At 71.0% G+C, this 55,165-nt stretch carries 55 protein-coding genes, 1 tRNA gene and 1 pseudogene; 27 read left to right on the forward strand and 30 right to left on the reverse strand.

Going from position 1 to position 55,165, the window contains the following annotated elements; translation table 11 throughout:
• Positions 1-76: 76 nt before the first annotated feature.
• Positions 77-799 (forward strand): annotated as a pseudogene (locus tag EU555_RS23870) (IS701 family transposase); the annotation flags it as partial.
• A gap of 93 nt (positions 800-892) precedes the next feature.
• On the opposite strand, the gene EU555_RS23875 reads toward EU555_RS23870, so the two are convergent.
• The 4 genes from EU555_RS23875 to EU555_RS23890 all read right to left on the reverse strand — a co-directional run bounded on the left by EU555_RS23875 (position 893) and on the right by EU555_RS23890 (position 5,561).
• Positions 893-1,879 (reverse strand): IS481 family transposase, encoded by a 987-nt coding sequence (locus tag EU555_RS23875; protein WP_135417727.1) that lies wholly within the window; start codon positions 1,877-1,879, stop codon positions 893-895.
• Positions 1,879-2,253, reverse strand: a complete 375-nt coding sequence (locus tag EU555_RS37155) for a FitA-like ribbon-helix-helix domain-containing protein (RefSeq protein ID WP_245524458.1) — start codon at positions 2,251-2,253, stop codon at positions 1,879-1,881. The genes EU555_RS23875 and EU555_RS37155 overlap by 1 nt, the downstream gene beginning before the upstream one ends.
• Before the next feature lie 69 nt (positions 2,254-2,322).
• Positions 2,323-5,268: a MobF family relaxase gene (gene mobF / locus EU555_RS23885; protein ID WP_048444045.1), complete on the reverse strand. Its 2,946-nt coding sequence runs from the start codon at positions 5,266-5,268 to the stop codon at positions 2,323-2,325.
• The gene (locus tag EU555_RS23890) at positions 5,265-5,561 is read right to left on the reverse strand and encodes a hypothetical protein (protein WP_048444044.1); all 297 of its coding nucleotides are present in this window, start codon (positions 5,559-5,561) and stop codon (positions 5,265-5,267) included. Before EU555_RS23890 ends, mobF begins: the two co-directional genes overlap by 4 nt.
• Positions 5,562-5,875: 314 nt before the next feature.
• On the opposite strand from EU555_RS23890, the gene EU555_RS23895 reads away from it, so the two are divergent.
• From EU555_RS23895 to EU555_RS23920, 6 genes are all read left to right on the forward strand, one after another.
• Positions 5,876-6,403: a hypothetical protein gene (locus EU555_RS23895; RefSeq protein ID WP_048444043.1), complete on the forward strand. Its 528-nt coding sequence runs from the start codon at positions 5,876-5,878 to the stop codon at positions 6,401-6,403.
• Positions 6,403-7,149 carry a P-loop NTPase family protein gene (locus EU555_RS23900; RefSeq protein WP_048444042.1) on the forward strand — a complete coding sequence of 249 codons (747 nt, stop codon included), beginning with the start codon at positions 6,403-6,405 and terminating at the stop codon, positions 7,147-7,149. The genes EU555_RS23895 and EU555_RS23900 overlap by 1 nt, the downstream gene beginning before the upstream one ends.
• Before the next feature lie 83 nt (positions 7,150-7,232).
• Entirely contained in the window at positions 7,233-7,787 is a 555-nt protein-coding gene (locus EU555_RS23905; RefSeq protein ID WP_048444041.1) for a hypothetical protein, read from the forward strand.
• A 54-nt stretch (positions 7,788-7,841) separates the two neighbouring features.
• Complete coding sequence (locus tag EU555_RS23910) at positions 7,842-9,506, forward strand: type IV secretory system conjugative DNA transfer family protein (protein ID WP_135417728.1); 1,665 nt, start codon at positions 7,842-7,844, stop codon at positions 9,504-9,506.
• A 175-nt stretch (positions 9,507-9,681) separates the two neighbouring features.
• Positions 9,682-10,368, forward strand: a complete 687-nt coding sequence (locus EU555_RS23915) for a hypothetical protein (protein WP_135417729.1) — start codon at positions 9,682-9,684, stop codon at positions 10,366-10,368.
• Positions 10,369-10,831: 463 nt separating this feature from the next.
• Entirely contained in the window at positions 10,832-12,058 is a 1,227-nt protein-coding gene (locus EU555_RS23920) for an IS3 family transposase (RefSeq protein WP_425375144.1), read from the forward strand.
• On the opposite strand, the gene EU555_RS23925 is transcribed toward EU555_RS23920, so the two are convergent.
• Positions 12,055-12,594, reverse strand: a complete 540-nt coding sequence (locus EU555_RS23925; protein ID WP_135417730.1) for a hypothetical protein — start codon at positions 12,592-12,594, stop codon at positions 12,055-12,057. The genes EU555_RS23920 and EU555_RS23925 overlap by 4 nt on opposite strands.
• Positions 12,595-12,923: 329 nt before the next feature.
• On the opposite strand from EU555_RS23925, the gene EU555_RS23930 reads away from it, so the two are divergent.
• Entirely contained in the window at positions 12,924-14,192 is a 1,269-nt protein-coding gene (locus EU555_RS23930; protein ID WP_135417731.1) for a c-type cytochrome, read from the forward strand.
• Between the two features lie 160 nt (positions 14,193-14,352).
• Here EU555_RS23930 and EU555_RS23935 read toward each other — a convergent pair whose 3' ends face one another.
• Positions 14,353-16,347: a 4Fe-4S binding protein gene (locus EU555_RS23935; RefSeq protein ID WP_135417828.1), complete on the reverse strand. Its 1,995-nt coding sequence runs from the start codon at positions 16,345-16,347 to the stop codon at positions 14,353-14,355.
• 230 nt (positions 16,348-16,577) lie between these two features.
• On the opposite strand from EU555_RS23935, the gene EU555_RS23940 reads away from it, so the two are divergent.
• The 12 genes from EU555_RS23940 to EU555_RS23995 all read left to right on the forward strand — a co-directional run bounded on the left by EU555_RS23940 (position 16,578) and on the right by EU555_RS23995 (position 26,574).
• Positions 16,578-17,219 (forward strand): biotin/lipoate--protein ligase family protein, encoded by a 642-nt coding sequence (locus tag EU555_RS23940; RefSeq protein WP_245524459.1) that lies wholly within the window; start codon positions 16,578-16,580, stop codon positions 17,217-17,219.
• The gene (locus tag EU555_RS23945; protein WP_135417733.1) at positions 17,216-17,788 is read left to right on the forward strand and encodes a DUF6505 family protein; all 573 of its coding nucleotides are present in this window, start codon (positions 17,216-17,218) and stop codon (positions 17,786-17,788) included. The genes EU555_RS23940 and EU555_RS23945 overlap by 4 nt, the downstream gene beginning before the upstream one ends.
• Before the next feature lie 42 nt (positions 17,789-17,830).
• Positions 17,831-18,838 (forward strand): DUF6352 family protein, encoded by a 1,008-nt coding sequence (locus EU555_RS23950; protein WP_135417734.1) that lies wholly within the window; start codon positions 17,831-17,833, stop codon positions 18,836-18,838.
• Positions 18,838-19,356 (forward strand): DUF3305 domain-containing protein, encoded by a 519-nt coding sequence (locus EU555_RS23955; RefSeq protein ID WP_135417735.1) that lies wholly within the window; start codon positions 18,838-18,840, stop codon positions 19,354-19,356. Before EU555_RS23950 ends, EU555_RS23955 begins: the two co-directional genes overlap by 1 nt.
• The gene (locus EU555_RS23960; RefSeq protein WP_135417736.1) at positions 19,353-20,141 is read left to right on the forward strand and encodes a DUF3306 domain-containing protein; all 789 of its coding nucleotides are present in this window, start codon (positions 19,353-19,355) and stop codon (positions 20,139-20,141) included. Before EU555_RS23955 ends, EU555_RS23960 begins: the two co-directional genes overlap by 4 nt.
• Before the next feature lie 245 nt (positions 20,142-20,386).
• Positions 20,387-20,869 carry a TorD/DmsD family molecular chaperone gene (locus EU555_RS23965; RefSeq protein WP_425375146.1) on the forward strand — a complete coding sequence of 161 codons (483 nt, stop codon included), beginning with the start codon at positions 20,387-20,389 and terminating at the stop codon, positions 20,867-20,869.
• Positions 20,870-20,969: 100 nt separating this feature from the next.
• The gene (locus EU555_RS23970) at positions 20,970-21,206 is read left to right on the forward strand and encodes a formate dehydrogenase (protein ID WP_135417738.1); all 237 of its coding nucleotides are present in this window, start codon (positions 20,970-20,972) and stop codon (positions 21,204-21,206) included.
• Positions 21,207-21,213: 7 nt separating this feature from the next.
• Positions 21,214-24,156: a formate dehydrogenase subunit alpha gene (locus EU555_RS23975; protein ID WP_135417739.1), complete on the forward strand. Its 2,943-nt coding sequence runs from the start codon at positions 21,214-21,216 to the stop codon at positions 24,154-24,156.
• Positions 24,157-24,171: 15 nt separating this feature from the next.
• Positions 24,172-24,768, forward strand: coding sequence for a formate dehydrogenase FDH3 subunit beta (gene fdh3B / locus EU555_RS23980; RefSeq protein WP_048442646.1), 597 nt, complete (start codon positions 24,172-24,174; stop codon positions 24,766-24,768).
• Positions 24,769-24,781: 13 nt separating this feature from the next.
• Positions 24,782-25,783: a formate dehydrogenase subunit gamma gene (locus EU555_RS23985; protein ID WP_135417740.1), complete on the forward strand. Its 1,002-nt coding sequence runs from the start codon at positions 24,782-24,784 to the stop codon at positions 25,781-25,783.
• A gap of 33 nt (positions 25,784-25,816) precedes the next feature.
• The gene (locus EU555_RS23990) at positions 25,817-26,029 is read left to right on the forward strand and encodes a hypothetical protein (RefSeq protein ID WP_135417741.1); all 213 of its coding nucleotides are present in this window, start codon (positions 25,817-25,819) and stop codon (positions 26,027-26,029) included.
• On the forward strand, positions 26,026-26,574 hold the full coding sequence (locus EU555_RS23995; RefSeq protein WP_135417742.1) for a hypothetical protein: 549 nt from the start codon (positions 26,026-26,028) through the stop codon (positions 26,572-26,574). Before EU555_RS23990 ends, EU555_RS23995 begins: the two co-directional genes overlap by 4 nt.
• Before the next feature lie 153 nt (positions 26,575-26,727).
• Here EU555_RS23995 and EU555_RS24000 read toward each other — a convergent pair whose 3' ends face one another.
• From EU555_RS24000 to EU555_RS24020, 5 genes are all read right to left on the reverse strand, one after another.
• Positions 26,728-27,339, reverse strand: a complete 612-nt coding sequence (locus EU555_RS24000) for a LysE family translocator (protein ID WP_135417743.1) — start codon at positions 27,337-27,339, stop codon at positions 26,728-26,730.
• Positions 27,340-27,403: 64 nt separating this feature from the next.
• Complete coding sequence (locus tag EU555_RS24005) at positions 27,404-27,940, reverse strand: PRC-barrel domain-containing protein (protein WP_135417744.1); 537 nt, start codon at positions 27,938-27,940, stop codon at positions 27,404-27,406.
• 94 nt (positions 27,941-28,034) lie between these two features.
• The gene (locus tag EU555_RS24010; RefSeq protein ID WP_135417745.1) at positions 28,035-29,045 is read right to left on the reverse strand and encodes an Hsp33 family molecular chaperone; all 1,011 of its coding nucleotides are present in this window, start codon (positions 29,043-29,045) and stop codon (positions 28,035-28,037) included.
• A gap of 219 nt (positions 29,046-29,264) precedes the next feature.
• Positions 29,265-30,212, reverse strand: a complete 948-nt coding sequence (gene argF, locus EU555_RS24015) for an ornithine carbamoyltransferase (RefSeq protein ID WP_135417746.1) — start codon at positions 30,210-30,212, stop codon at positions 29,265-29,267.
• Complete coding sequence (locus EU555_RS24020) at positions 30,212-31,405, reverse strand: aspartate aminotransferase family protein (RefSeq protein ID WP_135417747.1); 1,194 nt, start codon at positions 31,403-31,405, stop codon at positions 30,212-30,214. Before EU555_RS24020 ends, argF begins: the two co-directional genes overlap by 1 nt.
• Before the next feature lie 275 nt (positions 31,406-31,680).
• Here EU555_RS24020 and EU555_RS24025 point away from each other — a divergent pair, with 275 nt between their 5' ends.
• The gene (locus EU555_RS24025; protein WP_135417748.1) at positions 31,681-32,154 is read left to right on the forward strand and encodes a RidA family protein; all 474 of its coding nucleotides are present in this window, start codon (positions 31,681-31,683) and stop codon (positions 32,152-32,154) included.
• Positions 32,155-32,157: 3 nt separating this feature from the next.
• Positions 32,158-32,913, forward strand: a complete 756-nt coding sequence (locus EU555_RS24030; RefSeq protein WP_135417749.1) for a glycerophosphodiester phosphodiesterase family protein — start codon at positions 32,158-32,160, stop codon at positions 32,911-32,913.
• A gap of 28 nt (positions 32,914-32,941) precedes the next feature.
• Here EU555_RS24030 and EU555_RS24035 read toward each other — a convergent pair whose 3' ends face one another.
• From EU555_RS24035 to EU555_RS24060, 6 genes are all read right to left on the reverse strand, one after another.
• Complete coding sequence (locus tag EU555_RS24035) at positions 32,942-33,202, reverse strand: hypothetical protein (protein WP_245524460.1); 261 nt, start codon at positions 33,200-33,202, stop codon at positions 32,942-32,944.
• 88 nt (positions 33,203-33,290) lie between these two features.
• Positions 33,291-33,512, reverse strand: a complete 222-nt coding sequence (locus EU555_RS24040; RefSeq protein ID WP_135417750.1) for a hypothetical protein — start codon at positions 33,510-33,512, stop codon at positions 33,291-33,293.
• A gap of 155 nt (positions 33,513-33,667) precedes the next feature.
• Positions 33,668-34,555 carry an MBL fold metallo-hydrolase gene (locus EU555_RS24045; RefSeq protein WP_135417751.1) on the reverse strand — a complete coding sequence of 296 codons (888 nt, stop codon included), beginning with the start codon at positions 34,553-34,555 and terminating at the stop codon, positions 33,668-33,670.
• 92 nt (positions 34,556-34,647) lie between these two features.
• A complete protein-coding gene (locus tag EU555_RS24050) occupies positions 34,648-35,100 on the reverse strand; it encodes a secondary thiamine-phosphate synthase enzyme YjbQ (RefSeq protein WP_135417752.1) in 453 nt (150 codons plus the stop codon).
• A complete protein-coding gene (locus EU555_RS24055; protein ID WP_135417753.1) occupies positions 35,097-36,806 on the reverse strand; it encodes a cisplatin damage response ATP-dependent DNA ligase in 1,710 nt (569 codons plus the stop codon). The genes EU555_RS24050 and EU555_RS24055 overlap by 4 nt, the downstream gene beginning before the upstream one ends.
• Positions 36,803-37,879 carry a ligase-associated DNA damage response exonuclease gene (locus EU555_RS24060; RefSeq protein WP_135417754.1) on the reverse strand — a complete coding sequence of 359 codons (1,077 nt, stop codon included), beginning with the start codon at positions 37,877-37,879 and terminating at the stop codon, positions 36,803-36,805. Before EU555_RS24060 ends, EU555_RS24055 begins: the two co-directional genes overlap by 4 nt.
• Before the next feature lie 331 nt (positions 37,880-38,210).
• Between EU555_RS24060 and EU555_RS24065 the strand changes: the two genes are divergently transcribed.
• The gene (locus tag EU555_RS24065) at positions 38,211-39,128 is read left to right on the forward strand and encodes a class I SAM-dependent DNA methyltransferase (RefSeq protein ID WP_135417755.1); all 918 of its coding nucleotides are present in this window, start codon (positions 38,211-38,213) and stop codon (positions 39,126-39,128) included.
• Between the two features lie 354 nt (positions 39,129-39,482).
• On the opposite strand, the gene EU555_RS24070 is transcribed toward EU555_RS24065, so the two are convergent.
• Positions 39,483-39,725: a hypothetical protein gene (locus EU555_RS24070; RefSeq protein WP_135417756.1), complete on the reverse strand. Its 243-nt coding sequence runs from the start codon at positions 39,723-39,725 to the stop codon at positions 39,483-39,485.
• A 497-nt stretch (positions 39,726-40,222) separates the two neighbouring features.
• Entirely contained in the window at positions 40,223-41,425 is a 1,203-nt protein-coding gene (locus tag EU555_RS24075) for a pyridoxal phosphate-dependent aminotransferase (RefSeq protein WP_135417757.1), read from the reverse strand.
• A gap of 212 nt (positions 41,426-41,637) precedes the next feature.
• Between EU555_RS24075 and EU555_RS24080 the strand changes: the two genes are divergently transcribed.
• Positions 41,638-42,834, forward strand: coding sequence for a helix-turn-helix transcriptional regulator (locus EU555_RS24080; RefSeq protein WP_135417758.1), 1,197 nt, complete (start codon positions 41,638-41,640; stop codon positions 42,832-42,834).
• A gap of 20 nt (positions 42,835-42,854) precedes the next feature.
• Here the strand turns inward: EU555_RS24080 and EU555_RS24085 are convergent, their stop codons facing one another.
• From EU555_RS24085 to EU555_RS24095, 3 genes are all read right to left on the reverse strand, one after another.
• The gene (locus EU555_RS24085) at positions 42,855-43,736 is read right to left on the reverse strand and encodes a DUF1236 domain-containing protein (RefSeq protein WP_135417759.1); all 882 of its coding nucleotides are present in this window, start codon (positions 43,734-43,736) and stop codon (positions 42,855-42,857) included.
• A 178-nt stretch (positions 43,737-43,914) separates the two neighbouring features.
• Positions 43,915-44,994, reverse strand: coding sequence for a tartrate dehydrogenase (locus tag EU555_RS24090; protein ID WP_135417760.1), 1,080 nt, complete (start codon positions 44,992-44,994; stop codon positions 43,915-43,917).
• Between the two features lie 78 nt (positions 44,995-45,072).
• Positions 45,073-46,893: a chloride channel protein gene (locus EU555_RS24095; protein ID WP_135417761.1), complete on the reverse strand. Its 1,821-nt coding sequence runs from the start codon at positions 46,891-46,893 to the stop codon at positions 45,073-45,075.
• A 174-nt stretch (positions 46,894-47,067) separates the two neighbouring features.
• Between EU555_RS24095 and EU555_RS24100 the strand changes: the two genes are divergently transcribed.
• Positions 47,068-47,144 (forward strand) — tRNA-His (locus EU555_RS24100).
• 384 nt (positions 47,145-47,528) lie between these two features.
• On the opposite strand, the gene EU555_RS24105 is transcribed toward EU555_RS24100, so the two are convergent.
• The 8 genes from EU555_RS24105 to EU555_RS24140 form a co-directional block, all read right to left on the reverse strand.
• The gene (locus tag EU555_RS24105) at positions 47,529-48,179 is read right to left on the reverse strand and encodes a L,D-transpeptidase (protein ID WP_135417762.1); all 651 of its coding nucleotides are present in this window, start codon (positions 48,177-48,179) and stop codon (positions 47,529-47,531) included.
• A 183-nt stretch (positions 48,180-48,362) separates the two neighbouring features.
• Positions 48,363-49,169: a transglutaminase-like domain-containing protein gene (locus EU555_RS24110; protein ID WP_135417763.1), complete on the reverse strand. Its 807-nt coding sequence runs from the start codon at positions 49,167-49,169 to the stop codon at positions 48,363-48,365.
• 128 nt (positions 49,170-49,297) lie between these two features.
• Positions 49,298-50,227, reverse strand: coding sequence for a transglutaminase family protein (locus EU555_RS24115; protein WP_135417764.1), 930 nt, complete (start codon positions 50,225-50,227; stop codon positions 49,298-49,300).
• A gap of 201 nt (positions 50,228-50,428) precedes the next feature.
• On the reverse strand, positions 50,429-50,674 hold the full coding sequence (locus EU555_RS24120; RefSeq protein ID WP_135417765.1) for a hypothetical protein: 246 nt from the start codon (positions 50,672-50,674) through the stop codon (positions 50,429-50,431).
• Between the two features lie 153 nt (positions 50,675-50,827).
• Complete coding sequence (locus EU555_RS24125; RefSeq protein WP_135417766.1) at positions 50,828-51,451, reverse strand: NepR family anti-sigma factor; 624 nt, start codon at positions 51,449-51,451, stop codon at positions 50,828-50,830.
• A 100-nt stretch (positions 51,452-51,551) separates the two neighbouring features.
• The gene (locus EU555_RS24130) at positions 51,552-52,598 is read right to left on the reverse strand and encodes a transglycosylase SLT domain-containing protein (protein WP_425375145.1); all 1,047 of its coding nucleotides are present in this window, start codon (positions 52,596-52,598) and stop codon (positions 51,552-51,554) included.
• Positions 52,599-52,859: 261 nt separating this feature from the next.
• Positions 52,860-53,084, reverse strand: coding sequence for a hypothetical protein (locus tag EU555_RS24135; RefSeq protein ID WP_135417768.1), 225 nt, complete (start codon positions 53,082-53,084; stop codon positions 52,860-52,862).
• 98 nt (positions 53,085-53,182) lie between these two features.
• Positions 53,183-53,734, reverse strand: a complete 552-nt coding sequence (locus EU555_RS24140) for a hypothetical protein (RefSeq protein ID WP_135417769.1) — start codon at positions 53,732-53,734, stop codon at positions 53,183-53,185.
• Positions 53,735-54,091: 357 nt separating this feature from the next.
• Between EU555_RS24140 and EU555_RS24145 the strand changes: the two genes are divergently transcribed.
• Both EU555_RS24145 and EU555_RS24150 read left to right on the forward strand, forming a co-directional pair.
• Entirely contained in the window at positions 54,092-54,391 is a 300-nt protein-coding gene (locus tag EU555_RS24145) for a hypothetical protein (RefSeq protein ID WP_135417770.1), read from the forward strand.
• Positions 54,392-54,735: 344 nt separating this feature from the next.
• A complete protein-coding gene (locus EU555_RS24150) occupies positions 54,736-55,020 on the forward strand; it encodes a hypothetical protein (RefSeq protein WP_135417771.1) in 285 nt (94 codons plus the stop codon).
• The last annotated feature ends 145 nt before the right edge of the window (positions 55,021-55,165 follow it).

Raw genomic sequence — 55,165 nt, forward strand, 5'->3', positions numbered from 1 at the left:
TCATACCCACGTCGGCGACCAAGCCTTAGCCGCCTGAACCAAGCCAACCAGCCTCCGAAAAACCCGGAGCGGTTCAGCCACCAAGCCGCAGCTGGCGCAGACCATGATCGAGCGGGCCATCCAGGCAGAGGTGCCGTTTGCCTGGATGGCGGTCGACAGCATCTACGGCGTGGGCGAGATCGAGCTGGCTCTGCGGCGCGCCTACAAGGGCTACGTGCTGGGCGTTACCGGTCAGCATCACTTCTGGTCCTGGAACGCACACCTCGACGTCGCGGGCACCGCCGCGGAGATCGCCAAGGGCATCCCCGACCAGGACTGGCTGCGCCTCTCGGCCGGAGCCGGAATCAAGGGACCACGCCTGTTTGACTGGGCCTATCTGCCGCTGGCCACGCTCCGGGCCGACGCGCTCGACGCCGCGCTCGATCAGAGCTTGTGGACGCGCGGCCTGCTGGTGCGGCGCAGCCTGTCGGACGGGGCGCTCGCGTACTTCACCACCTGGTGCCCGGCCGGCACGCCGGTCGAGAAGCTGGTGATGGTGGAAGGCCGGCGCTGGGCGATCGAGGACGCGTTCCAGACCGCCAAGACGGAACTCGGATTGGCCCACAACGAGAGCCGCTCGTGGCACGGCTGGCACCGGCACGTCAGCTTGGTGATGCTGGCCTTCGCGATGCTGGCGCGGGTGCGCCACTTGGCCAACAGTCCGCCCCCAAAAACGACGCTCATCGCCAAGCTCGCCGGTGCCGTGGTCCATCCAAGAGATCCGGCGCGTGGCGATGCGGCTGGCGCAGCGGCGCATTGAGCCCGCCCTCGTGCTCGCCTGGTCAGCCTGGCGGCGCGCCCACCAAGCTGCCGCTCGACAGGCGCATCTCAGAAGAAGGATGCAACTGTAATCTTAGATGTCTGGTTGTGAGACCTCCTTGGCGCGGGCAACAACCTTGAGCGCGCGATCCAGAGCGGCGGGATCGGCCTTCTTGGCTGCCGTGCGAGCCAGGGCAGGCTTGTCCTTCAGACGTTGGTGCAGGACCATCTCGGGTGAGAGGCCTTTCAGGGCACGCTGTCGACGACCATTGTAGGCGACATTGAAGCCCGCCAGCAGGGTTTCCAGATCCTGATGGCTGTAGATTGTGATGCCGAGCACCTCACGTTGCACCCGACCGTTGAAGCGCTCGACCATGCCATTGGTTTTCGGGGTGTAGGGTCTGGTCTTGCGGTGCTCGATCGCGTGGCGCCGGCACGCCGCTTCGAAGGCGTCGGCGGTGAAGCAGGATCCGCGATCAGTCAGCAGGTGCGTGACCCGGAAGGGCAGAGACGCCACGGCCTCATCCAGGAAGGTGACAGCTGACGCCGTCGTCTCGTCGTCCTTGACCGCGAGATGCACGAAGCGTGAGGCACGATCGATGGCAACGTACAGATAGCGTTTCCGAGTTGATCCGTCCTTGTCGCGCAACTTGGGCAAGTGCTTCACGTCCATGTGCAGGAAGCCGACCTCGTACTCTTTGAACTCGCCGTGGGGTCTGCGGGACGGATTGGCGGGCGGGAGGCGGTTGAGACCCTCGGCCTTGAGGATGCGGTAGACGGCATCGCGGTTGAGGTGAGGCAGGAAGTGGGTGACCACGAAGGTCAGGTCGTCGAGGGGAAAGCCGGTCGAGCGACGCAGGGCGCAGACGATGGCGCGTTCCTCCTCGCTGGCCTTCCAGGGAAGGGTGTGGGGCCGGGCCGAGCGGTCCTGGCAGTCCTCGGGTCCGCGCTTGCGCCACTTGCGGATGGTCTCGGTGGAGACGCCGTAGCGGCGGGCGAGGACGCCGGAGGGCTCACGCGAGCGGGCGATGTCGGCGCGCACGGCGGGGGTGGTGCGGGCGTTGGGGTGGATCGCGTGCATCAGCGCGTCCTCCGGGAGGAGGAGCGTTGTGCTCGCTCGAAGCGCCAGGCATGCTCCTCAATCGCCCAACGCGCCTCGTCCCAACAATGTTCCGCTACCAAACACTTAGAGCACCATCCGAGCGGCTCACCGAGCGAGATGGCTGGATGATCTTCAAGCTCAATGCCACGAAGCGGCGCGACCCGCCGGCGGATCGCTTCCGCCAAATTCACCGACTCGACTGCCTCGGTGCCGAGCGTGTCCGAGAAGATTGAACGCACCTCGGCTTCCATTGATCGGCCATTCATAGCAGCGCGCCCGCGAAGCCGCTTCTTCACCCGCCCGTCAAGATTACCGATCGTGATCGTCGCGCTGGGTGCGTGGGAAACGGCCATGCTCCGATCGTAGGCGTTGCTAGCACTGCTGGCAACGAAATCGTTTTTTGCACTCTGCATTCAGCCTTATCATCGCTCGATGTGGCGACCCCGCTCACGGTCGAGTAGCGGATCGGGGCGATCGAGGCGGCGGGCGAGCTCGTCGACCAAAGCGCGCGTCGCCCGGGCCGGTGCCTGCGTCAGACGACGCCCGTAGGCATCCACCAGCCGCCACGTCGGCACGATGAGCGGCTCGACGCCAAGCCACGACATCGCCTCACGTAAAAGCCGCGCCGCGCGCATCACGCGCGGCACGTCGACCCCTTGGCCGATGGGCTCGCGCGTTTCCAGCGATCCATCCCGCACGAAAGCCACCCGGTCGGCGGCGTGATCGACTACGTTGGCCTTCTCGCTGTAGTTCCGCGCCTCACGGAACAGGCGCTCCAGCACCATCGCGTCGGTGGCCGGCATCCACGCATCCGCCTGACGTTGCCGGCACAGGGCGTCGAGCCGGTCGCGCTCGACCACCACCCTGGCCTCGTGCCGGTGCCGGGTCAGGCCGACATAGAGCTCGCGCGCGTCGGTCGCCGCCCCGACATACATCACCGCCGCGGACGAGGTCCGGCCTTGCGCCGCGTAGGCCGTGCCCGCATAGGCATGCACGATCCTGGGCTGCGGCCGCTTCCGGCCGAACCGCGGCTGTTGCGCCAGATCCGACCACGCCACCTCCAGCGCGCGACCATCCTCCAGCGCCAGGCGCAGGCGTGCTCCTCCCTCCGGCTCGACTGTGATCCCCTCGACCCGGGCGCGATTGCCGTTGCGCAACCCGAGATGCGGCAGGCTCTCGCCGATGCGAAGGCTATCGCCGACAGCGAGAGCGAGCGGCACTGGCCTGTCGTCACGGTCGCGCGCCGGCAGGGTGACCACATCGGGACCGAGGTGTCCCTCTGTCCGCAGCACGGCCCGCGCCCGGATATTCAGCGCTGCAGCGTCGGCGTTGCGCCGGGTCACGATCAGCACGTCCTCGCCCTGCGCCGCGCGCTGTTCGGTCCAGATCGCGAGCACGCGCGCCTGCGCAGCCTCGGCGCCGGCGACCAGCTCGATCTGGTCCCGGGCCGAGTAGGCGCGCAAGCCCGCCTCGACCTCGCCGCGCGCCATCAGCACCGAGGCCGCGCGCTGCCACTCCACCGTCTGCCGGCGGACCTGTTCGAGCACCACAGAGCGCCCGACCACATCGGCGACCGCCCGCAGAGCGCTCGCGCCCCCGACCGAGGCGAGCTGGCGCCGATCGCCGATCAGAACCACCTTCGCCCCGGCCGACCGGGCCGCGCTCAGCACGGCCTCCATGTCGCGGGTCGCGACCATCCCCGCCTCATCGACCAGCACCAGGGTACCGGCGTCGAGCAGCGCCGGCCGGTCGGGGCGGTTGGCGGTATCCGGACCTGCTGTCAGCGTCCGGTCCTGGCGCCAGCGCGCGATCGCCTGCGCCGGGATCCCGGTCGAGCGCCCGAGCTCGTCGGCGGCCACCCACGACGGGGCGAGGCCGATCACCCGGAGACCGGAGCCGCGGGCGGCGGCCACCAGGGCGGCCGCCGTCGTGGTCTTGCCGGTCCCCGCACCGGCCTGCAGCAGCGACACCCCGTCCCGACCGGCGGCGTGGCGCACGGCTTCGCCCTGCTCGGCGCTGAGGTGAGGCGCATGCTCCAGCGCATCCTCGACCGCCTCGGGCGTAATCCAGGTCCGCTCCAGGGGACGATCGGCCGCGCGCAGCATCGCCGCCTCGCAAGCGGCGATGCCCGGGCTGGTCCAGCACGCGCTGGCACCCGGGACCATCGCGGCGTCGGCCAGCGGCAGCAGCGCGCCATCCCGTTCGAGCTGGGCGAGCTCCGCCTCCACGGCGTCGACCCCGACGCCGGCGAGGCCCGCGACCTCCAGGGCGCGCTGGAGCAGATCCTTGCGCGCCACGACGCTCTCGTGCCGGAACAAGGCCGAGGCGGCGCGTGCCACCGCACCGTCGCCGGGGATCTCGGGCGGCTCGAACGGGGTCTCCCGCTCCCGATCGCGCTCGGCGGTCAGCACGAGGGCGGAGTCGCGCTCAAGGTGACGCGCGGCCAGCCACGGATCGATCACGCAGGCGGCGAGTTCCGCGCGCCAGCGTGCCTCCAGCTCCGGCCCGGTCGGCAACTCCTCCTTGCCCCGGCGGGTCGCCAAGGCGGCGATCTCGCGCTGGGCGCTGCTGGCGCCCGTGCCCGCATAGGCTAGGATCTGCTGCGAGCGCTTGGAAAAGGCCGCGAGTAACGTCTCCGGCAGGCCGGCGACCTCCCACTGCCCGCGTCCGGCCTCGCGATACTGCAGGCCGAACCGCTCGCGCAGCCCTTCGGCGAGGGCCGCCCTGTACGCCGCTCCCACTCCGAGCTGGGCGGCATATAATCGCTCAGGCTCAATGGTTAGATGCGTCCGGGACTTGTATCGACCAGCACCGGCATTTGCAGGCGTACCAGCGACATTGATGAACACGCAGTGCGTGTGAATATTCGGGTCACCCTCACGAGTTGTATAGTGATCGAACCGGCCGACGATCAGGTCGCGCGGGCGATGCTGGTCGGTACCGCCGGCGCCGGTCCGGACAGTGACGAGGCCCTCCGCGGTGACAAAACTCAGCGCCCGCTCGACGGCGGCGCGATGGGCGGCCTCGATCGCAGCGCGTTGCTCGGGCGTGCCGGCCATCCAAAGCACGGACACACTCTTCCCGGGGGTCATAGTGCAGTCGACGCCCGCCCAGTGACCCGGGCCGGCACCGCGCACCAGCGGCTTGCCCGTGCCTGGGTGGATCCCCGCACACAGGTCGCGAAACGAGGCTGCATCGATCGCCGCGCCGTGGCGCACGATCGTCTCGCCGCTGCTCCACCAGACCCCGCCGCCGTCCGAGAGGTAGTACTCGTCCCGCTTGTCGGGTTTGGCTTCGCGCTGGCTGTCGTGGGTGTAGTACGACGCTGCCGGCGAACCGGCACCGAGCCGGTGCAGCGAGGCGGTCACGGCGCCGGATCGGCGACGCCGTCGCCCTTGTGCAGGCGGCAGACCTTGGACAGGTCGATGCCGGCCGACGGCGCACCGAGTTCGCCGACCGCCTGGGCCATCTCGAGGATGGCGCCGTCGATCTGCTCCATCCGCTCGACTAGGACGCGGTGACGGATCGCCACTTCCAGGTGCTGGACGATGCACTCGACGGCCAAGCTCTCGGCGGACCAGCCGCGCTCGGCCGCGGCGGCTCGCAACCGGGCGGCGAGCGCCGCTTCCAGGGTCACGGTGAGCTTGACCTCCTGGGCCATCGGCGTACCTGCTGCGCGCGGATCGAGACGGCAGGCTTGGCACGGACGAGGCGGTTGGGCGAGGCCGACACGGCCGCGCGGTTAACGCCGGGCCACTTCAGTGCGTGTGGTGTGATATCCCTTCTGCTACCGTGGCCCAGCCGTAATCGCTGCCGTACTTGGCCGTGGGTTGCCGTATTGCTGCCGCGTCCAGCCGCGATGCAACCGTTACCTGCCGTATGCAGCCGCGCGCTAACGATTCCTTGCCGTGATCCCTGGCATTTGCCGGCCCCACCACACCGGCCGACAAGGGACCGCCTGATAGGTCGGCGTACATGCCGATGCAGTCCCGCCTCGACCTCAGCCGCCTCAAGCGCGACCTCGCCGCCTCCGCCAAGGCGCGCGACGGCATGACGCTCGCCCCGGGCGGGCGGGCGGCCACAGGGCTGATGGCGATGGTGCGCGACAACCTCGACGCGCTGCTCGCCCTGAAGGCCTCCGGCAGCACCTGGAAGGAGATTGCCGCCGGCCTGACCGCACAGGGTTACGCCACCGCCGACGGGCGCCCGCTCACCGACACGCAGCTGACCGGCGTGATTTCTAGCGTGCGCCGGCAGGCCCGCCGCCGGGCCGCGCGGGCGGCTCTGCGCGACATGCGGCCCGATCTCGCCGCGGCTCCACTGCCACCGCGCCGGCCCGCGCCGGCTTCGCCCTCCGATGCCGGCGCACGGCGAGCCCGGCTCGCCCCCGAGCTCACGGCCGGTTCGCCTCCGGAATCCGGCGAGCCGCCCATGAGCGAGGCCGAAATCCGCGATCATCACGTCACCAAGCACAAGCACCTGTTCAGGAAGGACCCCGAGTGATGGCCCGCGTTCTTATCGTCGCTCAGGAAACCGGCGGCATCGGCAAGAGCACGATCACCCGCGGGCTGGCCGAGGCGGTCACCGACGTGCCGATACTCGAAGTCGAATCGACCCCGCGCCTTACGGAGTTCAAGACCGCGAAGGCCGACAACGAGCCGGGAAGCGTGCGCCACTTCTCGGTGCGCGCCAGCCGCGAGGCGATCGAGGCCTCGGGCGGCAAGGCAGCGCGCGCCGAGTTCGACCCGGTCGTCAACGCGCTCTACAGCGTGACCGGTCCGACGCTGGTCGATCTCGGGGCCAATTCCTCGGCGAGCCTGCTCGGCGTGCTCAAGGACGAGGCGGCGTCGCTGCGTGAGGCCGGGATCGAGCTCGGCCTCGTCGTGGTGGTCGCGGCCGAGGCAGGGTCGCTGGCGGATGCGGGCAAGCTGCTTCAGGCGGCCAAGGACTGGGCGGCGGCAAGCTTCGTGGTGGCGAACGCGCTGCGCGGCGCGATCGATCCCGTCATTCTGAAGCGGGTCGCAGGTGCGGCGACGCTGAGCCATTTGCGCGCGTTCGAGCTAGAGGACGCCACCCGCGAGGTGCTCACGGCGGGGCAGCTCCGCGGCATCCCGAAGCTCGACCGCGCCAGGCTCGCTAAGGAGACCTCGCCGGCCCAGGCCGGGCGGATGCTGCGCGACCTGACCGCCTTCCGCCTCGCGGTGATGGAAGCGGTCAAGCCCGCGGCTCTCTGGCTAGTCGAGGGCTGAGCCTCGTGGCCATTCCACCGAAGCGCCCCGCGGGCCCGCCCGCCTCGGCTCCATCTGCCTCGGGATCACCGACGGCGAAGACGGTGCGGGACAACCTCGCTGCCGCCACTAAGGCGGCCGAGGCCGAGGCGACGGAGGTGGCGCGGGTAAGCAAGCGTCGGCTTGACGGGCTTTTAAAGGCGCGACCCGATGCGCGCTTTGCCGCCCTCGCCGAGGCGGAATCCGTACTCACGCCGGAAGACCGCCTGGCGCTGTTGGACTCGCTGCGGAATGCGGAGGCCTCGCATCGGCCGATCCGAGCCGGGACGGCGAGCCGGCTCGCGATCTGGCGCTCTCGGCTGCCCTACCGCCTCGTGCCAATCGGTCTCGGCCTGGGCAGTGCCTTACTGCTTTTCGGCTTGGCACTAGTCGCTTGGTACCGCACGCCAGAGCGATGGGTCACCCTGCGGGGTGCGGAGCCGCAGCCGATCGGCTGGCGTATGCCGGACGGCATGCGCGTCGCGGGCCGGCTCGATCCTGGTTCCCGCGCACTGCTTTGGCGCCGTGATGGCGCGGACGGTGTGCTGCGAAGCTGGGTGGCGCAGTCCGGCTACGCGGAGGCGCGCGTGCCCTTGAGCCTCCTCGCCACAGCCCCCTGAGCTGAATGACCTCTCGCCTGCGCTCAAACCGCTGATCGACGGAATCCACCATCGATGTCCTTCGCATTGAAGATCGTCGTCCTGACGATCGCGATCCTGCTTCTTGGCTACCCCACTGCGGCGCTCGTCGTGCACGGGCTCGATCCAACCCTCTGGCCGAGTGAGGCCATGCGCCCGGGCATGTGGTTCGCGCTCTGGCGCACCGGGCAGCTCGATGCGATCGTGGAACTGTACTGGGCGATGCTCATCGGCCGCGCGCCGGCGTTCGCGAGCGGCTTCTGGACGCTGATGGCGGTGCTCGCACCGATTGCCTTGATGATCGGCTGGCGCTTCGCCGGATCGAAGGCCGCGCCCCGGCGCGACGCCTCCGACCTGTTCGGGGGGGCGCGCTTCGCGACCGCCGCCGAGCGCGCCGCGATGGGTCGAGGCCTCGAACTCGGCCTCGACCCGGAGACCGGGCGCGCGGTGCGCGTCGCCGTCCAGGGCACGCTCGCGACCATCGCGCCACCGCGCAAGGGCAAGACCTCCGGCGCGTTGATCCCGAACCTGGCCTATCCCGAGCCGAACGCCTGGTCCGGGCCCGCGGTCGTCTTCGATCCGAAGGGCGAACTTTACAGGGCTACGGCCGAGCGGCGCCGCGCCATCGGCAGGCGTGTCATTTGTCTCGATCCGCTGAACCTCGTGGGAGGCACGGACCGATGGAATCCCCTTGCTGACCGCGATCCGGAGGATGTGCTCTATCTTCAGCATACCGCTGCCGCCCTCCTTCCCGAACCGGGCGGCGACGGCGAGGCTGCCGCCTACTTCCGCAACCGGGCGATCGATCTCATCACCGGTGCACTCCTAGTCACCCTGAAGCGCGGCACCCGCAGCGTCGCACAGGTCCAGGCGCTGATCGCCGACCCTGATACTTTGATCGCGCAACTCGAACATTTGCGACCGGCCCCCGCCGCGCTGAGCGCCCTGGAGATCCTCAGGGCCGATCCGAAGACCCGCGACCCGCTCGTCGCCACCTGCGCCCAGGCCTTCCAATGGCTCGCCGACGCGCGCCTACGCCATCTCGTCGGCGCCACCAGCTTCGACTTCGCCGACCTCGCCACCGGCCGGGTCGATCTGTTCGTGGCGGTGCCGCCCGAGTACAAAGATCTGCTGGCGCCGCTGCTGCGCTGGTTCCTCAGCGATCTGTTCACGAGCGTGCGCCGCAACCGGCCGGCCGAACGCATCTTGGTGATGATCGACGAGGCCGCAGCCCTCGGGCGGTTCTCCGAGATCCTGACTGCATCTGCCGAGCTTCCGGGCTACGGCGCCTCGCTCTGGACTCTGTGGCAGGACCGTTCGCAGATTGTCGGCCTCTACGGGCAGGCGGGGGCCGACACCATCCTCAACACCGCCGAGATCGTGACTGTGTTCGACGTGCCGGCGGTCGATCCCGACGCGAGCGAACGCTGGTCGCGGGCGCTCGGCGACTACACCGCCCGGGTCGAGACGCTGACCCGGCCCGCCGAGGGGCAGGGTCAGCGCAGCATTGCCCTGACACCGCAGGCCGCGCGGTTGGTCCCGGCTCAGGCCCTGACCAGCATGCCGAGCCGAGAGCTTCTGGTGTTCGCCAACAGTGCCGCTTATCCGCGCCATCCGATCCGCTTGCACAAAACCGTGGCTCATTCCGACCCACGCTTCTTAAGTCTGATCAACTCTGTAGCCCCGGTCGGACAAAGCTGATGATGCACTTACATTGAACGACGTGCAAAACTTATTGAACTGAATTATATCGATTCACAATAAATATATTATTATAAAATTGCAAATTCGCGATAAATGCTACGTTTGTCATTAGAATTATAATGGCACAATTATTAGCAGTGTCGTCAACTACAGTAAAATGAAGGTCTGAGCCATGAAAATCTTCAAGAAAAATCTCCTGATGTTGAGCCGCGAAGAACTCAGTGCAAAACATCAGACTAAATCGGGTGTAATCATGCATGAAATTGGGCATGTGATTGCATACCGCCGCATAGGTATAAGCACAGCTTATATAGCGATACATGAAGATTATAACATAGGATCTATATTTGCCCCTTCTCCTTCTGATACTTCAGAAATTTCAATTGAAAATCAAATCCTAATCCATGCTTCGGGAGTATTCATGGAGAAGGCAATTTTTGGCGATTTTAATGTCGACACCGCATACGGCGATTTCATGAAGATTGCCGATATGGTTAGAGCATCAGGAAAAATATACCCAGCCCTCACAAACAGAATCGATTCCGGCGTTCCGTTTGCGGAGAGATTATTTGCGGATTACGGAACCAAATTTCCGACTAGGTCGGAAAGGTATTTTGCATACGCCCTACACCACGCAATCCTCAAGAAATTGGGCAGTGGTAATCTTATAGAAGGACATAGAGTAATTCGGTTCTGCGATATGCCGATGCTATACAGAATCACGCATCACTCTCAGTCTTCTGCCCTCAGAGAACAAACCAAAAGGTGGGATCGTTTAGATGAACTCACAACATCGTTAGAGGAAAACAGTAGTTATGCTGAACAGGAGATCCTGAGTAGACTTCGCTTCGGGCCCTAGAATTCTGACTACACCTCATAGTTAGCTCCAATTCGACTTTGAAGGGCAAACCTCAGCCGGCCACATTCGGCCATTCATTACATGCTGACCAAGCCGAACTGACGTCCGCAATATTGAGCCAACGACGAGTTGCACGTTGTCGCACATCAATGTATGACAACGCAGCTGTAACGCCGTTTAGTGCTGCTGAGTCAACGACTTACGCGGGCTGCCGCTTAGGTGAGAATCCTGGCGCCCCAGCCAAGCCTTTTTTTGGCTTACCTAAAAGCGATTCAGCCTCAGTTCTTAGCCGAGTTTGTTTGTGCGCAGCGTACCACGTCGCGTACCAAGCTCCGCTAGATGATCGATCGCCTGCAGCTACCACGGGGCCTGGACCGAAAAAGCATAGGCCAGGGCCGTGGTCAGCCCCCATCGGAGTGGTCCGCCCTGAAGTATGGCTTTGAGCCGACGGAGGACGGACGCGATGGGAACGAAGAAGCACAAGCCGGAAGAGGTCGTGGCCGAGCTGCGGCAGGTGGACGTGCTGGTCTCGCAGGGGCAGAGCGTGGCTGATGCGATCCGGGGTATCGGGGTGACCGAGGTCACCTACTATCGTTGGCGCAACGAGTTCGGTGGGCTGAAGTCCGACCAGGTGCGCCGGATGAAGGAGCTGGAGACCGAGAACCAGCGGCTGCGCAAGGCGATCGCGGATCTCACGCTCGACAAGCTGATCCTGCAGAGGCGGCCCGGGGAAACTTCTGAGCCCCGCGCGCCGGCGCGCCTGCATCGAGCATGTCCGGACCGTGCTGACGGTCTCCGAGCGGCGCGCCTGTCGCGCCCTCGGACAGCATCCCTCATCCTGAGCCTGTCGAAGGATCGACGCAGCGCAAGGTGCCGCGGGGGAGAGACGACGAGGCGGCGCTGCTGGCCGACCTGGTCGAGTTGTCGCGCCGGTATGGCCGCTACGGCTACCGCAAGATCGCCGCCCTGCTGCGGGCGGCGGGCTGGCTGGTCAACGACAAGCGGGTGGATCCTTCGACAGGCTCAGGATGAGGGGCTGTGGCGGCAGGAGGGGCTGAAGGTGCCGGCCCGCCAGCCCAAGAAGGGTCGGTCGTGGGACGGAGATGGCTCCTGTGTCCGGCTGCGGCCCGAGCACCGCGATCATGTCTGGTCCTACGACTTCGTCGAGGCGCGCACGCATGACGGGCGCAAGGTCCGCCTGCTGAACGTCATCGACGCGTTCACCCGCGAGTGCCTGGCGATCCGGGTAGCGCGCAAGCTCAAGGCACCGGACGTGATCGATGGGCTCTCGGACTTGTTCATCCTTCGCGGCGTGCCTGCGCACGTTCGCTCAGACAATGGACCGGAGTTCATCGCCCAATCCGTGCAGAAGTGGATCACCGCCGCTGGAGCAAAGACGGCCTACATCACGCCTGGCTCACCGTGGGAGAATGGCTGCGTTGAGAGCTTCAACGCCAGGTTACGGGACGAGCTGCTGAACGGGGAGATCTTCTACTCACTGCGGGAGGCGCAGATCCTGATCGAGAGCTGGAGGAGACACTACAATGGGGTTCGGCCGCACGCCTCCCTCGGCTACCGCCCGCCGGCCCCGGAGGTGTTCGTGCCAGCCTTAACCGCTTGGCCGGCTGCGCTCGCCCGACCGGCTCCGCCGGCCAAGCTACCCGTGGTGGAAAGGCCCACGGTCCACTAACATTCCACTCGGGCCACCTCCTGGGGGCTGATCACCGCCGCGAGGAGATCCTTGAGGACGGTGTAGGCGGGCTTGTCCTGCGCGCTCGGGCCGAACCAGACCTTGCCGGTCACCGTCATGTCCGCGGCCAGAAGGTCGTAATCCCGGTGCTCCACGGTCTCGTCGACCCAGCCGCGCTGGCCGGTGACGGTCACCTCGATGTTGAGGCTGCCGAGCGCCGGCGAGGCCGCCCCCTGCTGCGGGCAGATGATCGCCCAGATCCGGCCTGCCGCGTCGTAGCCGGCCCGGGAGATGTCGGGCGCGAACATCTGGAAGCAGCGCGATTCCGGATCGCCCGGGACCGTCTCCCAGCTGAATTCCGGCCACAGCACATGGACCTGCCGTTCCAGCTTCCCGATCTTCGCCAGGTTGTCGAGCAGAGGCAGGCCGGAGAGGTCGGGCTCCGGATAGGAGAAATGCGGGCCCGACGATGAGAACCCGCCCGTCCAGCCCGGAACCGGGACCTTGTTCACCGGGATCTTTCCGTCATACGTCACGCCGCCCTCCGCTCCATTACGCGAATCATGTCGTATGAGCATCTTCTGCACCTTGGCTGCTCTATACAAGGTAAAGTCACGCAATGCAGGACATCAAGCGAAATTGGCCGTGATTTTTGGTAGACGTCTTTTCGTGGGTGGCAGCTGAAATTCTACAGGGCACCAATTATGCAAGATGGACTGCACTGACGTCACCGCGTGACTGGAAGAGGATCCGTCCGGCGCCGGGACGTCGTCGCGGTGCGTGCGACCCGTGGCACTCCGGCCCCTTCCCGCCCCGGACCTCGGGCGCGTAAACCCGGCGCGCCCTGCCCGGAGTCTCGCGCCGCATGCATTCCCGCCTCTTCGCCCTCGCCCTCGCGGCCCTCCTCGCCACCACCGCCCGCGCCGACGCCCCGATGCGCGGCCATGGCGGGCCGGTGCGGGCGCTGGCGGTGACGGCGGACGGGCAGCGGGCGCTCTCGGGCAGCTTCGATTCCTCCGCCATGCTGTGGTCGATCGAGGACGGGGCGGCCCTGCGGGTGCTGCGCGTCCATGACGGAGCGGTGAACGCCGTGGCGCTCCTGCCCGATGGCGGGTTCCTCACCGCGGGCGAGGACGGTCGCGTCGCCCTCTGGCGCGATGGCCCTGAGCCGGAGCGGATCCTCGCCAGCCATGCGGGCCCGGTCTCCGGCCTCGCGGTGGCGCCGGACGGGCGCCGGATCGCCTCGTCGTCCTGGGACGGCACCGCCCGGATCACGCCCCTCGACGGCGCACCGGCCCTCGTGCGGGAGGGTCACCGCGGCAACGTCAACGCCGTGGCGTTCCTGCCCGACGGCCGCCTCGTGACGGCAGGCTACGACGCGACGGTGCGGGTCTGGCCGGAGGCGGGACCGCCCGTGACGGTCCAGCTCGACGCGCCGGTCAACGCCGTGGCGGCCGCCCCGGACGGGGAGATCGCGGCGGCCGGTGCCGACGGCAGCCTGCACCTGCTGCGGCCCGACGGCACGACCCGGGCGGCCCTCGCCCTCGGCCCCCGCCCGGTCGTGGCTCTGGCGCTCTCGCCCGACGGGGGCCGGATCGCCGCCGCGACGGTGGGCGGCGCGGTCGCGGTGATCGACCGGGCCGAGGCGCGGGTGCGGCTCACCCTGGTCGGACCCGGGCTGCCGGTCTGGTCGCTGGCCTTCCGGGGCACCGACGAGCTCGTCACCGGCGGCGGCGACCGGCTGGTGCGGCGCTGGGACCTCGCCACCGGCGAGCCGATCGGGCCGCTCGCCATGACCCGCCCGGCCGACGCGCTCGCCGCCTATCCGGGCGACCGCGGCGCCGAGGTGTTTCGCGCCTGCGAGGCCTGCCACACGCTGACGCCCGACGGCGGCAACCGCGCCGGGCCGACCCTCCACGGCGTGTTCGGCCGCCGCATCGCCGCCGTGCCGGACTATCCCTACTCCCCGGCCTTCCGGCAGCTCGACATCACCTGGACCGCCGAGACCATCGCCCGCCTGTTCGAGGTCGGCCCGGCCCGTTTCACGCCCGGCACCAAGATGCCGGAGCAGACGATCAATGCGGCGGAGGACCGGGCGGCGCTGGTGCGGTTCCTGGAGACGGCGACGCGGTGAGTTGCGCGCGGCCCTCGCCAGGGCCATCCCGTGAGAAGCCGGGCTGCCAGCGCGGCCGTCTCAGCGGATGGTTCGGAGGTCGCGATCGGGATCGGCAACGAGGTCCCGACAATCATCGGCGATCTCCGACAGATCGCCGGCGAGTTCAGGGCGTGACCGATCACGCCTCGCGCGCCCGGATGTAATCCTCCGAGGTCCTGGGGCGGTTCTCCTCCGCCGCGTGGGGATCGAAACCCTCGTTGAGGACGTGCGAGACCCGGCAGGTGTCGCACATCATCAGGGCCTTGATCCGCTCCTCACCGGCCTGGCCGGCGAACATCCAGTGGCGGTCGCGCAAGCGGGCGATCACCCGCTCGATGGTGCTGCGGGTGCCGAAGGCCTTGCCGCAACTGACACAGTCGAACGGCTCCTCCTCCTTGAGGACCCGCCGCGGCGCCGCCCAGGCGGCGAAGTCGAGCTGGGGCTTCAGCCCGATCACGTCCTCCGGGCAGGTCGCGGCGCACAGGCCGCACTGCACGCAGGCGCTCTCCGCGAAGGTCAGGCGCGGGCGGTCGGGATCGTCGGCGAGCGCCCCCGTCGGGCAGGCGCCGACGCAGGCGTGGCAGAGGGTGCAGGCCTCGGTCCTGAAGTCGAGCCCGCCGAAGGGAGCGCCGGCATCGAGCGCCACTAAGTCGACCGGGCGCGGCGCGGCGTGGTGCAGTTCCGAGACCGCGAAGCGCAGGACGCCCCGCACGTCGCCGTCCGGCATGAAGCCCGACGGCGTCGGGGCCGGGGTGCCGCGGGCGCTCTCCGCGAGCGCCTGGCCCAGCGCCTCGGGATCGTCGGTCTCGATCAGCGAGACCACGGCGCCGCCCGCCTCCGGCCCGTAGCCGAGGGCCTGGACCACGCTCTCCAGGCGGGCGGCGTTGCGGGCGAGGGCCGCGACGTCGTGCTTGGGCCTGGCACGCACGAGAAGCCGCACCGCGCCCGCGCCGTACGCGAAGGCCGCCGCGATCGTCTCGGGGCCGACCTGGGTCACCTCGTTGACCGGGAACGGCAGCACGTCGGCCGGCAGGCCCTCGCCGAAGCGGGCGAGCGCGTCGATCAGCGGCGCCCCATGGCCATCGTCGTGGATCAGCAGCACCGGCGCCATGCTGCCCGCCTTCTGGCCGCCCGCCTTGCGGTAGGCGGCGAGCAGCGTGCGCAGGCGGCGCATCAGCGCGTCGGCGGGCGGCAGGGCGTAGGCCGCCGCGCCCGTCGGGCAGACGGAGGCGCAGGAGCCGCAGCCGGCGCAGACATGGGGATCGATCGCGACGTGGTCGCCGGCGGGCGCGATGGCGCCTGTGGGGCAGACATCGAGGCAGCGGGTGCAGCCGGTGATGCGCGAGCGCGAATGGGCGCAGAGGTCGGCGTGGAAATCGACGAAGCGGGTCTTGTCGAACGTGCCGACGAGGTGGGAGGCCTCGAACAGCACCCGCTCCACCGCGGCCGGGTCGCGGGGATCGGCGCGCAGGTAGCCGCTTCGCAGGTCGTGGGCCGGGAAGAGCGGCGTGCCGCCGGTGAGGTCGACGACGATGTCGCAGGTCGAGGTCGCCCCGTTCCGGGCCGGCCCGAAGGCGAGCACCCGGCGCGAGGACGGCAGCGGCAGGGCGGTGTCGTCGACCGTCAGGCGGAAGGCGCCGAGATGGCCGGTCGCCGCCCGCACGGTGCCCTTCAGCACCGGGATCTCGCCCGAGCGCGGCGGCGCGACCTCGCCGGGCCGGGAGAGCAGCACCGTGACGTCGAGGTGGTCGGCGAGCCGCCGGCCGGCCTCGATCGCGACCTCGTCGCGGCCGTAGACCAGGACGACGCCCCGGCTCTCGAAGCTCACGCTCGCCGCCGGCGGCATCGGCTCGGCGGCGGCCGCGAGGAGCGCCGCCATCTTCGGGCCCGCAGCACCGGCCTCTGCCGACCAGCCGGCGGTCTCGCGGATATTGGCGAAGGCGACGCGCTCCTCCGCCCCGACCTCCTCCGCCACCTCGCGAAACAGCGGCGCCTTGAGGGTGCAGGACACGGTGACGGGCCGACCCGAAATCATCGCGGCCCGCACCCGCTCGAGCTCGCGGCCGCAGAGCTGCTCGCCCGTCTCCAGCCTGCCGCCGCACGCCCTGCCGATCGCCGCCGCATCGAGGGGCATGCTGCCCTCGCAGGAACAGGCGATCACGATCCGATCCGACACCACACGCGTCTCCGACCAGGCACCCGGCCCCGGGCCTCGCGAGGCCCGGGACACCGCCGCCCCCTGGGGCGTCATGCCCCTTGTTCACTGGTTCCGCGCTATATAGGAGCCATTAAAAAGAACGACCCGACACGTGCGCGCAGGCCAGTGCCATCTTCCTCATGATCCTCGCGGACTCCTCCGGCCTGATGCTCCCCCCCGCCTTCCGGCCGCTGCGCCTGCCGGACGCGGGCGAGACGGCGCATGATCGGGCCTGCGCGCTCGCCCGCGCCGACGGCGAGGCGCCCGGCACGCTCGTCGTCGGCGCGCGGACCGACAGGGTCGACCTCGCGGTGGTTCTGGCGCCCGAGGAGCCGCTGGCGTCCGCGCGCCGCGTCGGGCTCGTCGGCCTCGCCGCGCTCGTCGAGGCGGTGGGCAGCCACGCCCCGCCGGACAAGCCGGTGATCCTCGACGCGGGCGGCACCCTGTTCTTCGACCGCGCCCGCCTCGGCGGCGGCCGCCTGGCCTGGCCCGATGCCTGCCCCGAGGACGCGGTGCCGGACTGGCTGGTCTTCTCCGGCATGCTGATCGCCTCGAAGCGCGACGCCGGCGATCCCGGCCACACCCCCGACTCGACCTCGCTGGAGGAGGAAGGGTTTCCGCCGGACTGCGGCGATGCCCTTGCCGAGAGCTTCGCCCGCCACCTGCTGCGCGGCCTCTCGCTCTGGGCCGAGGACGGGCCCGATGCGGCGGTGGTGCACGCGAGGGCCTATCTCGAGACGGCCGACCGGCCTCTTCGCCTCGATGGCACCGGCTGGTTCGACCCCATCAGGGGAGGCCCGCGCCTGTGAGCCCGACACTCCCCCGCACCAAGCTCCCCCGCACCCTGAGGCTCGACCCGTCCGACACCCTGGTCTTCGCCCACGCCGCGCCGCCCGGCGAATGGGCGGTGACCGGCAGCTTCCTCTTTCTCGACGAGGACCCGGCCGCGCTCACCGGCAAGGCGCGGGCGGCGTTCCGGGCCGGTTTCCTCGGCATCGACTCCTTCGGCTTCTCGACCCTGGTGGTGGTGAGCGAGGCGAGCGAGGCGGAGCGCGAGGCCGCGACCGCGGCGCTCGCTGCCCAGCTTGAGACCCGCCTCGGCGCGCCGGACCGGGAGAGCGCGTTGGCCGCCGCCCGGGAGGAGATCGCGGTGGCGGAATCGCTGTGCGGCCCGCCGGTCGGCACCGTGCTGGCGCTGCACCGCACGGTCGAGGACGGCGAGATCCGCGAGCGCTTCCGGGCGCTGCGCCCACGGGAGGGCGCCACGCCCGGCGCCGACCGGCGCCACGCCTATGCCCGCGCCTTCGATTTCTACGAGACCGACGAGGAGCCCGAGGAGCGGGTCGACCTCGCGGGCCTGCTGAACGCGAAGCCCTGATACGGGACGCCCTGATGCGGGAAACCCTGATGAAAGCCCGTCATGCCTGAATTCTGGGTCTCGAGCGGCCACCACCTCACCCGGCGCGACGAGGGCGGCGGCCTCAGCATCACCGACGAGCTGCTGCTGGCCTATCTGGCGCGGCCCGAGCTGGTGCCGCCGGAGGAGGCCTGCGCGGCCGAGCGGGCGCTCCACGCCGCGCTGATGCGGGAGCCTCGCCGGCCGGTCTCCCCCGCCGAGGTGGCGGCGCTCGCCGACCCCGACGCGCGGGAGAACTGGGCGATGATCCTGGCCTTCCGCGACCGCCTGCTCGGCGCCCGCTCGGTCGAGGCGGCCTATCTCGACCTCGTCCGCCGGGGCACCGCCGGCACGCCGCCGCTCTTCCTCAACCAGCTCGTCCACCTGATCCTGCGCAATGCCCTCGACGGCTGCGACGACCCCTACACCTTGCGCGCCGCCGAATTGTTCTTCCGCCCGCAGCGGGCCTCGGTGACGGACGGGTCGCTGCTGCTGGCCGATGCCGAGCTGATCGACGAGGCGGAGGGGGCCGGGCGCCAGTCGCCGCTCGTGGCGATGCTCGGGCGCGAGCCGGTCTCCGAGCTCGACGTGCTCACCTCGGACAACGCCTGGACCTACTGGAGCCGGTCGGACGCCTTCAGCATGGCGCTCAACCTCGGCTCCGACCCGAGGAGCCGCGAGGGGCTGGCCCGGGCGATCGAGGCCTTCGTGCGCCACCTGCTCGCGGTCGAGGTCGCGGTCGCGCCGCTCGCCGCGATCGAGGACAAGGACTGGCGCTGGTTCGTCGGGCTCGACCAGGAGGGCACGCGCATCGGCAACGCCCTGTGGCGCGGCGAGGCCATCGACGCCGGCATGGCCGAGCGGGTGATCGCGCTGTTCCGGCTGACGATCCAGGATCCCGCCCGGGCGGATCCGCGCGTCGGCGACCGGCCGGTCTACCTCCTGCTCGCGATGAATCCGGACCGGATCGTGACGATGAAGCCGCAGAACCTGATCGCCGGCCTTCCCGTCATCCAGACGGGAGAAGCCTGATGAGCACCACGCTGATCCCGGTCGGGGTCGTCGTCGCCAAGCGCAGGCTGAAGGGGAAATGGGCGAGCCACGCCTGGCTGCCCGTGGCGGTGCTGCCGGGGCTGCCCGGCACCGCGCCCTGGACCCGCCTCTCGGCTTCGGAGGACGAGGAGACCTTCTACGCCGGCTCCTACGAGGTCGAGCTGCACCCGGCCGAGACCGCCCATTACGGCGACAACCTCGCGGCGGCCCAGCCCTCGCTCTGGGTGGCCCTGCGCGAGACGGCGCCGGAGACCTACGCGGTCGCGACCGTCACGGCCGACCCCTACGAGGGCGAGTCGCTGGCCGAGGGCATCGGCGAGATCGTCGAGGCGGTGCCGATGCCGCCCGAGATCCAGGCCGAGGTCGGGGCGTTCTACCGGGCGTTCCACGTCGAGCGGGTCTTCCACAAGCGCAAGCGCGACCGCGCCGACCCGGAGGCCCTGGCGCGGCAAGGTGCGAATCAAGGAACCGGCGTGCGGCGCCGGGAGGAACCATGAGCGACGGCTTCCTCACCCGCTGGTCGCGCCGCAAGCGCGACGAGGCGCGCCGGCCGGTGGCGGCTCCGCCGGACGCGCCCGACGCGGCGGTGCCGACCTCGGCCGAGGCCGCGCCCGCCGAGGACGAAGGCTCGCTGAGCCCCGAGGAGCTGGCGCAGCTCCCCTCCCTCGCCACGCTCACCGCCGCGACCGACCTGACGCCGTTCCTGCGTGCCGGCGTGCCGCGGGCCCTGCGCAACGCGGCCCTGCGCCGGATGTGGTCGGTCGACCCGGCGATCCGCGACTTCGTCAGCGAGGCGCGCGAATACGCCTACGACTGGAACACCCCCGGCGGCGTGCCGGGGACCGGCGGCGCGATCTCGGCCGAGGACGTGCGGGCGATGGTGGAGCGGGTGTTCGGGAGTGAGGAGAAGGAAGACGCTCCCGACCACACCGACCAGGACGAGATGAGCGCCGGCAGCCGCCCTCTCCCGTCTGGGAGAGGGGTTGGGGGATCGAAGATCCCGCACGGGCCTGAAGACCCGCGTGAGGGTGACGCGCTTCAGTGTGGAGCTCTCACCGTCGTGCCGGCAGCGGGACGTTCAGCGCTTGGTCCTGAACCGTCTCCACCCTCGCGCGATCTTCGATCGCCCCTACCCCTCTCCCACACCCTGGAGCGATACCGGGCAAGCCCGGCATCGCCTGGAGAGGGGATCCCGCGGCTCTCGCCTGACGCCCGCGAACCGGAGCCCCTGCCCCCCTCCCCGCCCCACCTGCGACGCCATGGCGGGGCGCTGCCGATTTGAAGCATTAGAAAGTCGAATTGCGCCCTAGCGAATCCTGGCTATGGTGCGGGCGCGGAGCACGGCGTCCTCCAAATGATGGAGAGATCCAAGAGCCGGCAGCACCGAAGGGTGGGAGCGCGTTGCGCGAGGTGATGGTGAGTAAGGAGCCCGATCCGGTCGACGAGATCGACGCTCTGCGCGCGCAGGAATACGATCTCCTGGCGGCCGTTCTCGGCCGTGCGCCGGCCCCGGACCTGATCACTGCGTTGCAGGGGCTCGACGGCGACGCATCGCCCCTCGGCCAGGCCCATGCCGCCCTCGGCCGGGCTGCCCGCGAGACCGATCCGCGCGCTGTGGGCCGCGACTACTTCGCCCTGTTCATCGGCGTCGGGCGCGGGCTGATCATGCCCTACGCCTCCTACTACCTCACCGGCTTCCTCAATGAGCGGCCGCTCGCCCGGGTGCGCCAGGACTTCGCGGCGCTGGGACTCGAGCGCGATCCTGGCTCGAGCGAGCCGGAGGACCATGCCGCCACCCTGCTCGAGGTGATGGCGAACCTCGCCGCCAGGCGCCTGCCGGCCGAGGACGGGGCCGATCACCGCTTCTTCGAGCGGCACCTGAAGCCCTGGATCGGGCGTTTCTTCACCGACGTTGCGGCGCAGGCGGCCACGCCGTTCTACCGTGCGGTCGGGGAACTCGGCGAGGTGTTCACGACGGTCGAGACGGAGGCCTTCGCCATGGAGGCGTAGGCCGACCTGATTGCTGAAGGCGTGAGCCAACCCGGAGACCATGTCGGGCGTGAGGCGCGTGCGGGCGACGATGGCCAGACGGAACGAGAGGAGAGCCGCGATGCGGCATGAGGACGAGACCCGGAAGGACGACACCGGAATCGGACGGCGGCAGTTCTTCCGCACGCTGGGCGGCGGCACCGCCGCGGCGGCGGCCGCGGTCGCCGCCGTGCCGCTGACGCCCACCGAGGCGCAGGCCTACGACCCGGGCAATACCGAGACCCGGTCGCGCTACCGCGAGACCGATCACGTGAAGGCCTTCTACCGCACCAACGGCTACGAGACGCTGAAGAAGTGAGACCGGCATGCTGACCAAGCGCAGGAGCGGCGTCGCGGCCCGCGGCAGCCACCAGGCCCTCGCCGCGGGCCTCACCGCCCACACCCTCGACCGCCGCGGCTTCCTGCGAAAATCGGGGCTCGCCGCCGGCGGCCTCGCGGCCCTCGGCACGGTGCGGCTCGGCGCGGTGCGTCAGGCCCAGGCCGCCGGTGCGTCCGCCGATCCGGCCCAGGCGGTGATCCGCAAGAACATCTGCACCCACTGCTCGGTCGGCTGCACGGTGACGGCCGAGGTCGTCAACGGCGTCTGGGTCGGCCAGGAGCCGTCCTGGGCGAGCCCGATCAACCGCGGGGCGCATTGCGCCAAGGGCGCGGCGATCCGCGAGCTGGTCCACAGCGACCGCCGCCTGCGCTACCCGATGAAGATCGTGAACGGCGAGTGGCAGCGGATCTCCTGGGACCAGGCGATCACCGAGATCACCGACAAGCTCCAGGCGATCCGCAACAAGTCGGGCGCGGATTCCGTCTACTGGCTCGGCTCGGCCAAGTTCACCAACGAGGCCTCGTACCTGTTCCGCAAGCTCGGGGCGTTCTGGGGCACCAACAACGTCGACCATCAGGCCCGTATCTGCCACTCGACCACGGTGGCGGGGGTCGCCAACACCTGGGGCTACGGCGCCCAGACCAACTCCTACAACGACATCCGCAACGCCAAGACGATGATCATCCTCGGCGGCAATCCCGCCGAGGCGCACCCGATCTCCATGCAGCACGTGCTGTCGGGCAAGGAGATCAACCGCGCCAACATGATCGTCATCGATCCGCGCTTCACCCGCACGGCGGCCCACGCCACCGAGTATGTCCGCATCCGCTCGGGTACCGACATCCCGGTGATCTGGGGCATCCTCTGGCACGTCTTCCAGAACGGCTGGGAGGACAAGGACTTCATCAAGAGCCGCGTCTACGCGATGGACGACGTCCGCAAGGAAGTCGCCAAGTGGACGCCCGACGAGGTCGAGCGGGTCTCCGGCGTGCCGGGCGAGCAGCTGAAGCGCGTGGCCGAGCTCTTCGCCAAGGAGAAGCCGGCGACGCTGATCTGGTGCATGGGCGCGACGCAGCACACCGTCGGCACCGCCAACGTGCGGGCGCTCTGCATCCTGTGCCTGGCCACCGGCAATGTCGGCAAGCCGGGGACGGGCGCCAACATCTTCCGCGGCCACACCAACGTCCAGGGCGCGACCGATCTCGGCCTCGATGTGACGACGCTGCCGCTCTATTACGGCCTCGTCGAGGGCGGGTGGAAGCACTGGGCCCGGGTCTGGGAGGTCGAGTACGACTGGCTGCAGTCGCGCTTCGACGAGGTGCCGGCCAGCGCCGGCCGCAAGGCCCGCTCGCGCAAGGAGAACATGGAGACCCCCGGGCTGACCTCGACCCGGTGGTTCGACGCCGTCAGCCTGCCGGCCGACCAGGTCGACCAGCGCACGCCGCTCAAGGCCATGATGGTGTTCGGACACGGCGGCAACACCGTGACCCGGATGCCCGAGGCGGTGAAGGGCATGGCCGAGCTCGAACTCCTCGTCGTCGCCGACCCGCACCCGACCACCTTCGCGGCGATGGATGCGCGCCGGGACAACACATACCTCCTGCCGATCTGCACCTCCCTCGAGATGGACGGGTCGCGCACCGCCTCGAACCGCTCGATCCAGTGGGGCGAGCAGATCGTGAAGCCGGCCTTCGAGTCGAAGAACGACTACGAGGTGATCTACCGGATGGCGGTGAAGCTCGGCTTCGCCGACAAGATGTTCAAGAACGTCAAGGTCGTGGACGGCGTGCCGGTCGCCGAGGACCTGCTGCGGGAGATCAACCGCGGCGGCTGGTCGACGGGCTATTGCGGCCAGAGCCCCGAGCGCCTGAAGGCGCACATGAAGAACCAGCACAAGTTCGACCTCGTCACCTTGCGGGCGCCGAAGGACGATCCGGAGGTGGGCGGCGACTATTACGGCCTGCCGTGGCCGTGCTGGGGCAAGCCGGAGCTGAAGCATCCGGGCACCCACATCCTCTACAACACGTCGCTGCACGTGAAGGAGGGCGGCAGCACCTTCCGGGCCCGGTTCGGCACCGAGCGCAACGGGCAGACGCTGCTCGCCGAGGACTCGTTCTCGAAGGGCTCCGACCTGACGGACGGCTATCCCGAGTTCACCTTCGGGGTGTTCCGCAAGCTCGGCTGGGACAAGGACCTGACGGCGGACGAGCTCGCCACGATCCAGCGGATCGGCGGCAACAACCCGGACGCGGTCAGCTGGGCCACCGACCTGTCGGGCGGGATCCAGCGGGTCTGCCTCGACCACGGCGTGATCCCGTTCGGCAACGGCAAGGCGCGGGCGAATGCCTGGAACCTGCCCGACCCCGTGCCGGTCCACCGCGAGCCGGTCTATTCGCCCCGGCCCGACCTCGTCGCCAAGTACCCGACGCGGCCCGACGAGCGGCAGTTCCGCATGCCGAATGTCGGCTTCTCGGTGCAGAAGGCGGCGGTCGACCGCGGGGTGGCCAAGCAGTTCCCGATCATCCTGTCGTCGGGCCGCCTCGTCGAGTACGAGGGCGGCGGCGAGGAGACCCGCTCGAACCCCTGGCTCGCCGAGCTGCAGCAGGACATGTTCGTCGAGGTCAACACGGCGGACGCGGCCGAGCGCGGCATCAAGGACGGGCAGTTCGTCTGGGTCTACGGTCCGGAGAACACCGCGAAGGCCAAGGTGAAGGCGCTGGTCACCGACCGCGTCGCCAAGGGCGTCGCCTGGATGCCGTTCCACTTCTCGGGCTGGTACCAGGGCAAGGACATGCGCGAGCACTACCCGAAGGGCGCCGACCCGGTGGTGCTCGGCGAGAGCGTGAACACCGTGACCACCTACGGCTTCGATCCCGTGACGGGCATGCAGGAGACCAAGGTGACCCTCTGTCAGATCAGCGCGGCGTAAAGGGAGGGGATCCTCATGGCGCGAATGAAGTTCCTCTGCGACGCGGACCGCTGCATCGAGTGCAACGCCTGCGTCACCGCCTGCAAGAACGAGCACGAGGTGCCGTGGGGCATCAACCGTCGCCGGGTCATCACCCTGAACGACGGCAAGCCCGGCGAGCGCTCGGTCTCGATGGCCTGCATGCACTGCACCGACGCGCCCTGCGCGGCGGTGTGCCCGGTGAACTGCTTCTACACCACGGCGGACGCCGTGGTGCTGCACTCCAAGGACCTGTGCATCGGCTGCGGCTACTGCTTCTACGCCTGCCCGTTCGGGGCGCCGCAATACCCGCGGGTCGGGAACTTCGGCTCCCGCGGCAAGATGGACAAGTGCACCTACTGCTCGGGCGGCCCGGAGGTCGACCTCTCGGTCGCCGAGTACGAGAAGTACGGCTCGAACCGGCTGGCGGAGGGCAAGCTGCCGCTCTGCGCCGAGATGTGCTCGACGAAGTCGCTGCTGGCCGGCGACGGCGAGATGATCGCCCAGATCTACAAGGAGCGGGTGATCAAGCGCGGCTACGGCTCGGGCGCCTGGGGCTGGAAGACGGCCTACCGCGAGACGATCGCGATCTGAGGAAACGATGCCGATGCGCAGGCTCACCTCCCTCTTCCTCCTGGCGGCGACGCTCGCGCTGACGGTTCCGGCCGTCGCGCAGGTGCGCGCGCCGGACGGCGCCCCGAACCCGACCGCCTCCTCGGTCAACGAGGAGATGCTGTTCAAGCAGGACCCGAAGATCCACGGCCGGATCTCGATCCCGAACGCCACCGCCGCCAACCTGATCCAGCCTCAAGGGCGGGAATGGCGCGAGTTCCGCGAATCCTGGATGCCGTGGATCGGGGCGCTGGCCGTGCTCGGCATGATCGTCGCGCTCGGCCTCTTCTACTTCACCCGCGGGCGCATCCGGCTCGAGCACAGCGAGGAATCGGGCAAGAAGATCCTGCGCTTCAACAGCTTCGAGCGTTTCTCGCACTGGATGACCGCGACCTGCTTCATCGTACTGTCGCTGTCGGGCCTCAACTACATCTTCGGCAAGCGCCTGCTGATGCCGCTGATCGGGCCCGAGGCGTTCGCGACCCTGGCGCAGTACGGCAAGTACGCCCACATCTATCTCGCCTGGCCGTTCATGCTCGGCGTGCTGTTCATGCTGGTGCTCTGGATCAAGGACAACATCCCGGGCAAGATCGACTGGATCTGGCTCAAGCAGGGCGGCGGCCTCCTCGGCGACGCGCATCCGAGCGCCGGCCGCTTCAATGCCGGCCAGAAGATGGTCTTCTGGATGGTGGTCGGCTTCGGCTTCGCCATGGGCGCCACCGGCATCATGATGATCTTCCCGTTCGCGGCGACCGACATCAACGGGATGCAGATCATGCAGGTGATCCACTCGCTGATCGGCGTGGTGTTCATCGCCGGCATCCTGGCCCACATCTACATCGGCTCGCTCGGGATGGAGGGCGCCTACGACGCCATGGGCAGCGGCGAGGTCGACCTCGCCTGGGCCAAGGTGCACCACGACCTCTGGGTCAAGGAGCAGCAGGCCAAGACCGCGAGCGGGCCGCAGCTCGGCCGTGGCCAGGTTCCGGCGGAATGACGTGAGTGGAATGTAGCGGGTGCGGAGACAGCGATGAAAGCCTTCCTGATCGCCGTCGTGGCGGCGGTCGTCCTGGCGACTGGGGCGAGCTTCCTGCTCGCCGAGAACCAGCGCTTCGCCTACCAGGCCTTCGCCACCTCCGGCGCCCGGGTCTCGGATCCGGGCACCAACCTCGTCGGCCCGCGTTGGACCGGCGACATCAAGGAGCCGGGCAAGGCCGGCCACAAGGCGGAGGCGGGCTCGTGAGCCGAAACAGCATCGTGATCCGCATCGGCCTCGCCCTCGCCGGAGTCGCGGCGGGTCTCGGGGCGGCCCAGGCGCAGGATGCCGGGGCCGCGCAGCCGAAGCGGCCCGCGGATCTCTGCCAGGAGCTCGTCGCCTTCGTGCACCCCAAGGCGCCGGACCCCGCCCCCGCGGCCGGAGGGCAGCCCGCCACAGCCGCGGTGCAGGCCCCCGACCGGGGCGCGGCGCAGCAGCCGAGCGCCGGCGCCGGCGAGACGCAGCAGAAATCCGGCCTGAGCGGCCCGGTCGCCCAGACTGGGCCCGGCGCGTCCGGCCCGCAGGGTCAGGCCCAGGCCCAGTCCCAGGCCGCCCCCGCCCCGGCCGGCGCGCCGGCCCAGAAGGGACCGAGCCCCGAGCAGGTCGCGGCGGTCGACGCCGCGGCCGGCGCCAACGACCTGCCGGCCTGCCGCGCCGCCGCGCAATCGATCCGCCGTGCCGGCGTGGTGATGCCGGCGCCGCTGCTCGCCCTGTCGGCCCTGGACCTGAAGTTCTTCGCGGCGCAGCAGTGATACGCATTCCGCTTGAACCGTTCTGAGGACGAGTGAAGCGCGAGATCCCCTCTCCCACACGGGAGAGGGGAGAATCGCTTTATCTTTCTCGAATGCATAAAGCGGAAGCCGTACAAGAGGGGCGTCCGGCCTGTGGCTTTCGTCGTGTCTTGATCACGGCCGGCGCGCCAGGGCCAGCCCGAGGCCGGCCCCGACCAGCAGCCCGCCGGTGAGCCGGTTGCGCCAGCGTCCGCGCGCCAGCATCACGCGGGCCCGGCCCGCCAGCAGCGCCCAGACCGCATCGAACCCGATCGCCAGGACGAGGAACGTCGCGGCGAGAAGGGCGAGCTGGCCCAAGGGCTCGGCATCGCGGCTGACGAATTGCGGCAGGAACGCGCCGAAGAACAGCAGCGTCTTGGGGTTGGTCAGCGCCACCAGAAATCCCCGCAGCGCGATCGCCCGGGCGGCGCGAGGCTCCGGTGCGGTCCTCGCCAGGTCGACCGGGGGTGCCCGCCAGGCTCGCAGGCCGAGCCAGGCGAGGTAGGCGACGCCGAACCAGCGCAGCACCTCGAACCACGTCGCCATCATGCCGAGCAGCGCCGAGAGGCCCGCGACCGTGAGGGCGAGCTGGATGGTCAGCGCCACGCTGGTGCCCGCCACGGTGACGAGGCCGTAGCGGCTGCCATGAGCCACGCTGTTGGCGACGATGAGGGCGACGTTCGGTCCCGGGATCAGGATCAGGACCATCGTCGCGGCGACGAATCCGAGATAGAGGTCGAGGGGCATTCAGGCGTCCGGCAGTGAACCGGGCGGCAGCGTGCCATGCACGCCGCCGCCCCGCCAGACGGGCCTACTGCTGCGCGGGCTGCGTCGTGGTGGTGCCGGTGGCGGCCGGGACGTCGGCCTTCGGGTCGGTCTTCTGGGCGTCGGCCTTGGCCTTGTCGGGCTGCTGCCCGAGATAGACGTATTCCGGCGCAGCGCGCAGCTGGTCCTTGTCGGTGTTGATCACCGCCTTCAGGGTCTTGTCGTCGACCCGGCTGACCTGCAGCGCCTCCTTCGCCACCGAGACGTACTTGGTGCCGAGGCCCAGGAAGCCGCCGACGCCGACGACGTAGGACTTCACCGCGAGATCCGGCCCGAGCACGATGTCGGCGATCGAGCCGATCGTCTCGTTGGCGCCGTTCACGATGCTCTGGCCGACCAGCCTCGAGGCGACGAGATCGGTCGGCTCCTGGGCGACGAAGGTCGGCCGCAGGTCGTTGGCGAGGGTGGCGGGGGCGCCCGGAACGGGGGTTGGGCCGGTCTTGGGGCCGCTCGCGTCCTGCGCCAGGCCGGCGCTGGCGCCGGCGACGAGGAGGAACGCGGCGGCGAGGAGGGGGCGGGACATCGACGGCTCCGACTTGGTGACGCCCGACACGGACGGGCGCACTAAGAGTCGGTTGCGCTACGAAATGTTCCCGCCCGCCCCCGCTTTCGCGGCGTCAGGCCTTGGCGGCGGCGATCTCAGCCTCGACCTCGGCCGGGTCGAGGTCGTAGTGCCGCGAGCAGAACTCGCATGTAATGCCGATGCGGCCGTCCTCGCCGACGATGTCGCGACGCTCCTCCTCGGAGAAGCGGCCGATCATCCCCATCACCCGCTCGCGCGAGCAGCGGCAGGCCTCGTGCACCCCTTGCGCCTCGAACACCCGCACGCCGCGCTCGTGGAAGAGGCGGTAGAGCAGGCGCTCGCTCGACACGGTCGGATCGACGAGTTCGTGGTCCTCGATCGTGGCGATCAGGGACTTCGCCTCGACCCAGGCGTCGTCCTCCTGCGGCTGGCTGTCGTCGAGGCGGGTGTGCCCCTCCGGCAGGTCGCCGGGCGGCAGGTCGGCGAGCCGCGCCCGCTCGGGCGAGTGGGGCAGGAACTGCACCAGGAGGCCGCCGGCGCGCCAGGCACTCCCGGACGCCGCGCCGGCGCCCTCGACCTGCTCGGCGACGGCCAGCCGCACCCGGGTCGGGATCTGCTCCGACTGCCGGAAATACTGGTGCGCCGCCTCCTCGAAGCCCTGGCCCTCCAGCGCCACCACGCCCTGGTAGCGGCTCTGGGCCGAGCCCTGGTCGATCGTCATGGCGAGGTGGCCGTGGCCGAGGAGTTGCGCCGTGCCGGCGCGGGGGCCGGCCTCGGCGACCCGCCCGGCATCGAAGCGGGCGGTGGCGCGCACCCGGTCGGGCGCCTCGAAATCCACCACCACCATGTCGACCGGGCCGTCGGACTTGGTCTGGAGCTGGAACCGGCCCTCGAACTTCAGCGACGAGCCGAGCAGCACCGTCAGGGCCGCGGCCTCGCCGAGGAGGCGCGCGACGGGATCCGGGTAGCCGTGGCGGCGCAGGATGGTGTCGACGGACGGGCCGAGGCGCACGACGCGGCCGCGCACGTCGAGGGGCTCGACCGCGAAGGGCAGGATCGCGTCGTCGCGGCCCTCGGAGGCCTGAGAAAGGGACAAATCGGACATGCTCTCACCGCCGCCGGCAAGGCTGACGCGCCGGCTCACACGCAGGATGAAGAAGGTCTCCCGGCGAGGCGCCTTCCGCATGGCCGCGGCGCATGCCCGCGGCAGGGGGGCGGGCAGGCGGAGCGAGGGGCGGGAGACGCCGCGGCGAGAGACCGGCGTACTCCCACATATGGAGGCCCGGGCGATGTTTTCGAAGAGGTGATCGCCGGACGAGGTCGTTCAGGAGACGGCGCCGAGGCACCAGGCCAGGATGCCCTTCTGGGCGTGGAGCCGGTTCTCGGCCTCGTCGAAGACCACCGATTGCGGCCCGTCGATCACCTCGGCGGTGACCTCCTCGCCGCGATGGGCCGGAAGGCAGTGCATGAACACCGCGTCCTTGGCCGCCGCCGCCATCAGCCGGCCGTTGACCTGGTAGGGCATCAGCAGGTTGTGGCGGTAGGCCTCGTCCTCGTCGCCCATCGAGACCCAGCAATCGGTCACGACCGCGTCGGCCCCCGCCACCGCCTCGAACGGGTCGGTGGTCACGGTCAGCTCCGCGCCCTCGGCCCTGGCGCGGGCGATCAGGCTCTCCGGCACCGGCAGCTCCGGCGGGCAGGCGACGTTGAGGCGGAAGTCGAAGCGTGCCGCCGCGTGGGCCCAGGAGGCCAGCACGTTGTTGGCATCCCCCGACCAGGCGACGGTGCGGCCCTTGATGGGCCCGCGATGCTCCTCGAAGGTCAGCACGTCGGCCATGATCTGGCACGGGTGCGAATCCTTCGTCAGGCCGTTGATGACCGGCACGGTGGCGTACTCGGCCAGTTCCAGCATCATGCCGTGGTCGAGGATCCGGATCATGATCGCGTCGACGTAGCGCGACAGGACGCGGGCGGTGTCGGCGACGGTCTCGCCGCGGCCGAGCTGCATCTCGCGGCCGGTCAGCATCAGGGTCTCGCCGCCGAGCTCGCGCATCGCCACGTCGAACGAGACGCGGGTGCGGGTCGAGGGCTTGTCGAACACCATCGCCAGGAACTTGCCGGCGAGCGGCCGCTCCGCCGGCGGCTCGCCCTTGCGGCGGCGGCGCTTCAGGTCGGCGCAGGCGTCGAGGACGGTGCGCAGCTCGGTCTTCGAGAAGTCGGTGAGGTCGAGGAAGTGCCGGGGCCCCGGCGCGATCTTCACGGGCGCGTTCATCACTCGGCGGCCCTCCGGCCCCTCGTCTCCATGGCGGCGCAGGCCGCCTCCAGCTTGTCGAGCGCCGCGTTGACCTCGGCCTCGCCGATGATCAGCGGCGGCAGGAGGCGCACGACGTTGTCGCCGGCCGGGATCACCAGCAGGTGCTCGTCCCGGGCGGCGGCGGCGAAGTCGGTGTTGGGGACGACGAGGCGCAGGCCCGTCATCAGGCCCTCGCCGCGGATCTCCTCGACGACGTCCGGGTGGCGGTCCTTGAGCGCGGCGAGGCGCTGCTTCAGGAGCAGGCCGGTCCGGCGCACGTGGTCGAGGAAGCCGGGGGCCAGGATGATGTCGAGCACGGCGTTGCCCACCGCCATGGCGAGCGGGTTGCCGCCGAAGGTGGTGCCGTGGGTGCCCACCACCATGCCGCGCGCCGCCTCGCCGGTGGCCAGGCACGCCCCCATCGGGAAGCCGCCGCCGATGCCCTTGGCCGAGGACAGGATGTCGGGCGTCACGCCCGACCATTCGTGGGCGAAGAGCTTGCCGGTGCGGCCGATGCCGGTCTGGACCTCGTCCATGATCAGCATCAGGCCGTGCTCGTCGCAGAGCGAGCGCAGGGTGCGCAGCCACTCGTGCGGGACGACGCGCAGGCCGCCCTCGCCCTGGATCGGCTCGATCATCAGGGCGGCGGTCTCGGGGGTGATCGCGGCCTTCAGGGCGTCCAGGTCGCCGAACGGCACCTGGTCGAAGCCGTCGACTTTCGGGCCGAAGCCCTCGATGTATTTCTGCTGGCCGCCGGCCGCGATGGTGGCGAGCGTGCGGCCGTGGAAGGCGCCCTCGAAGGTGACGATCCGGTAGCGCTCCGGGTGGCCGCCGGCGGCGTGGTACTTGCGCGCCATCTTGATGCAGGCCTCGTTGGCCTCGGCACCGGAATTGGCGAAGAACACCACGTCGGCGAAGCTCGCCTCGGTCAGCCTCTGGGCCAGCCGCTCGGCCTCCGGCACCTCGAACAGGTTCGAGACGTGCCAGACCTTCTGGGCCTGCTCGGTGAGCGCCGCGACCAGGTGCGGGTGGCCGTGACCGACGGAGTTGACCGCGATGCCGGCGCCGAAATCGAGGTATCGCGAGCCGTCTCGGGCAACGAGCCAGGCGCCCTCACCGCGCTCGAAGGATACCTTGGCCCGGGCGTAGGTCGGCAGCAGCGAGGAGGTCACGATCTCGTCTCCATCGCGGTCGAGGGTTCGGTCGACCGAAAAACAAAGCGCCGCCTCGAAGGGCGGCACGCGCGCGGATACTATGGAACGAGGACGCCCTGTCAACGCCGCAGGGCGATTATGACGGAAGGGGCGGGGTTGCGGCGAGGCTTGCGGTCGCTCGTCCTTTCGGGGCACAGACCGCGAGCGGCCGCCGTGAAGGGGCCGCGCGCCGACGGACCGGCGCCGTTCCGCGGGCCCAAGCCCCGGGCGGGCCCGGTGGGGAGACCAGACAGATGAGCGCGACCCTCGACCGCCTGAAGGAACTCGGCCTCGCCCTGCCGCCGGCCGCGGCACCCGTGGCGAACTACGTCGCCTTCCGGCGCAGCGGCAACCTGGTCATCGTCTCGGGCCAGCTGCCCTTTGGGCCGAACGGCCAGATCGACCCGGCCCACAAGGGGAAGGTCGGCGCCGGGGTCTCGCCCGAGGCCGCCGCCGAGGCGGCGCGCCACTGCGCCCTCAACGTGCTGGCCCAGCTGCGCTCGGCCGCCGGCAACCTCGACGAGGCGGTGGTGTCCTGCCTGCGGCTCGGCGGCTTCATCAACGCGGCACCGGGCTTCTCGGCGGTGGCCGGCGTGATGAACGGCGCCTCCGACCTGATGGTGCAGGTGCTGGGCGAGCGCGGCCGCCACGCCCGCTCGACGATCGGCGTCGCCGAGCTTCCCCTCGACGCCGTCGTCGAGGTCGAGGGGATGTTCGAGGTCCGCTGAGACATGACCGACCGCCTCGCCCCCGGCTGGCTGACCGCCCGCCCGATCGCCCATCGCGGCCTGCACGACCGCGCGGCCGGCCTCCCCGAGAACACGATCGCGGCGGCCGAGGCCGCGATCGCCGGCGGCTACGCGATCGAGTGCGACGTCCAGCTCAGCCGGGACGGCGAGGCGATGGTCTTCCACGATTCCGGCCTCGGCCGCCTCACCGGCGCCGACGGCCTGGTGCGGGAGCGCGACGCCGCCGATCTCGGGCGGCTGACGGTGCTGGGCAGCGCCGAGCGCGTCCCCACGCTGGGGGATTTCCTCGCCCGGATCGCCGGCCGCACGCCGCTGATCGTCGAGGTGAAGACCCGGCACGACGGCGACCTGGCGCTCGCCCGCCGCACCGCCGAGATCGTGGCGGCCTATGACGGCCCGGTGGCGCTGAAGTCGTTCGACCCCGTCATCGTCGGCGCGCTCGCCGAGCTCAGCCCCGGCCTGCCGCGCGGGATCGTCGCCGAGAGCCGGCACGAGGACCCGGCCTACGCCCACCTGACCGAGGCGGCGCGGCACGGCCTCGCGAACCTCCTGCATGTCGCGGACAGCCGGCCGGACTTCCTGTCCTGGCGCGTCGACGACCTGCCGAATGCCGCCACTCACCTCTGCCGCCTCCTCGGCCGTATGCCGGTGATGACCTGGACCGTGCGCAACGAGGCGCAGGTGAAGCTGGCGCGGGCGCATGCCGACCAGATGGTGTTCGAGGGCTTCCGGCCCTGAGGCGAGGACGGCCTCGCGACCTTGCCCGTCAGGGACGGGCCGGAGCGTGGAACCACGCATAGGCGTGCAGGGCGTGCCCCGGCGCGGCGCGCGGACGGTCGGCGCTCAGGGCGTCCGCGACCGCGTCGGCCTCGTCCATGTCGAGACCGACCTGCAGCACCCCGTCGATGACCGCGATCTCGCCGGAGCGCACGTCGTAGACGGTCCAGCCGTCGCGGTCGCGGCGGATGTCGTAGCGGATCAGGTCGGCACGGGTCGACGGGACGGTACTGGGCGTGTCGGTCTGCATGACTGGCGTCCTGGGCTCATGTCCTGACTGATGGCGACGGGGATACTCCCGTGGGCGGGCGGTCGAGGTGCCGGCGCGCACCCGCCCCTCACTCGCCCCCGACCGGCCCCGCCCGCACGTAGCCCCGCGAGATCAGCCGGTCGCGCTGGCGCGTGCGCCGCTCGGCCTCGCCGAGATCGGCCAGCGCGTCGGCGATCGCCCGCCGCAGGGCCAGGGCGGCGTCGCCCCCGGCTGCCATGAGGTAGGCGGCCGCGATCGTCTCGACGCCGGGGCCCCTCGCCTCCCGTCGCTCTGCCGGCTCATGGGTCATGGCTCTTGGCTCATGGCTGTTCGGCTCACCGCTGCACGCCGCCGGCCCGGCGACTCACGTTAGAACATAACGTGAACAAGCCACGGCGAAGCCGTCTCGGTCAAGCCGCGTTCGTGCGTCCCCGGCGCGGTGTGGAGAGCGGGGACAGCCGGCGCTCAGGGCTTTCGCGTCGCCGCGGGATCGCCCGGGCGCACCGGAGCCTCGACGTATCGGCCCTTCGGCGGCACCGCCACCGCCGCGAAGTCGCGGGCGAGCTGGTGGAGGGCGTGGCGCAGGCCCGGGCCGCGCAGGGGCCGGCCGTGGCCGGTCAGCGCCAGTTCGGGCTCGAGCTGCGCCAGGGCCTCGACCGAGCGCCCGGCGCTCTCCCAGTCGGTGGTGAGGTAGCGCGGCGGCCCATGCATCTCGGGCGCCTGCACGGCGACGGCGTAGACCGATTCCTGCGCCGTGGCGACGAAGGCGTCGCCGGCGATAAGGGTCCGGTCGGCCGGGCGCCAGAGCGAGACGTGGCCGGGCGCGTGGCCGGGCGTGTGGATCCAGCGCCAGCCCGGCAGCGGCGGCACGCTGCCGTCCTCCGGGAGAAGGCGCAGGCGGGCGCCGACATCGACCGGGCTCGTCGGGAAGAGCGGCAACAGCCGGGCGACGAGGCCGCCGCCGACGCTCGGGTCGGGCGGCGGATAGGCGGCGCTGCCGTCGAGATAGGGGCGCTCGAGCAGATGCGCCCAGACCGGAGCGTCCCAGGCCCCGGCCAGGTCCTCCAGCACGCCGACATGGTCGAAATGGCCGTGGGTGAGCACGATCGCGGCCGGCCGGGCCCCGGCGCCGAAGCGGGCGGCAGCGGCCGATTCGATCGCACCCCGCGACCCCATGATCCCGGCATCGACCAGCACCCAGCCGCGGTCGCCGGCGCCGGGGGCGCCCAGATACGCGACGTTGACGATGGCGTGGCGCTGATAGGCGAGGTCCGGCCGGAGCGCATGGGTGCCGTCCGGGCCGGCGGGCTCGTCGGCCACGGCCTCGGGGCCGATCGGGATCTGCTGGGTCATGCCGGCACCTCGCGACGGGATCGCCCCGGCTAATGCCCCTCCGGAGTATCGGTTCCCGCCCGCGGGTCCGCAGCCCGGAGCGTGCCGGATCGTCAGGTCCCGACGAGGTGCAGCACGATCTCGCGCCGGTGCGGCCGGTCGCGGTGCTCGATCAGGTAGATCCCCTGCCACGTGCCCAGCGCCAGCCGCCCGTCGACGAGGGGTATCGTCAGCGCCGCATCGGTCAGGAGGGTGCGGATATGCGCCGGCATGTCGTCCGGGCCCTCGATGCCGTGAACGTAAGGTTCGTTTCGCGGCGCCAGCCGGTCGAGGGCGGTCATCAGGTCGGTGCGCACGTCCGGGTCGGCATTCTCCTGGATCGTCAGGGAGGCCGAGGTGTGGCGGCAGAACACGGTGAGCAGGCCCTGGTGCAAGGCCGCCTCGCGGACGAAGCCCGCGACCGCGTCGGTGATCTCGGTGAAGCCCTGGCCCTTCGTATCGACCGCGAGGCGTCCGGTGGCCTGGCGGGTGACGGCCCCCTGGGCGATCATCTCGACGCGTCTCATCGGGCGATCTCCCGTCCGGGGTGAACCTCTTTCTCGCCGCGGGCGAGGATACGCTCCAGCACGTCGATCCGGTCGGCCTCGGCCGGCGGCTTGTCCCAGCGGATGCGGCTGACGCGGGGAAAGCGCATCGCGACGCCCGACTTGTGCCGGGTCGAGCGCTGCACGCCCTCGAAGGCGATCTCGAGCACCAGCCCCTTGGCGACGCCGTACTCCACCTCCCGCACCGGGCCGAAGCGCTTGGTGGTGTGGTTGCGGACGTAGCGGTCGAGCTTGCCCAGCTCCTCGTCGGTGAAGCCGTGATAGGCCTTGCCCACCGGCACCAGCTCCTCGGCCCCGTCCGGCGCCTCGCGCCAGACCCCGAACGTGTAGTCGGAGTAGAACGACGAGCGCTTCCCGTGGCCGCGCTGGGCGTACATCATCACCGCGTCGACGAGGTAGGGCTCGCGCTTCCACTTCCACCACGGGCCCTTCGGCCGGCCAGGCTGGTAGGCGCTGGTGAGCCGCTTGAGCATCACGCCCTCGATCGCGTCGGCATCCGGCCCGGCCCCGACGGAGGCCGGATCGGCCCGGGCCGCCGCGAGGGCAGGCCAGTCCGCGAAGGGCACCACCGGCGAGAGATCGATGCGGGCGTGATCCAGCCCGGCCACGAAGGCCTCGAGCCGGGCCCGGCGCTCGGCGAAGGGCAAGGGCCGCAGGTCCTCCTCGCCCTCGGCCAGGAGGTCGTAGGCGCGGACATGGGCCGGGAAGTCCTGCAGGAGCTTGCCGGTCACCGCCTTGCGGTTGAGGCGCTGCTGCAGGACGTTGAAGCTCTGCACCCGCCCCTCGCGCAGGATCAGGAGTTCGCCGTCGAGCGCCCCCGAGAAGGTGATCGCCTCGGCGAGGTCCGGGAAGGCACCGGAGATGTCCTCGCCGGTGCGCGAGTAGATCTTTTGGATCTGCCTGCCGTCGCGGTCGCGCCCGCCGGCGAGCTGGACCCGGATGCCGTCCCACTTCCACTCGGCCGAGAAGGCCTCCGGGTCGAGCTTGTCGAGATCCGCCTCCTCCTCGATCGGGTGCGACAGCATGGCTGGGCGGAACGGCGCCGGGTTGACCGATTCCGGCGGGCCGGCCCGGCCCTCGACCCAGGCGAACAGCTCCGGATAGGGCGCGGCCAGCCCGTGCCAGACCTCCTCGACCGCGTCGGCCTCGTGCCCGCCGAGACTCGCCACCGCGGTCTTGGCGAGCCGCGCGGACACGCCGACCCGCAACTCCCCGGTGATGAGCTTGAGGAGCGCCCAGCGCCCGGTCTCGTCGAGGGCATCGAGCCAGGCGGCGAGGCGCGCCGGCAATTCGCCCTTGCCGATGGTGCCCAAGGCCTCGACCACCTCGGACAGGGTCGGGACCGGCGGGTTGTTGTGGCCGGGCCCCGGGGCGTCGCTCCGTCCCGAGTCGTCCCTTCCGGGCCAGATCAGCGCCGTCGCCTCGGCGAGGTCGCCGACGTAGTTGTACGACATCCGGAAGAGCACGGGATCGACCCGCTCCTCGACGAGGCCGCGGATCAGGCCGGGCTTGGCCTCGCGGAAGCTCAAGGAGCCGGTCATGGCGGCGAGCGCGTAGCCGCGGTCCGGGTCAGGGGTGTGGCGGAAGAAGTCCTGGAGCAGGCGCAGCTTGGCGTTGCGCCGCGGCTCGTAGGCGAGGCGGTCGAGGAGGTGGGCGAAGTCGTTCACGCGGCGCTCTCCGCTCCCTGAGGTTCGGGACCTTGGGGCTCGGGACCTTGGGGCTCGGGCTCCGCCTCGCCCTCGTCGCCGTAGCCCAGCATGTGCAGGGGCTTGGCGCGGATCCCTTGCGTGCCGCACCAGTGGACGAGCGCATCCTCCTGGCCGTGGGTGACCCAGACCTCGCCGGCGCCGGTGTCCCGGATGGTGCGGCAGAGGTCGTCCCAGTCCGAGTGGTCGGAGATGACGAGGGGCAGCTCGACGCCCTTCTGCCGCGCGCGGGCCCGCACCCGCATCCAGCCCGAGGCGAAGCCGGTGACCGGATCGGGGAATTTTCGCGACCACAGGTCCTGGATCGCGGAAGGCGGGCAGATCACGATCCGGCCGCCGAGCTTCGGCCGCTCCGCCGCCACGACCTTGACCGTCTCCCCGAGCGGAATCCCCTCGCGCCGGTAGAGCTCGGTCAGCTTCTCCATCGCGCCGTGCAGGTAGATCGGCTCGGAAAAGCCTTCCTCGCGCAGGAGCGCCATCACCCGCTGCGCCTTGCCGAGCGCGTAGGCGCCGACGATGTGGGTGCGCTCGGGGAAGAGCCGCACCGAGTCGAGGAGCTTCTTCACCTCGTCGCGGGCGACCGGGTGGCGGAAGACCGGCAGGCCGAAGGTGGCCTCGGTGATGAACACGTCGCAGGGCACGACCTCGAAGGGCAGGCAGGTCGGGTCGCGCGCCCGCTTGTAGTCGCCCGAATTGACGATCCGGCAGCCGCCCTGCTCGATCGCCACTTGCGCCGAGCCGAGGACGTGGCCCGCGGGGTGGAAGCGTACCGTGACGCCGCCGAGGCGGATCGCCTCGCCGAGCCGCGCCTCCTGGCGGGTCCGGCAGAACTCCTCGCCGTAGCGCACCGCCATGATCCGCAGGGTCTCAGGGGTCGCCAGCACCGCGCCGTGGCCGGCCCGGGCATGGTCGGCATGGCCGTGGGTGATGAGCGCGCGCGGCACCGGGCGGACCGGATCGACGTGGAAATCGCCCGGGGGGCAGTACAGCCCCTCGCGGGTTAGGGTGAGCAGATCGGTGGGACGCGACGCCATTGATCCTCGGCTGGCGGTGAAGCCACTGTGCGGCCGCGTCAGGCCCATCCCGGGAACGGATCAGGCACGGGATCCCCCTCTCCCGTGTGGGAGAGGGGCCGGGGGTGAGGGTGCTACGGTTCTGACGCATGCTCGAACCGTCGTGCTGGCAGCGTGACGGTCCAGCTAAATCGTGAAGCCTGTCACCCTCACCCCTACCCCTCTCCCACACGGGAGAGGGGATCCCGCGCCACTCTCGTCCAGAGGATTTCCCGGGACAGCCTGTCGGCAGCGGAGACGGGTATATAGGCGGCCCGATCCATCCGTCCCGTGCCCCCGGAACCCTCGCGCGATGCCCGTGCCCGTCCGCTCCTCCGGCGACCTCCTCGCCGATCGCCGCTACGCCTGGGCCGAGGCCGCCCTGGCCGAGGGCGATTGCAGCGCCGCCGCCGACCTCGCCGCCCAGGTGCTGGACTTGGCCCCCGGCTACGGCCCGGCCTGGCTGCTGCTCGGGCGCGCCCGCGCCGCCGACCCGGCGACCCGCGGAGCGGCGGCCGAGGCGTTCCGGCAGGCGCTGGCCCTCGATCCGGACGATGCGCTGGGCGCGCGCCTGCATCTCGCGGAACTGGGCGAGGCGGACGAGGACGTGATCTCGCCGGCCTACGTCCGGGCCTTGTTCGACGGCTATGCCGGCCGCTTCGAGCGTCACCTCGTCGAGGGCTTAGGGTATTGCGGCCCGGCGCTGATCCGGGCGGCGCTGGAGCGCCTGCGGGGGCCCGCGGCGCGGTTCGCCCATATCCTCGACCTCGGCTGCGGCACCGGCCTGATGGCGCGGGCCCTCGACGGGATGGCCGGCGCGCTCGCGGGCGTCGATCTCTCCCCGGGCATGCTGGCCGAGGCCCGCCGCGGCGGCCGCTACGCCCGCCTGCACGAGGGCGACCTGCGGGATTTTCTCGACCGTGAGCCCCCGGCGAGCGCCGACCTCGCGGTGGCGGCCGACGTGTTCATCTACCTGCGCGAGATCGGGCCGGTCCTGCGGGAGACTGCCCGGGTGCTGGAGCCCGGCGGCCTGTTCGCCTTCACGGTGCAGTCCCATCCGGGCGCGCACGGCACCGTGCTGGGCACGGACGGGCGCTACGCCCACGGCGTCGAGAGCGTTCGGGAGGACGCGGCGGCGGCGGGGCTGCGGGTGGCGCTGCTCGAGCCGGCGGAGATCCGGCGCCAGAACGGGGTGGGCGTGCCCGGGTGGCTGGCGGTGCTGGAGCGGTGAGGCCGTACTGTATCAAGTTACCGTACCGGCGGATTTCATATCCCCACCGTCATTCCGGGGCCGCGCAGGATGTCAGAGCCTGTTTGACGTGTCTGGACAATTTTTCCCACCCTCGACCTCATCCTGAGGTGTCAGTCGATTGAAGATCGACTGACCTCGAAGGAGGGCTCCAGGGATCACTGAGCCTGCTGGAGCCCTCCTTCGAGGCTCCTTTCACGTGCGATCTTCGATCGCCAGCACCTCAGGATGAGGTCGTAGATGGGATGGATCATGTCTGTCTAATACTCTTCTCGGCAGTCAACCAGGCTCTCAGACGCCGTCGAGAGATCTTGCGAGAGATCTTGCCGATGCGCGTCAGCGCCGCCTGGCCTCCCCCGAGGCCTCCGACATCAGCCGGCCGAGGCCGCGCTGGTCGAGGCGGGCGGGCGCGTCGCCGCGGCGGGGCGCCAGGGTGCCGGTGGTGGCCGGATCGGTCACGGCGGCCAAAGCCGGGCCCGGCGCCCGGTCCTTCTCGCGCAGGGCGATCCAGTTCGCGGCCGTGGTCAGGGCGGCGATCGCGATGATGACTTTGATTCCGCCGGTGAGGAGGCGCCACATGGCTGGTCGGGACCCGGGATGTCGAGGACGGCCGCTGGTTCCGGCGCGTCCCGCACTCTTGCGCCGCAATGCTTAACGGGCGGCTCAGGCCGTCCCGGGCGCGGCGTCCCGCTCCGGGAGCCGGCATCCGCGAAGTCTGGTGGGCCATGCGCCAGGGCCGCGGTTCCTGTTCCCCGAACCCGTGACGCTCCTGCGACTGCTCGGCCCACTGAGCCTCACAGGAATGGGTTGCAGAGAACTGGTCCGCCCCACCCCGTCATCGCCGACCTCTTTGCCGCACAGCCCGGATGGGTTCCGGACGCCTCCGGGCGCGCCGGCATCGAGGATGGCCCGTGTAAGCCAGACCGGGCCGGCGGAGCAACCCGAATGCGGGCGCCGACCTTGCGTCGAAACGCGCCGGCCGGCGACGGTTGACCCGCGCATGAAAAAACCCGGCGGGCGCGGGCCGGCCGGGTCGATTCGTGGGGGGAGACCGCCCGGGAAGGGCGGTCCGGCCGTCAGCGCAGCGAGCCGCAGAAGCGCTGGATGCGGCTGCAGGCCTCCTCCAGCAGCTGGTTCGAGGTCGCGTAGGAGATGCGCAGGTTGGGGCCCAGCCCGAAGGCCGAGCCGTGCACCGACGCGACGCCCTCCGCCTCAAGCAGGCCGAGCACGAAATCCTCGTCGGTCTCGATCACGCGGCCCTCCGGCGTGCGCTTGCCGATCAGCTCGGCGCAGGACGGGTAGACGTAGAACGCGCCCTCCGGCGTCGGGCAGCGCAGGCCGTTGGTCTGGTTGAGCATCGACACGACGAGGTCGCGCCGGGTCTGGAACGCGGCCCGGAACTGCGCCAGGTGGTCCTGCGGCCCGTCGAGGGCGGCGACCGCCGCCCATTGCGAGATCGTGGCGGCGCCCGAGGTCTGCTGGCCCTGGACGAAGTCCATCGCCTTGATCAGGTGCTCCGGGCCGGCGGCGTAGCCGATGCGCCAGCCGGTCATGGCGTAGGACTTCGAGACGCCGTTCATGGTCAGCGTCCGCTCGTAGAGCGCCGGCTCGACCTGGGCCGGGGTCACGAAGGTGAAGTCGCCGTAGACCAGGTGCTCGTACATGTCGTCGGTGAGCACCCAGACATGGGGGTGACGCACCAGCACGTCGGTCAGCGCCTTCATCTCGGCGTGGCTGTAGGCGGCGCCGGACGGGTTCGAGGGCGAGTTGAGGATCACCCACTTGGTCTTCGGCGTGATGGCGCGCTCGAGCTCCTCGGGCTGGAGTTTGAAGTTCGTCGCCATCGTGGTCTCGGCGAAGACCGGGGTGCCGCCGCACAGCCCGACCATCTCCGGGTAGGACACCCAGTAGGGCCGGGGGATCACCACCTCGTCGCCCGGGTTGAGGGTGGCGAGCAGCGCGTTGTAGATCACCTGCTTGCCGCCGGTGCCGACGATGGTCTGGCTCGGCTTGTAGTCGAGCCCGTTCTCGCGCTTGAACTTCCTGGCGATCGCCTCGCGCAGGGGCACGATGCCGGAGACCGGCGGGTACTTCGTCTCGCCGCGGGCGATCGCGTCCACCGCCGCCTGCTTGATGTGCTCGGGCGTGTCGAAGTCCGGCTCGCCGACCGACAGGCTGATGACGTCGCGCCCCTGGGCCTTCAGGTCCCGCGCCTTCTGGGTCATCACGATGGTGGCGGAGGGTTTCACGCGCGAGAGGGCGTCGGCCAGAAAGCCCATGATGTCGACTCCAGAAACGTCCTGATGAAGTGGCCCGGCCCGGCCCCTGGCCGTCCGGGTCTTCGGGCGGGCGGGACCCTAGTCGGGCGCGCCACCGCGAGCAAGCGCCGCGATGCCCGAAGAAGAGGCTGTCGCGACGCGCGAAATCGGTGATCCTGGGCAGCCGCGCGTGCGGCCCGACACCGTGGCGGGGCAGGGAAAAGCCCAGAACGGTGGCCCGGACGTTTGCCAGCGGGATGACGGCGATGGGCGAGGCGGAGCGCGTGCGCAGGGTGAGCGAGGAGATCGGCCTCGCGGTCGACCACGCCGCCTGCGACCCGGGGGCGTGGGACGCCGTGATGGCGGAGATCGGCCGGCTGATGCCCGGGGTGTGGCCGGTGCTCCAGGTCGTCGATGCCGGCGCCGGGACCGGGCTGCCCCTGGTGTCCTGGGGCTGGGATCCGGCCGTGATCCAGTCCTACGAGGCGCATTACGGCACGGTAAATCCGTGGATCTCCGTGATCCTGACGACGCCCGCCCTGGTGGCGATGCATTCCGAGACGCGGATGCCGGTCTCGAGCTTGCGCCACACCGAGTTCTACACCGACTGGCTGTCGCGCCTCGGCGGCATGACGGCCTCGAGCGGGATCAAGCTCATCGACGCCGAGGGCCGCCTGGCGGTGCTGAACCTGCAGCACGACCTGGCGCGGGCCGAGCGCGACCTGCCGTCCCTCGCGGCGGTCATGGAGCGGATCGGCCCGCGGATGCGCCGGGCCCTCGACACCAACCGGGCCTGCTTCCCGCCGAGCGCCGCCCGCCTGCCCGGGGAGACGCTGCTCGACCGGGTGGCCGATCCGGCCTTCGTGGTGACCCGGGACCTGCGCCTCGTCGAGGCGAGCCGCGCCGGGCACGCGATGCTGGCCGAGGGCGAGGTGCTGCGGGTCGGGGCGCTGGACCGGATCCAGGCCCGGCCTCCGGGCCTCGCCGCGGCGATGGCGCGCGAGGCGGCGCTCGCCTGCAGCGACGGCCCGGTCCCGGGGCCGCCGCCGGGGCCGGTGAGCGCGGGGGCGGAGACAGGGGGGGCGGAGGCCTGGCACGTCACGGCGATCGGCCTGCGCCAGGATCTCCGCGGCGTCCTCGGGATGGCCCGGCTCCTGGTGCCCGAGCACCTCGCCCTCGTGGTCCTGCGCCGGATCTCCGCCGCCGGTCACCGGGCGCAGGACCGCCTGGCCGAGCTCGGGCTCTCTCCGGCGGAGGCCCGGCTCGCCCTCCAGATGGACGGCTCGCGCTCCCTCGTGCAGGCTGCCGCGAGCCTCGGCATCCGCCACGAGACCGCCCGCTCGCAGCTGCGCCAGGTCTTTGCCAAGCTCGGGGTGTCGCGGCAATCCGAGCTCGCGGTGTTCATCCTCCGGCTCAGGCAGCAGGCCTGAGCCGGATCGTTCCGGCGCCCTCAGCCCTGGATCACGTCGACGATCTCGTAGGTGTCCGGGTCGATGATGACGATGTCGTCCTGCACCAGCACGTACCTATACCCGCGATAGGCCGGGACCAGGGTGAGGATCGCCGGCGGCAGGGCGTGCAGGGTCACCGAGCGCGGCACCGCGGTGCCGACGTTGAGGCTGAAGTTGACGTTCGTCACCGGGCGCACGCCGGAGCGCACGATGGTCTGGCGGAACTCGGTGCGCTGGGTCGTGTCGAGGCGCGAGACGGCGCCCCGGGCCTCGGACCGGCCGCCGCCCCGCTCGCCGCGCTCGGCCCCGCGCTCGCCGCGCTCACCGTTACGCTCGCCACGCTCGGTGCCGCGCTCACCCCGTTCGCCACGTTCGGCTCCACGCTCGCCGCGCTCGCCGCGTTCGGCTCCGCGCTCGCCACGCTCGCCGCGTTCAGCTCCGCGCTCGCCGCGCTCCGCACCGCCCTGCTGGGCCCCGCGTCCGCCGGCGCCAGGCTGAGCCCCCTCGCCTCCGGCCCGGCCCGGCTGCCCCGGAGCGCCCGCTGCACCGGCCCCGCCGCCCGGCTGCCCCGGGGCACCCGCCGCACCGGCCCCGCTGCCTGGCTGCGCTGCACCGCCGCGAGGACCGGCTCCGCCGCCGGCCCCCACGCCCGCTCCGCCGGCCCCGCCGCCGGCGCCCATGCCGGCACCGCCACCGGCGCCACCCGCGCCGCCGCCCGCACCTGCGCCGGGGCCGCCCGCGGCTCCACCGGCCGCACCGGCCCCCGCACCACCGCCCCCGGCGCCGCCGCCGGCACCCCCGGCGCCGCCCTGCGCGAAGGCGGTGGCCGCACCGATCACCAGCACGGCGGCCGTCATCGTCCCGCGAATGAGCTTGCTCATGACCCTCTCCCGACACCGTACCCGTGACGGCCGGCAACGCGGGCCGTCACAGTGTCGGGCCGCAACGGAGAGGTGTGGGAAATGGTTCCGGATCAGGCAGCATGGTGCGAGGGAGCGCCGATGCGCGAGCGCGGAGGCATCCCGCCGGGCGGCGCCCCCGAGCCGGCCGGGCGCGCGGTCAGCCGATCGCCTCCGCCACCGCGACCCCGCAGGCCGTGGTGTCGGCGTTGCCGCCGAGGTCGCGGGTGCGCAGGGTGCGCTCGGCCAGCACCCGCTCGATGCCGGCGACGATCTCGGCCGCGGCCTCCTTCTCCCCGAGATGCTCCAGCATCATCGCACCCGACCAGATCTGGCCGATCGGGTTGGCGATGCCCTGGCCGGCGATGTCGGGGGCCGAGCCGTGGACCGGCTCGAACAGCGACGGGAAATCCCGGTCGGGATTGATGTTGCCGGACGGCGCGATGCCGATCGTCCCGGTGCAGGCGGGGCCGAGATCCGACAGGATGTCGCCGAAGAGGTTGGAGGCCACCACCACGTCGAACCAGTCCGGGTGCAGCACGAAGTGCGCGGTCAGGATGTCGATGTGGTACTTGTCCCAGGCGACGTCGGGATAGTGGCGCGCCATCTCCTGCACCCGCTCGTCCCAGTACGGCATGGTGATCGAGATGCCGTTCGACTTGGTGGCCGAGGTCAGGTGCTTCTTCGGCCGGGCGCTCGCGAGGTCGAAGGCGAACCGCAGCACCCGGTCGGTGCCGCGGCGGGTGAACACCGATTCCTGCACGGCGAATTCGCGGTCGGTGCCCTGGAACATCCGGCCGCCGACCGAGGAATACTCGCCCTCGGTGTTCTCGCGCACGACCCAGAAGTCGATGTCGCCGGGCTTGCGGCCGGCCAGCGGGCTCGGCACACCGGGCATCAGCCGCACCGGCCGCAGGTTGACGTACTGGTCGAACTCGCGCCGAAAAAGGATCAGGGAGTTCCACAGCGAGATGTGGTCCGGGATCTTCTCCGGCCAGCCGACGGCGCCGAAGAAGATGGCGTCGTGGCCGCCGATCTGGGCCTTCCAGTCCTCCGGCATCATGCGGCCGTGCTTGGCATAGTAGTCGTAGGACGAGAAGTCGAACCAGTCCTGCTGCAGCGTGAAGCCGTGGCGCTTGGCCGCCTGCTCCAGCACGCGCACGCCCTCCGGCACCGTCTCCTTGCCGATGCCGTCCCCGGGGATCACGGCGATGCGGTAGGTGCGCTGGGCTGACGGCATGGGCATTCCCTCCTGTTGTGGTGCCTTCGCGTCGCGCATCCCGCCGTCCCGGTCAATGGGACGGGCAATTCCGCGGATTCATGCCACCTCCCCGACGCTCGCCCGGCGCTGGCGGTCGAGCTCCTCGCTGTAGCGCTTCAGCGTGTGCTTCTCGCTGAGCAGCCCGATCACCCGGGCGGCCTGGCGGCTCTCGACCACCGCGAGCGCCTCGCTCTCGGCTTTGTCGAACAGGGCGACCGCCTCCTTGGCGTTCATCTGCGGCAGCAGCACCTCGTCGCGGTAGCGCAGCACGTCCGCGACCCGGGTTTCGGCGGCCTTCTCGTCGATCGGCGCGGCATGGGCCTCGGCGACGAGCACGATGCCGGCATAGAGCCCGGTCTCGTCGACGGCCACGACCTGGGTGACGGAGCCCAGCGGGAAGGCGCGCCGGAACGCCGCCAGCGTCGTATCGGCCCGCACGGTGCGCACCTCCCGGCGCATCAGCTGGCCGACCGTCAGGGTGCGGATCCAGCCGACGTCGTGGGCGCTGCGGATCGACTCGCCGCGCAGGTGGAAGCGCCAGGTCGCGAAGGAGTACCCGAAGGTCTTGCGCACCGTGAGCGAGGAGGCGATCACCGCCACCAGCACCAGGCTGGCGATCGGGAAGTCGCCCGTCACCTCGAGGGCCAGGAACGTCATGGTCATCGGCCCGCCGATCACCGCGACGGCGAGCGCGCTCATCCCCACCACCGCGTAGGTCGCCGGGGGCAGCACCATGGCGACGAGGGGCGGGGCCAGCATCACGAAGATCTTGCCGGCGAGCGCGCCGAGGAACAGCGAGGCGAAGAACAGCCCGCCGCGAAAGCCGGTGCCGATCGAGATCGCCGAGGCCAGCGCCTTGGCGAGGAAAAGGCCGATCAGCGCGGCCGCGCCGGCATGGGCGCCCTCCTGGCTCAGGTTGAGGTGCAGCGCCCCGTGCCCGGCGGAGAGCACCTGCGGCGTCGCGACGAGCGCCAGCACCCCCACCGCCAGGCCGCCGAGGGCGGGCCGCGCGAGCGGCGGCAGCCTCGTGCGCCGCACCCCCTCCTCCACCAGGGTGACGCCCTGCATGATCAGGATGCCGAGGCCGGCGCAGATCAGCCCGAGACCCAGCGTCGGGAGGTAGTCGGCCGGCCCGACCGGCGGGGTCGGCCCGAGGGTGATCACCGTCTGGTGCCCGAGGATCGCCCGCGACACGAAGGCGCCGGCGAGCGCCGCGGTGACGACCGGCGTCAGGGACGCGATGGCGTAGGTGCCGATGATCAGCTCGAAGGCATAGAACGCCCCGGTGAGCGGCGCCCCGAACGCCGCCGCGATGGCGGCGGCCGCGGCGCAGCCCACCAGCACCCGCATGTCGGTGCGCCGCAATTCGAAGCTGAGGCCGATCCGCGAGGCGAGGCCGGCGGAGATCTGGGTGTAGCCGGCCTCGAGCCCGACCGAGGCGCCGCAGCCGTTCGAGATCAGGTTCTGCACCGCCACCAGGACGGAGTCGCGCAGCGACAGCCGGCCGCCATGCAGGGCGTTGGCCTCGATCGGGTCGATCACCGGCCGCCCGGGCACCCGGCGCAGGCGCCCGCCAAGCCAGATCACGAGGCCCAGCATCACGCCGCCGAGCGCCGGCACGCCGAGCGCCACGAGCGGCGGCACGTGCGGCGCCGCGCTCAGGCGCTCGTCGAGGTCGAGGCCGAAGAGCCGCTCGTGGGCTCCCTGCGCCGCCCAGCCCATGAGGCTGACGACGCCGCCCGAGAGGCAGCCGACGACGGCCGCCAGCAGGACGAGGCCGATCTCGCCGCTGCGGACCCAGGCGCGCAGGGACCCCGGCGCCAGCACGAGAGCGCTCTCCGTCAGGGAGCGGCGGACCGTCTCGGGCTTCGGCGTCATCGGACCGTCGTCGCAGGCGTGGCGGGGCGTGCCCGGGGTTTAGGGCGCGGCAGCCGGCCGGTCGACCGCCCTTCCGTGCCGGGCCGGCGCACTTTCCGACGCGCCGGGGTGCGCCGGGCGCGGATCGGCGCTTGCCACGACGCTCCGGCCGGACTACACAGCCCCCCGTCGCGAGCCGCCATAGCTCAGTTGGTTAGAGCGCTAGATTGTGGATCTAGAGGTCCCCCGTTCGAGCCGGGGTGGCGGTACCACGGCGATCCCCGCATCCGCAGGGGCTTTGGGCGAGCCACCCTTTGGGGTGGCTTTTTTCGTTGTCCGCCCGGCTTCGGGACGTGCGCGGAGGCTGACGGTCCCTCCGCGCAGGGGTCGCGGCGGGCAAGACCCACCTGCGGGCCGGGAACCGTGTGGGGCGTCACCGAGGATCGCGAGATTGTCCGCACGATCTCGGCAGGGAAGCGTGGCATCCGCAGCCCGCGCCTGGGGATGGTTCACCGCGGGGCCGGTGATGCCGGGCCCGCCCTGAGCAGGGACGCACCGGCACCCGGGTGCGAACCCGCCGGGCAGAGCCATGCGAAAAAGGGGCGACCCGCACGGATCGCCCCCACATCGGACCGTCTCGGACCGCCGTCCCGCCCTCAGTTCAGCACCACCACCTTGGCGCCGACCTTGACCCGCGAGTAGAGGTCGGTGACGTCGTCGTTGGTCATGCGGATGCAGCCCGAGGACACCGCCTGGCCGATCGTGTCGGGCTCGTTGGAGCCGTGGATGCGGTAGAGCGTGCCGCCGATATACATCGCCCGGGCGCCGAGCGGATTGTCGATCCCGCCGGCCATGTAGCGCGGCAGGTCGGGGCGGCGGGCCAGCATCTCCTTCGGGGGCGTCCAGGACGGCCACTCGCGCTTGGCCGTGATGGTCTTGGTGCCCGACCAGGTGAAGCCCGGGCGGCCGACGCCGACGCCGTAGCGAAGCGCCATGCCGTCGCCGACCACGTAGTAGAGCCGCCGCTCGGCCGTCGAGACCACGATCGTGCCCGGGGCGTAGGGGCCGTTGAACGGCACCAGCTCCCGCGGGATCGGGGCGACCTGGGCCTGCTCGGTGCTGCCGGCGGCCTGACCCTGGCCGTAATAGCCCTGGGTCCGGTAGCTCGGCGCCCCGTAGGGCTGGCCGGCGTAATAGTCCTCGCCGGGGTTCACGTCGAAGGGGTCGTAGGGCGCGGCCTTGGCCGGCGCGGAGGCAAGCACGCACACGCTCAGAACGCCCGCCAGGGCGGTAGCGAAGATCTTCATGGCCGGAGCCTTACCTCAGCAATTACCTTTGCTGGACAATGCTGTCCCGGCTCAGTGGTTCCCGGTTAAAGCGACGCTAATCGCGAGGCCGGAGTACCGAGCGCCGTCGCAGCGTTCACGTTTCGTTGAGCGGACCGGCGGCATCCGAGCGAACGGGGTGGCTCCCTTCGCGCGCCGCGCGGCTCAGCGGACCTCGTCGGTATGGACCCGGAAGCCGGCGAGCAGCGAGGGGCCGAAATGGGTCGAGATCGCCACGTCGGTGGCGTCGCGTCCCCGCGCCATCAGGATCCGGCCGATGCGGGGCCGGTTGTGGCGGGCATCGAACGTGTACCAGCGCCCGCCGAGATAGACCTCGAACCAGGCCGAGAAATCCATCGGATCGGGCACCGCCGGCACGCCGATATCGCCGAGGTAACCCGTGCAGTAGCGCGCCGGGATGTTCATGCAGCGGCAGAAGGCGACCGCGAGGTGGGCGAAGTCGCGGCAGACGCCCTCGCGCTGGGTGTAGCCGTCGAGGGCCGAGCGGGTGGCGTCGGCGCGCTGGTAGTCGAAGCGGATGTGGGTGTGCACGTAGTCGACGATCGCCTGCACCCGGGCCCAGCCGAGCGGCGTGTGGCCGAAGAGCTGCCAGGCGATGCCCGACAGCTTGTCGGTGTCGCAGTAGCGGCTGCCCAGCAGGTAGACCATCACGTCGTCGGGCAGTTCCTCCACCGGGTGCTGCCAGGCATGCGGCGCGATCTCGTCCGGCTGTCCGCTGTCCTCGATCAGGAAATCCGCCGAGACGGTGAGGCGCCCGGGCGGAGCGACGATGCGGGTGCAGGTATTGCCGTAGCGGTCGGGATAGTCGCGGGAGGGGATCGGCGGGTCGAAGCGGATCGCCGGCGAGGTGACGCAATCGCCGATCCGGGACGGGTGGACGCTGAGCATCAGGAGCATCGGCGTCGGGGCCGGGGAATCGAAGGTGATCGCGTACCCGGTCCGGATCCTCATGGCGGTGCCGTCTCCCTCTGGTATGTCGAGGCGCAGAGCGCCACCGGTACAACACAGGGTAAGCCCCCCGCGTCGCCGCGGGCTGCCCGAAGAAGCGGCAGACCTTGGACGAAGTTTCGCCGCCCCGGCTAATCCGCGGCCAGGCGCGGGCCGCCCGGCCGCTCGGCCGCCGTCGGTGCCTCGGGAAGCTCGGTCACCCGGACCGTCACCTCCATATCGAGAAAATCCTCGGGCCGGCCGATCCAGCTGCCGTGGAGCGGCACCGCCTGGCCGGGATGGCGGGCGACCGCCACCCGGATCAGGTCGCGGTTGCCGGCGATGCCGTTGGTCGGGTCGAACTCGACCCAGCCCGCCCCCGGCAGGTAGACCTGGACCCAGGCATGGGTCGCGCCGCCGCCGGCATGGAGCGCCACGCCGTCGCGCTCCGGGACGTAGAGGTAGCCCGAGACGAACCGGGCCGCCAGACCGAGGGAGCGCACCGCCTCCATCATCAGCAGGGCGAAGTCGCGGCAGGTGCCCCGGCGCAGGCGCAGCGTCTCGGCGGGGTCCTGCACGCCCTTCTCGATCCGCGCCGCGTAGGTGAAGTCCCGCCGGATCCCGGCCGTCATGGCCGCCAGCAGCGCGCGGGTGTCGGCGGTGCCGTCGGCCTCCAGGAAGCCGCGGGCCCAGGACGCGACCGGTCCGCCCGAGGCGGGAGAGTGCCGCTCGATGCAGCGCACGAGGTCCGGCATCTCGTCGGGATCGTACGCGAAGGGGTAGCGCGCCGCCCGCTCCGCCAGGGCGAAGGCGAGCGGCGGCTCGGGCGTGTGATCGAGGGTGATGCGGCAGCGGAAGCAGAGCTCCGGCGCCCGGCCGCGGAAGCGCGCGACCGCCACGCAGTTCCCGAACACGTCGTGGATCCAGCGCAGGCTCTGCGGCTGCGGCGCGATGTCCAGGGAGGCGGCGATCAGGCGCTGGTCGTAGCTGTCGCGCGGCCGGAACAGGATCCGGTGCTCGCCGAAGCCGACCGGCTGCCGGTAGCGATAGGTGGTGACGTGGTCGACGGAGAGGATCGGCACGAGGGTCTGCCTCGCCGCGGCGAGGGAGCGCGGCTCAGGGATGGTGCGGAGGGACGCGGGGTCGGGGCGCGGCGAGGGCGGCTCCGGGCGGATGCCCGCGCATCCTGCCTGACCGGTTCCGGCCTGGCGGCCGGACGCCATCCGTCTCCCGCCGGGAGACGGGTGGCCGTCAGACCGACTGGATCGGACCCGGAGCCCGGATCAGGTGCGCCGGGCGCGGGCCTCGAAGGCCTCCGCCATGGTGTCGTCGTGGCGGCCGAGGGTCTCCAGCCGCTCGGCCCGCAGGCTCTGCTCCCGGCGCTCCTCGTCGGGGCTCAGCTCGGCGAACATCCGGGCCTGCTCGGCCTGCCGGCGGTGGCGCTCGGCCTGCTCGCGGAAGAAGGCCGCCTGCTGCCCCGCCGTCGCGGCGTATTCGGCCTGGTAGCTGTCGCGTTCGTTCGTCTTCATCCCCGACATCCCCTCGCCCGATCCCTCTCGCGCCCGGTCTTCGCGTGGCAGCCGTCCCCGGGAGCCTATGCCAGGACGGCCACGCCGATCAAATCGGTCCGCATCATCCGATGGGGGTTCACCGGACGGGGACCGGCAGGGCGCGATGCCCGTCTACGCGACCGGGGGACGTGGGTTCCGCGCGGCCTGCTCGGCCAGCGCCAGGAGGTCGGGCGGCCGGCTCAGGGCCACCGCGCGGGGCGGCAGGCGCGTCTCCGGGCTGCGGGCCCCGTCGCGGGTCGGATGGGCCACGACGAGGTGGATGGTGGGCCACAGCGTCGCCACGGCGCGGGCGAAGCCCGCCCCGTCCAGGCCGCCGGTCCGCTCCGCCGGCAGACCGAGCAGGACCAGCGCGACCTCTCCCCCGCGCAGGCGCAGCAGGTCGAGGGCGGCGTCCGGGTCGGGGCAGGGCGTCGCCTCGAGGCCCGCGCGCGCCAGCACGGCGCCCGCCTCGGTCGCGCCCGGCACCTCGCCGACCACGAGGGCGAGCCGGCAGGCCGGGCCGGGGGCCTCGGATCCGCCCGTCCGGTCGCGAGGCGTCGACGCCTCGCCGGTCTCCGGGCCGCCGGCGGTCTCGCGCGATTCCAGCTGCCGCAGCAGGGCGCCGAGGCGCTCCGGTATCGCCTCCGCCACCAGGCCGTCATAGGCCGCCGCGAGGCCTGCCCCGAGCGCGTCGAGGGAGAGAGTCGGTGTGAGTTGCGTGCCGCCCGTCCGGCGGCCGGCGCCCGGCGCGCCCATCGTCACCTCCTGATCGCGTGTCCGTCGTCGGACGGATAAACCGCGACCGGCGGCGGAGTTTCCCCAAATGGAGGTGTCGTCCCTGAGGCCGGGTCTTCCCTCAGGGCGTGCCGGCGGCGTAGGCCATCACGCCCATCAGGGCGCCGACGTCCCGGTAGCGGGCACCGCGGGTGCTCATCATCGCCTCGAACTTGTCGTGGACCTGCGCCACCGAGAGGCTGCGGGCCTTCCGGCGCCCGACACGCTCGTAGAAGATCGGCCGGTTGGCCTTGGCGGGCTTCGGCAGCAGGGCGGCGGCCTCGGCCTTTGGCTCCTCGACCACCTTGGCCATGAACCGCTCGGCGTCGTCCGGCCCGAGGAAGTGGGCGAGGTAGGTCTCGCCGAGGGTGAGCTCGCGGCCGATCCGGGCGGCGATGCGGGCCGCATCCCGCTTCAGCATCTCGCCCGCCAGGAGCGCGGAAAGCGAGGGGTCCCGGCGCAGGTCGAGGATGCGGGCGCGCTCGGCCGGATCAGTGACGGAATTGTCCTCGCCGATCAGCCCGGCCTCGCGGGCGTAGCCGTGCCGCGCGCCGAATTCCCGCATCACCTGGAGCCAGGTCCGCTCGATGAACTGGTAGAGGCCGGTGGCCGAGGAGGTGCGGGCCTGGACCTCGGTCAGGAAGCTCGATTCCTTGTCGGCCACCGCCATCAGCAGCACCGGGTCGGTGCGCACGGTCGCGGCGGCCCGCACGATGGTCTGGACGAGGTGGCGGCGGATCCGCATCGGGCCGAAGCTCAGCACCTCGTTGGGGTCGCCACCGGTGCTGGCGGCCATGAGATCGTCGTAGGAGACCCGGTCGACGCCCGCCGAGCCCAACGCGGTGTCGAGATCGTGCACCGGCTCGCGCAACGGAGGCATCGCGGCGGTCTCGCGCGGCGCCGGCTGAACGGTCTGGATCTTGGGCCGCGGCATCACCAGCAGGTCCGCCATCATGGTGACGGCCGGACGGGCGGACATCAGGTCGGCGCCGTACTGGTGCAGCAAGGCCGAGAGGCCGGCGGCCAGGCACCCCGCCGCGAGCACCGTGCGGGCCATGACGGGGATGCCCCCCTGCGCCACGCGGCCGGTGCCGCCGAGCGCGAGGACGTCCCCGTGAGCCCCCGCCATCCGCAGGCCACCCCGTTGCGCCGGTCCGTCCGCTCGACGTCGCATCTGATGTATCGCCCCGGTTTCCGTGCCACCGAGGCGCAAGAAGCCGGTGAGATGTGGCGATAAGACGGCGACGCTCCCGCAGCTCACGCGCCGGTCGCGGAAGCTTCGCCGTACGGGATCCCGAGCATTCGCGGCCCGATACGGCCAAGCTCGACCTGCGGGAGAAGCCCGGCGACTGTCGGGCCCCATGCTGCGGCGCAGCGAAACGATCGGCCGTCAGCGGGCAACGGGCTGGACGGCGTCGTTCCGGGCGCGGTCGCGCTTGTTGGCCTGGTGGCGCCCGATGGCGCAGCCCGCCGCTGCCCCGGCGAAGCCGTGGCCGACGGCCTTGCCGGCGAGGCCGCCGACGATGGCGCCCTTGATGCAGCCCTTGGCCTCCGCCGCCCCGGCGAAGCCGGCCAGGCCCATGGCCACCACGACACCCGCAAACATCCTGCGCATGAGAACCTCCCATCCGTCACGTCACGTCAACGACGTCACTGAACCGCGAAGGTCGCCTCCCGGTTCCGCGGTGACGTGCCGGCTCTCGGCCGGACCTCTCAGCCGCCGGCTGCACCCTGCACGAGGGCGTAGATCTGCAGCACGACCTCGGCGGTGAGCAGGACCGCGATGATGGCCAGCAGGACGGCGAGCACGGCCTGGCCGCGGGTGTCGAACAGCGGCAGGGTCTGGAAGCCCGCCGCCTGAAGGATCGGGGCCGGCGCGGGCGCGGGCGCGGGCGGCGGGGGCTCCTCGTTGGGCAGGACTTCGAAGCTCGGACGATAGGCGCCGACCGGGACCTGGATGCGGACCGGCAGGCGGCGGCCCTCATCGGCATAGACCTCGTCGAGGACGCGCCGGAGGCGGCCGGCCTCGACCCTCACGCTCGGATCGTTGCTCGGATCGAAGCTGTCCGACCGGCCCAGGGCCTGCGTGGCGATGGTGTAGGCCTTGATCGCGTCGCCGCGCCCACCCAGTTCCTCCTCGACGATGTAGGTCAGGAAGGCGGCGAGCTTCGGCGACCGCCGGAAGACCGGCGCGCTCAGGCAGCCGTCGAGGCTGCGACGCACGGCCTCGGCCGGAACAGTCTCGGCGCGGGTCTGCTCGGTCATCACATGTCGTCCGTGCCGCCGATCGGCGCGGCGTTCGAACTACAATCATTCATCCCGCGGGTTGATCCATACGTTATGCGCATGCGCCCGCGCAGAGATGCAGCATCCTGCTCAGAGGTGACGCGCATTCGACGGCGGGCCGCCCGGCCTGATCGTCGCGCGTCACCGGATCGGCGGCCCGCTCCGACGGCGACGCAGGGTCCGTCAGGCCTGCCATCCGTTTGTCGCGACGGCAGCAATCCGCTTCCTCTCCGGCAGCGGCCGCGGCCCGGCCGGTATGGCCGACGGCGCTCCTTAACCATCCGCTAACCATGATCGGTCGAGGATCGTCGGATCCTGAACGCATCGAGGTGATCCATGCCGCAGCATCAGACCCGCCCGCTGCCCACGGCGTTCGCGCGCTACCCGATCCCGCTCGAACTGCTGGCGGTCCTGCACCGGGCCAGCGAGGACGACGTGGATGCCCTCGTGTCGCGCATGCCGGAGACCGGGCGCGCGCGGCTGGCGGCCTACTGCACCGACAAGGACCACCTGCACCGGCTCGGCCTGCGCATCGCCGGCACCTGCGACCAGGCCGCCCTGATGCGCGTCGTCGGGCCCGATGCGGGGGCGAGCCTCTACGCGCAGTCGCGCCCCTCCGAGCTGCTGCCCGTCTGAGGCGCCTTCCGCCGCGGTCCCGCCTGCCCAAGGACGTGCCTGCCCAAGAAAAAAGGCCGCTCTCGCGAGCGGCCCGAAGTCTAGGGAGGAAACGCCCAAAGAGGGCTACAGGGCCGCGACGCCATCGCGACCGTGCGATGCACAAAATAGCGTGCGGCGCACAAAACGCAAGCGGAATCTTCGGTTTCACCCGCGATCGAAACGCCCGGCCGCACCGGACTCGACAAATGGCTTTCGGATCGGCGGCTCCGCGAAGGTGCCTCCCTTGCCGCAGCCCAAAGAGCGAGGAACCCGATCTCCACACCCATGGTTGAGCGCAGACAACAACCTGTGGAGGAATCGTGATGAAACGCCTCACCGTTCTGGGAGCTTGCACCCTCCTGCTCGCCGGGACCGCCGCCGCTGCCGCCGGTCCCTGCGCCCCGGGGCAGACCGCCCAGAAGACCGACAGGAGCTCCAACGTCGATCCGCCCGCCACCGCCTCGGTCACGCCGGGCGCCAAGGCCGAATCGCCCGGCACGGTCGGGGCGATGCAGAATGTCGGCTCGCAGACCGCAACCTCGCCGGCCGACGTGAGCCGCCAATCGAAGGGCGAGAAGACCGCGGCCCAGCAGGCGGGCGACTGCTGAGCGGACTTGCGTTGGCCGGTCGACGCATGTCCGCCTCGATCGTTATTGTACCGCCGGCTCTCGTCGCGAAGCCGGCGGCCACCTTGGCGGACCCTGCCGAGGAAGAAAGCCGACGCGCGTTCTGCGGCGCGTGCCGCGTCCCGAG

The organism is Methylobacterium nonmethylotrophicum (assembly GCF_004745635.1).
Lineage (GTDB): Bacteria > Pseudomonadota > Alphaproteobacteria > Rhizobiales > Beijerinckiaceae > Methylobacterium > Methylobacterium nonmethylotrophicum.

Excerpts from the sequence above, each read along its gene's own strand:
- EU555_RS24010 (WP_135417745.1), bottom strand. The coding sequence starts at position 29,045 with ATGTCCGATTTGTCCCTTTCTCAGGCCTCCGAGGGCCGCGACGACGCG.
- EU555_RS24075 (WP_135417757.1), bottom strand. The coding sequence starts at position 41,425 with ATGGGCTTTCTGGCCGACGCCCTCTCGCGCGTGAAACCCTCCGCCACC.
- EU555_RS23990 (WP_135417741.1), top strand. The coding sequence starts at position 25,817 with ATGAAAGCCTTCCTGATCGCCGTCGTGGCGGCGGTCGTCCTGGCGACT.
- EU555_RS24065 (WP_135417755.1), top strand. The coding sequence starts at position 38,211 with ATGCCCGTGCCCGTCCGCTCCTCCGGCGACCTCCTCGCCGATCGCCGC.
- EU555_RS23960 (WP_135417736.1), top strand. The coding sequence starts at position 19,353 with ATGAGCGACGGCTTCCTCACCCGCTGGTCGCGCCGCAAGCGCGACGAG.
- EU555_RS24030 (WP_135417749.1), top strand. The coding sequence starts at position 32,158 with ATGACCGACCGCCTCGCCCCCGGCTGGCTGACCGCCCGCCCGATCGCC.
- EU555_RS37155 (WP_245524458.1), bottom strand. The coding sequence starts at position 2,253 with ATGGCCGTTTCCCACGCACCCAGCGCGACGATCACGATCGGTAATCTT.
- EU555_RS23920 (WP_425375144.1), top strand. The coding sequence starts at position 10,832 with ATGGGAACGAAGAAGCACAAGCCGGAAGAGGTCGTGGCCGAGCTGCGG.
- fdh3B (WP_048442646.1), top strand. The coding sequence starts at position 24,172 with ATGGCGCGAATGAAGTTCCTCTGCGACGCGGACCGCTGCATCGAGTGC.
- EU555_RS24045 (WP_135417751.1), bottom strand. The coding sequence starts at position 34,555 with ATGACCCAGCAGATCCCGATCGGCCCCGAGGCCGTGGCCGACGAGCCC.
- EU555_RS24145 (WP_135417770.1), top strand. The coding sequence starts at position 54,092 with ATGCCGCAGCATCAGACCCGCCCGCTGCCCACGGCGTTCGCGCGCTAC.
- EU555_RS24085 (WP_135417759.1), bottom strand. The coding sequence starts at position 43,736 with ATGAGCAAGCTCATTCGCGGGACGATGACGGCCGCCGTGCTGGTGATC.
- EU555_RS23950 (WP_135417734.1), top strand. The coding sequence starts at position 17,831 with ATGCCTGAATTCTGGGTCTCGAGCGGCCACCACCTCACCCGGCGCGAC.
- EU555_RS23940 (WP_245524459.1), top strand. The coding sequence starts at position 16,578 with ATGCTCCCCCCCGCCTTCCGGCCGCTGCGCCTGCCGGACGCGGGCGAG.
- EU555_RS23910 (WP_135417728.1), top strand. The coding sequence starts at position 7,842 with ATGTCCTTCGCATTGAAGATCGTCGTCCTGACGATCGCGATCCTGCTT.
- EU555_RS23970 (WP_135417738.1), top strand. The coding sequence starts at position 20,970 with ATGCGGCATGAGGACGAGACCCGGAAGGACGACACCGGAATCGGACGG.
- EU555_RS24025 (WP_135417748.1), top strand. The coding sequence starts at position 31,681 with ATGAGCGCGACCCTCGACCGCCTGAAGGAACTCGGCCTCGCCCTGCCG.
- EU555_RS23955 (WP_135417735.1), top strand. The coding sequence starts at position 18,838 with ATGAGCACCACGCTGATCCCGGTCGGGGTCGTCGTCGCCAAGCGCAGG.
- EU555_RS24110 (WP_135417763.1), bottom strand. The coding sequence starts at position 49,169 with ATGAGGATCCGGACCGGGTACGCGATCACCTTCGATTCCCCGGCCCCG.
- EU555_RS24120 (WP_135417765.1), bottom strand. The coding sequence starts at position 50,674 with ATGAAGACGAACGAACGCGACAGCTACCAGGCCGAATACGCCGCGACG.
- EU555_RS23895 (WP_048444043.1), top strand. The coding sequence starts at position 5,876 with ATGCCGATGCAGTCCCGCCTCGACCTCAGCCGCCTCAAGCGCGACCTC.
- EU555_RS24060 (WP_135417754.1), bottom strand. The coding sequence starts at position 37,879 with ATGGCGTCGCGTCCCACCGATCTGCTCACCCTAACCCGCGAGGGGCTG.
- EU555_RS24050 (WP_135417752.1), bottom strand. The coding sequence starts at position 35,100 with ATGAGACGCGTCGAGATGATCGCCCAGGGGGCCGTCACCCGCCAGGCC.
- EU555_RS24130 (WP_425375145.1), bottom strand. The coding sequence starts at position 52,598 with ATGGCGGGGGCTCACGGGGACGTCCTCGCGCTCGGCGGCACCGGCCGC.
- EU555_RS24140 (WP_135417769.1), bottom strand. The coding sequence starts at position 53,734 with ATGACCGAGCAGACCCGCGCCGAGACTGTTCCGGCCGAGGCCGTGCGT.
- EU555_RS24005 (WP_135417744.1), bottom strand. The coding sequence starts at position 27,940 with ATGTCCCGCCCCCTCCTCGCCGCCGCGTTCCTCCTCGTCGCCGGCGCC.
- EU555_RS23985 (WP_135417740.1), top strand. The coding sequence starts at position 24,782 with ATGCGCAGGCTCACCTCCCTCTTCCTCCTGGCGGCGACGCTCGCGCTG.
- EU555_RS23890 (WP_048444044.1), bottom strand. The coding sequence starts at position 5,561 with ATGGCCCAGGAGGTCAAGCTCACCGTGACCCTGGAAGCGGCGCTCGCC.
- EU555_RS23915 (WP_135417729.1), top strand. The coding sequence starts at position 9,682 with ATGAAAATCTTCAAGAAAAATCTCCTGATGTTGAGCCGCGAAGAACTC.
- EU555_RS24105 (WP_135417762.1), bottom strand. The coding sequence starts at position 48,179 with ATGAAGATCTTCGCTACCGCCCTGGCGGGCGTTCTGAGCGTGTGCGTG.
- EU555_RS23900 (WP_048444042.1), top strand. The coding sequence starts at position 6,403 with ATGGCCCGCGTTCTTATCGTCGCTCAGGAAACCGGCGGCATCGGCAAG.
- EU555_RS23935 (WP_135417828.1), bottom strand. The coding sequence starts at position 16,347 with ATGCCCCTCGATGCGGCGGCGATCGGCAGGGCGTGCGGCGGCAGGCTG.
- EU555_RS24035 (WP_245524460.1), bottom strand. The coding sequence starts at position 33,202 with ATGCAGACCGACACGCCCAGTACCGTCCCGTCGACCCGTGCCGACCTG.
- EU555_RS24040 (WP_135417750.1), bottom strand. The coding sequence starts at position 33,512 with ATGACCCATGAGCCGGCAGAGCGACGGGAGGCGAGGGGCCCCGGCGTC.
- EU555_RS23975 (WP_135417739.1), top strand. The coding sequence starts at position 21,214 with ATGCTGACCAAGCGCAGGAGCGGCGTCGCGGCCCGCGGCAGCCACCAG.
- EU555_RS23875 (WP_135417727.1), bottom strand. The coding sequence starts at position 1,879 with ATGCACGCGATCCACCCCAACGCCCGCACCACCCCCGCCGTGCGCGCC.
- argF (WP_135417746.1), bottom strand. The coding sequence starts at position 30,212 with ATGAACGCGCCCGTGAAGATCGCGCCGGGGCCCCGGCACTTCCTCGAC.
- EU555_RS24095 (WP_135417761.1), bottom strand. The coding sequence starts at position 46,893 with ATGACGCCGAAGCCCGAGACGGTCCGCCGCTCCCTGACGGAGAGCGCT.
- EU555_RS23930 (WP_135417731.1), top strand. The coding sequence starts at position 12,924 with ATGCATTCCCGCCTCTTCGCCCTCGCCCTCGCGGCCCTCCTCGCCACC.
- EU555_RS24125 (WP_135417766.1), bottom strand. The coding sequence starts at position 51,451 with ATGGGCGCGCCGGGCGCCGGCCGCCGGACGGGCGGCACGCAACTCACA.
- EU555_RS24090 (WP_135417760.1), bottom strand. The coding sequence starts at position 44,994 with ATGCCGTCAGCCCAGCGCACCTACCGCATCGCCGTGATCCCCGGGGAC.
- EU555_RS24000 (WP_135417743.1), bottom strand. The coding sequence starts at position 27,339 with ATGCCCCTCGACCTCTATCTCGGATTCGTCGCCGCGACGATGGTCCTG.
- EU555_RS24070 (WP_135417756.1), bottom strand. The coding sequence starts at position 39,725 with ATGTGGCGCCTCCTCACCGGCGGAATCAAAGTCATCATCGCGATCGCC.
- EU555_RS24150 (WP_135417771.1), top strand. The coding sequence starts at position 54,736 with ATGAAACGCCTCACCGTTCTGGGAGCTTGCACCCTCCTGCTCGCCGGG.
- EU555_RS24135 (WP_135417768.1), bottom strand. The coding sequence starts at position 53,084 with ATGCGCAGGATGTTTGCGGGTGTCGTGGTGGCCATGGGCCTGGCCGGC.